Annotated in this window: 53 protein-coding genes and 1 pseudogene (2 of these 54 running past the window's edge); 32 read left to right on the top strand and 22 right to left on the bottom strand. The window is 72.9% G+C overall.

Annotation, left to right across the window (positions count from 1 at the left end):
• Both ACIBCA_RS09880 and ACIBCA_RS09875 read right to left on the bottom strand, forming a co-directional pair.
• Positions 1-167: the 5' portion of an acyl-CoA carboxylase subunit epsilon gene (locus ACIBCA_RS09880; RefSeq protein WP_396282334.1), read on the bottom strand. 40 nt of this gene lie to the left of the window's left edge; only the first 167 of its 207 coding nucleotides appear in the window; the start codon lies at positions 165-167; its stop codon lies off the left edge, out of view.
• 28 nt (positions 168-195) lie between these two features.
• Entirely contained in the window at positions 196-1,761 is a 1,566-nt protein-coding gene (locus ACIBCA_RS09875) for an acyl-CoA carboxylase subunit beta (RefSeq protein WP_396282333.1), read from the bottom strand.
• Positions 1,762-2,001: 240 nt separating this feature from the next.
• Between ACIBCA_RS09875 and ACIBCA_RS09870 the strand changes: the two genes are divergently transcribed.
• Positions 2,002-2,454 (top strand): nuclear transport factor 2 family protein, encoded by a 453-nt coding sequence (locus tag ACIBCA_RS09870; protein ID WP_396282332.1) that lies wholly within the window; start codon positions 2,002-2,004, stop codon positions 2,452-2,454.
• Between the two features lie 96 nt (positions 2,455-2,550).
• Here ACIBCA_RS09870 and ACIBCA_RS09865 read toward each other — a convergent pair whose 3' ends face one another.
• The 3 genes from ACIBCA_RS09865 to ACIBCA_RS09855 are packed head-to-tail and all read right to left on the bottom strand — an operon-like array spanning position 2,551 to position 4,843.
• Complete coding sequence (locus ACIBCA_RS09865; protein ID WP_396282331.1) at positions 2,551-3,498, bottom strand: MBL fold metallo-hydrolase; 948 nt, start codon at positions 3,496-3,498, stop codon at positions 2,551-2,553.
• Positions 3,495-4,028, bottom strand: coding sequence for a flavin reductase family protein (locus tag ACIBCA_RS09860; protein ID WP_396282330.1), 534 nt, complete (start codon positions 4,026-4,028; stop codon positions 3,495-3,497). Before ACIBCA_RS09860 ends, ACIBCA_RS09865 begins: the two co-directional genes overlap by 4 nt.
• Before the next feature lie 26 nt (positions 4,029-4,054).
• On the bottom strand, positions 4,055-4,843 hold the full coding sequence (locus ACIBCA_RS09855; RefSeq protein ID WP_396282329.1) for an SDR family NAD(P)-dependent oxidoreductase: 789 nt from the start codon (positions 4,841-4,843) through the stop codon (positions 4,055-4,057).
• Positions 4,844-5,072: 229 nt separating this feature from the next.
• Here ACIBCA_RS09855 and ACIBCA_RS09850 point away from each other — a divergent pair, with 229 nt between their 5' ends.
• From ACIBCA_RS09850 to ACIBCA_RS09805, 10 genes are all read left to right on the top strand, one after another.
• On the top strand, positions 5,073-5,555 hold the full coding sequence (locus ACIBCA_RS09850) for an SRPBCC family protein (protein WP_396282328.1): 483 nt from the start codon (positions 5,073-5,075) through the stop codon (positions 5,553-5,555).
• A gap of 34 nt (positions 5,556-5,589) precedes the next feature.
• Positions 5,590-6,714, top strand: a complete 1,125-nt coding sequence (locus tag ACIBCA_RS09845; protein WP_396282327.1) for a hydrolase — start codon at positions 5,590-5,592, stop codon at positions 6,712-6,714.
• Between the two features lie 3 nt (positions 6,715-6,717).
• Positions 6,718-7,884, top strand: a complete 1,167-nt coding sequence (locus tag ACIBCA_RS09840; protein ID WP_396282326.1) for a CaiB/BaiF CoA transferase family protein — start codon at positions 6,718-6,720, stop codon at positions 7,882-7,884.
• A gap of 86 nt (positions 7,885-7,970) precedes the next feature.
• On the top strand, positions 7,971-9,605 hold the full coding sequence (cimA, locus tag ACIBCA_RS09835) for a citramalate synthase (protein WP_396282325.1): 1,635 nt from the start codon (positions 7,971-7,973) through the stop codon (positions 9,603-9,605).
• Positions 9,606-9,642: 37 nt separating this feature from the next.
• Complete coding sequence (locus ACIBCA_RS09830) at positions 9,643-10,671, top strand: ketoacyl-ACP synthase III family protein (RefSeq protein WP_396282324.1); 1,029 nt, start codon at positions 9,643-9,645, stop codon at positions 10,669-10,671.
• Positions 10,672-10,810: 139 nt separating this feature from the next.
• Complete coding sequence (locus ACIBCA_RS09825; protein WP_396282323.1) at positions 10,811-11,827, top strand: aromatase/cyclase; 1,017 nt, start codon at positions 10,811-10,813, stop codon at positions 11,825-11,827.
• Between the two features lie 134 nt (positions 11,828-11,961).
• The gene (locus ACIBCA_RS09820; protein WP_396282322.1) at positions 11,962-13,710 is read left to right on the top strand and encodes a fatty acyl-AMP ligase; all 1,749 of its coding nucleotides are present in this window, start codon (positions 11,962-11,964) and stop codon (positions 13,708-13,710) included.
• Positions 13,707-15,425, top strand: coding sequence for an acyl-CoA dehydrogenase family protein (locus tag ACIBCA_RS09815; protein WP_396282321.1), 1,719 nt, complete (start codon positions 13,707-13,709; stop codon positions 15,423-15,425). The genes ACIBCA_RS09820 and ACIBCA_RS09815 overlap by 4 nt, the downstream gene beginning before the upstream one ends.
• A 78-nt stretch (positions 15,426-15,503) precedes the next feature.
• Complete coding sequence (locus tag ACIBCA_RS09810; RefSeq protein ID WP_396282320.1) at positions 15,504-16,745, top strand: acyltransferase domain-containing protein; 1,242 nt, start codon at positions 15,504-15,506, stop codon at positions 16,743-16,745.
• A gap of 40 nt (positions 16,746-16,785) precedes the next feature.
• Positions 16,786-17,580, top strand: a complete 795-nt coding sequence (locus ACIBCA_RS09805; RefSeq protein WP_396282319.1) for a 4'-phosphopantetheinyl transferase family protein — start codon at positions 16,786-16,788, stop codon at positions 17,578-17,580.
• Positions 17,581-17,602: 22 nt separating this feature from the next.
• On the opposite strand, the gene ACIBCA_RS09800 is transcribed toward ACIBCA_RS09805, so the two are convergent.
• The 4 genes from ACIBCA_RS09800 to ACIBCA_RS09785 form a co-directional block, all read right to left on the bottom strand.
• Positions 17,603-18,217, bottom strand: coding sequence for a DNA-binding response regulator (locus ACIBCA_RS09800; protein ID WP_396282318.1), 615 nt, complete (start codon positions 18,215-18,217; stop codon positions 17,603-17,605).
• A gap of 56 nt (positions 18,218-18,273) precedes the next feature.
• Positions 18,274-19,455 (bottom strand): sensor histidine kinase, encoded by a 1,182-nt coding sequence (locus ACIBCA_RS09795; RefSeq protein WP_396282317.1) that lies wholly within the window; start codon positions 19,453-19,455, stop codon positions 18,274-18,276.
• A gap of 138 nt (positions 19,456-19,593) precedes the next feature.
• On the bottom strand, positions 19,594-21,864 hold the full coding sequence (locus ACIBCA_RS09790) for a TOMM precursor leader peptide-binding protein (RefSeq protein WP_396282316.1): 2,271 nt from the start codon (positions 21,862-21,864) through the stop codon (positions 19,594-19,596).
• Between the two features lie 5 nt (positions 21,865-21,869).
• Positions 21,870-22,157, bottom strand: coding sequence for a hypothetical protein (locus ACIBCA_RS09785; protein ID WP_396282315.1), 288 nt, complete (start codon positions 22,155-22,157; stop codon positions 21,870-21,872).
• 249 nt (positions 22,158-22,406) lie between these two features.
• On the opposite strand from ACIBCA_RS09785, the gene ACIBCA_RS09780 reads away from it, so the two are divergent.
• From ACIBCA_RS09780 to ACIBCA_RS09760, 5 genes are all read left to right on the top strand, one after another.
• Positions 22,407-23,201, top strand: coding sequence for a BTAD domain-containing putative transcriptional regulator (locus tag ACIBCA_RS09780; RefSeq protein ID WP_396282314.1), 795 nt, complete (start codon positions 22,407-22,409; stop codon positions 23,199-23,201).
• Positions 23,202-23,516: 315 nt separating this feature from the next.
• On the top strand, positions 23,517-24,785 hold the full coding sequence (locus ACIBCA_RS09775) for a beta-ketoacyl-[acyl-carrier-protein] synthase family protein (protein WP_396282313.1): 1,269 nt from the start codon (positions 23,517-23,519) through the stop codon (positions 24,783-24,785).
• A complete protein-coding gene (locus ACIBCA_RS09770; RefSeq protein WP_396282312.1) occupies positions 24,782-25,999 on the top strand; it encodes a ketosynthase chain-length factor in 1,218 nt (405 codons plus the stop codon). Before ACIBCA_RS09775 ends, ACIBCA_RS09770 begins: the two co-directional genes overlap by 4 nt.
• Positions 26,000-26,131: 132 nt before the next feature.
• Positions 26,132-26,386, top strand: a complete 255-nt coding sequence (locus tag ACIBCA_RS09765; protein ID WP_031065897.1) for an acyl carrier protein — start codon at positions 26,132-26,134, stop codon at positions 26,384-26,386.
• Between the two features lie 87 nt (positions 26,387-26,473).
• The gene (locus ACIBCA_RS09760; protein WP_396282311.1) at positions 26,474-28,249 is read left to right on the top strand and encodes an acyltransferase domain-containing protein; all 1,776 of its coding nucleotides are present in this window, start codon (positions 26,474-26,476) and stop codon (positions 28,247-28,249) included.
• A 121-nt stretch (positions 28,250-28,370) separates the two neighbouring features.
• On the opposite strand, the gene ACIBCA_RS09755 is transcribed toward ACIBCA_RS09760, so the two are convergent.
• Complete coding sequence (locus ACIBCA_RS09755) at positions 28,371-29,288, bottom strand: SecDF P1 head subdomain-containing protein (RefSeq protein ID WP_396282310.1); 918 nt, start codon at positions 29,286-29,288, stop codon at positions 28,371-28,373.
• A 69-nt stretch (positions 29,289-29,357) separates the two neighbouring features.
• Here ACIBCA_RS09755 and ACIBCA_RS09750 point away from each other — a divergent pair, with 69 nt between their 5' ends.
• From ACIBCA_RS09750 to ACIBCA_RS09740, 3 genes are all read left to right on the top strand, one after another.
• Positions 29,358-29,654 (top strand): hypothetical protein, encoded by a 297-nt coding sequence (locus tag ACIBCA_RS09750; protein ID WP_396282309.1) that lies wholly within the window; start codon positions 29,358-29,360, stop codon positions 29,652-29,654.
• A gap of 187 nt (positions 29,655-29,841) precedes the next feature.
• The gene (locus ACIBCA_RS09745; RefSeq protein WP_396282308.1) at positions 29,842-30,801 is read left to right on the top strand and encodes a hypothetical protein; all 960 of its coding nucleotides are present in this window, start codon (positions 29,842-29,844) and stop codon (positions 30,799-30,801) included.
• Positions 30,798-31,700, top strand: coding sequence for a hypothetical protein (locus ACIBCA_RS09740; RefSeq protein WP_396282307.1), 903 nt, complete (start codon positions 30,798-30,800; stop codon positions 31,698-31,700). The genes ACIBCA_RS09745 and ACIBCA_RS09740 overlap by 4 nt, the downstream gene beginning before the upstream one ends.
• A gap of 56 nt (positions 31,701-31,756) precedes the next feature.
• On the opposite strand, the gene ACIBCA_RS09735 is transcribed toward ACIBCA_RS09740, so the two are convergent.
• Together ACIBCA_RS09735 and ACIBCA_RS09730 are read right to left on the bottom strand one after the other, a co-directional pair.
• Positions 31,757-33,100 (bottom strand): hypothetical protein, encoded by a 1,344-nt coding sequence (locus tag ACIBCA_RS09735; protein WP_396282306.1) that lies wholly within the window; start codon positions 33,098-33,100, stop codon positions 31,757-31,759.
• Complete coding sequence (locus ACIBCA_RS09730; RefSeq protein ID WP_396282305.1) at positions 33,100-34,023, bottom strand: hypothetical protein; 924 nt, start codon at positions 34,021-34,023, stop codon at positions 33,100-33,102. Before ACIBCA_RS09730 ends, ACIBCA_RS09735 begins: the two co-directional genes overlap by 1 nt.
• Positions 34,024-34,286: 263 nt before the next feature.
• On the opposite strand from ACIBCA_RS09730, the gene ACIBCA_RS09725 reads away from it, so the two are divergent.
• A complete protein-coding gene (locus ACIBCA_RS09725; RefSeq protein ID WP_396282304.1) occupies positions 34,287-35,582 on the top strand; it encodes an RCC1 domain-containing protein in 1,296 nt (431 codons plus the stop codon).
• Between the two features lie 32 nt (positions 35,583-35,614).
• Complete coding sequence (locus tag ACIBCA_RS09720; protein WP_396282303.1) at positions 35,615-36,823, top strand: RCC1 domain-containing protein; 1,209 nt, start codon at positions 35,615-35,617, stop codon at positions 36,821-36,823.
• A gap of 72 nt (positions 36,824-36,895) precedes the next feature.
• Here ACIBCA_RS09720 and ACIBCA_RS09715 read toward each other — a convergent pair whose 3' ends face one another.
• Positions 36,896-38,002 carry a branched-chain amino acid aminotransferase gene (locus ACIBCA_RS09715; protein WP_396282411.1) on the bottom strand — a complete coding sequence of 369 codons (1,107 nt, stop codon included), beginning with the start codon at positions 38,000-38,002 and terminating at the stop codon, positions 36,896-36,898.
• A gap of 106 nt (positions 38,003-38,108) precedes the next feature.
• On the bottom strand, positions 38,109-39,209 hold the full coding sequence (locus ACIBCA_RS09710; protein ID WP_396282302.1) for a HoxN/HupN/NixA family nickel/cobalt transporter: 1,101 nt from the start codon (positions 39,207-39,209) through the stop codon (positions 38,109-38,111).
• 464 nt (positions 39,210-39,673) lie between these two features.
• Between ACIBCA_RS09710 and ACIBCA_RS09705 the strand changes: the two genes are divergently transcribed.
• From ACIBCA_RS09705 to ACIBCA_RS09675, 7 genes are all read left to right on the top strand, one after another.
• Positions 39,674-40,453 carry a DUF4232 domain-containing protein gene (locus ACIBCA_RS09705; protein WP_396282301.1) on the top strand — a complete coding sequence of 260 codons (780 nt, stop codon included), beginning with the start codon at positions 39,674-39,676 and terminating at the stop codon, positions 40,451-40,453.
• 122 nt (positions 40,454-40,575) lie between these two features.
• Positions 40,576-41,811 (top strand): helix-turn-helix domain-containing protein, encoded by a 1,236-nt coding sequence (locus ACIBCA_RS09700; protein ID WP_396282300.1) that lies wholly within the window; start codon positions 40,576-40,578, stop codon positions 41,809-41,811.
• Positions 41,812-41,947: 136 nt separating this feature from the next.
• Positions 41,948-42,469, top strand: a complete 522-nt coding sequence (locus ACIBCA_RS09695) for a GNAT family N-acetyltransferase (protein WP_396282299.1) — start codon at positions 41,948-41,950, stop codon at positions 42,467-42,469.
• A gap of 93 nt (positions 42,470-42,562) precedes the next feature.
• Complete coding sequence (locus ACIBCA_RS09690; RefSeq protein ID WP_396282298.1) at positions 42,563-42,943, top strand: PadR family transcriptional regulator; 381 nt, start codon at positions 42,563-42,565, stop codon at positions 42,941-42,943.
• Positions 42,940-43,545, top strand: coding sequence for a DUF1700 domain-containing protein (locus ACIBCA_RS09685; RefSeq protein WP_396282297.1), 606 nt, complete (start codon positions 42,940-42,942; stop codon positions 43,543-43,545). Before ACIBCA_RS09690 ends, ACIBCA_RS09685 begins: the two co-directional genes overlap by 4 nt.
• Positions 43,546-43,656: 111 nt before the next feature.
• A complete protein-coding gene (locus tag ACIBCA_RS09680; RefSeq protein WP_396282296.1) occupies positions 43,657-43,803 on the top strand; it encodes an SUKH-4 family immunity protein in 147 nt (48 codons plus the stop codon).
• Positions 43,804-43,813: 10 nt separating this feature from the next.
• Positions 43,814-44,371: a GNAT family N-acetyltransferase gene (locus ACIBCA_RS09675; RefSeq protein ID WP_396282295.1), complete on the top strand. Its 558-nt coding sequence runs from the start codon at positions 43,814-43,816 to the stop codon at positions 44,369-44,371.
• On the opposite strand, the gene ACIBCA_RS09670 is transcribed toward ACIBCA_RS09675, so the two are convergent.
• The 3 genes and pseudogenes from ACIBCA_RS09670 to ACIBCA_RS09660 form a co-directional block, all read right to left on the bottom strand.
• On the bottom strand, positions 44,341-44,907 hold the full coding sequence (locus ACIBCA_RS09670; RefSeq protein WP_396282294.1) for a GNAT family N-acetyltransferase: 567 nt from the start codon (positions 44,905-44,907) through the stop codon (positions 44,341-44,343). The two genes, ACIBCA_RS09675 and ACIBCA_RS09670, sit on opposite strands and share 31 nt — an antisense overlap.
• 83 nt (positions 44,908-44,990) lie before the next feature.
• Positions 44,991-45,272 carry a DUF397 domain-containing protein gene (locus tag ACIBCA_RS09665; RefSeq protein ID WP_396282410.1) on the bottom strand — a complete coding sequence of 94 codons (282 nt, stop codon included), beginning with the start codon at positions 45,270-45,272 and terminating at the stop codon, positions 44,991-44,993.
• A pseudogene (locus ACIBCA_RS09660) lies at positions 45,215-45,340 on the bottom strand (transcriptional regulator); the annotation flags it as partial. The gene ACIBCA_RS09665 and the pseudogene ACIBCA_RS09660, both read right to left, overlap by 58 nt.
• A gap of 168 nt (positions 45,341-45,508) precedes the next feature.
• Here ACIBCA_RS09660 and ACIBCA_RS09655 point away from each other — a divergent pair.
• Positions 45,509-46,408, top strand: a complete 900-nt coding sequence (locus tag ACIBCA_RS09655) for an aldo/keto reductase (RefSeq protein WP_396282293.1) — start codon at positions 45,509-45,511, stop codon at positions 46,406-46,408.
• Between the two features lie 15 nt (positions 46,409-46,423).
• Here ACIBCA_RS09655 and ACIBCA_RS09650 read toward each other — a convergent pair whose 3' ends face one another.
• Positions 46,424-46,945: an AAA family ATPase gene (locus tag ACIBCA_RS09650; protein ID WP_396282292.1), complete on the bottom strand. Its 522-nt coding sequence runs from the start codon at positions 46,943-46,945 to the stop codon at positions 46,424-46,426.
• Between the two features lie 174 nt (positions 46,946-47,119).
• Here ACIBCA_RS09650 and ACIBCA_RS09645 point away from each other — a divergent pair, with 174 nt between their 5' ends.
• Complete coding sequence (locus ACIBCA_RS09645) at positions 47,120-48,196, top strand: helix-turn-helix domain-containing protein (protein ID WP_396282291.1); 1,077 nt, start codon at positions 47,120-47,122, stop codon at positions 48,194-48,196.
• Between the two features lie 286 nt (positions 48,197-48,482).
• Here ACIBCA_RS09645 and ACIBCA_RS09640 read toward each other — a convergent pair whose 3' ends face one another.
• On the bottom strand, positions 48,483-49,211 hold the full coding sequence (locus tag ACIBCA_RS09640; RefSeq protein ID WP_396282290.1) for a MarR family transcriptional regulator: 729 nt from the start codon (positions 49,209-49,211) through the stop codon (positions 48,483-48,485).
• Between the two features lie 210 nt (positions 49,212-49,421).
• Here ACIBCA_RS09640 and ACIBCA_RS09635 point away from each other — a divergent pair, with 210 nt between their 5' ends.
• Positions 49,422-50,666: a serine hydrolase domain-containing protein gene (locus ACIBCA_RS09635; RefSeq protein ID WP_396282289.1), complete on the top strand. Its 1,245-nt coding sequence runs from the start codon at positions 49,422-49,424 to the stop codon at positions 50,664-50,666.
• Between the two features lie 120 nt (positions 50,667-50,786).
• A complete protein-coding gene (locus ACIBCA_RS09630; RefSeq protein ID WP_396282288.1) occupies positions 50,787-52,109 on the top strand; it encodes a YhgE/Pip domain-containing protein in 1,323 nt (440 codons plus the stop codon).
• A 159-nt stretch (positions 52,110-52,268) separates the two neighbouring features.
• Here ACIBCA_RS09630 and ACIBCA_RS09625 read toward each other — a convergent pair whose 3' ends face one another.
• The 3 genes from ACIBCA_RS09625 to fdhD form a co-directional block, all read right to left on the bottom strand.
• Complete coding sequence (locus ACIBCA_RS09625; protein ID WP_396282287.1) at positions 52,269-54,566, bottom strand: FdhF/YdeP family oxidoreductase; 2,298 nt, start codon at positions 54,564-54,566, stop codon at positions 52,269-52,271.
• 90 nt (positions 54,567-54,656) lie between these two features.
• On the bottom strand, positions 54,657-55,595 hold the full coding sequence (locus ACIBCA_RS09620; RefSeq protein ID WP_396282286.1) for a LysR family transcriptional regulator: 939 nt from the start codon (positions 55,593-55,595) through the stop codon (positions 54,657-54,659).
• Positions 55,596-55,597: 2 nt separating this feature from the next.
• Positions 55,598-55,762, bottom strand: the end of a protein-coding gene (fdhD, locus tag ACIBCA_RS09615; RefSeq protein ID WP_396282285.1) for a formate dehydrogenase accessory sulfurtransferase FdhD. The gene runs 663 nt beyond the window's last position; only the last 165 of its 828 coding nucleotides appear in the window; the start codon falls outside the window, past its right edge; its stop codon occupies positions 55,598-55,600.

The following is a 55,762-nucleotide window of genomic DNA, read 5'->3' as shown; positions in this document are numbered from 1 at the left end:
CAGGCGCCCGCCGGGCCGAGCCGGGTGACCGTCCAGGCGGCCCGCCCGGCTTCCACGGTGGGGGCTTCGGCCCGCATCCGGGCGGTCAACACGGCGGTCACGACGGCGAGTTCCTCCGGTGAGGGGCTGCCGCTCTCGACGCGGAACAGGGGCTGGTCGACGTTCATCCGAGGGTCCTCTCGCTGGAACGGAGACTCACTGGGGCTGGTTGCCGTGCTTGCGCCCGGGCAGGGAGGTGACCTTGCCGCGGAGCATGGCGAGGGCGTCGATCAGCCGGGCGCGGGTTTCGGCCGGGTCGATGACGTCGTCCACGAGGCCGCGTTCGGCGGCGTAGTAGGGGTGCATCAGCTGGTCCTTGTACTGCTTCACGAGCTGCTCGCGGGTGCCCTCCGGGTCGTCGGAGGCGGCGATCTCACGGCGGAAGACGACGTTGGCGGCGCCCTCGGCGCCCATCACGGCGATCTCGTTGGTCGGCCAGGCGTACGCCAGGTCGGTGCCGATGGAGCGCGAGTCCATGACGATGTAGGCGCCGCCGTACGCCTTGCGCAGGATCAGCGAGATGCGGGGCACGGTGGCGTTGCAGTAGGCGTACAGCAGCTTGGCGCCGTGGCGGATGACCCCGCCGTGCTCCTGGTCGACGCCCGGGAGGAAGCCGGGGACGTCGATCAGGCTGACCAGCGGGATGTTGAAGGCGTCGCAGAACTGGACGAAGCGCGCGGCCTTCTCGGAGGCGTTGATGTCCAGCACGCCGGCCAGGACGGAGGGCTGGTTGGCGACGATGCCGACGACCTGGCCGCCGAGCCGGGCCAGCGCGCACAGCACGTTGCCCGCCCACTGCTCGTGCACCTCGAAGAAGTCCCCGTGGTCGGTGATCTCGCGCAGCACGGCCCGCATGTCGTAGGCGCGGGACGGGTCGGCGGGGACGAGCCTGAGCAGCGCCTCGCAGCGCCGGTCCACCGGGTCGCCGACGGGCTCGGCGGGCGGCAGTTCGCGGTTGTTGGCGGGCAGCAGGGAGAGCAGGAAGCGGACGTCGAGCAGGCAGCTCTCCTCGTCGTCGTACGCCGCGTGGGCGACGCCGGAGCGTTCGGCGTGGACGTCGGCGCCGCCGAGGCCGTTCTGGGTGATGGCCTCGCCGGTGACGGCCTGGACGACGTCGGGGCCGGTGATGAACATCTGGGAGATGTCGCGGACCATGAACACGAAGTCCGTCAGCGCGGGGGAGTAGGCGGCGCCGCCCGCGCAGGGGCCGAGCATCACCGAGATCTGCGGGATCACCCCGGAGTTGCGCACGTTGCGCTGGAAGATGCCGCCGTAGCCGGCGAGCGCGGTGACGCCCTCCTGGATGCGGGCGCCTGCGCCGTCGCACAGGCCCACCAGCGGGGCGCCGGCGGAGGCGGCCAGGTCCATGATCTTCTGGATCTTCTGGGCGTGGGCCTCGCCCAGCGCGCCGCCGAAGATGCGGAAGTCGTGGGCGTAGACGAAGACCTGGCGTCCGTCGACCAGGCCCCAGCCGATGACCACGCCGTCGGTGTGCGGCTTCCTGGCCTCCAGGCCGAAGCCGGTGGCCCGGTGGCGGCGCAGGCCCTCGATCTCGGTGAACGTGCCCGGGTCGAAGAGCAGGTCGATGCGCTCGCGGGCGGTCAGCTTGCCCTTGGCGTGCTGCGCGGCGGTGGCCTGCTCGCTCGGGCCGGCCAGCACCCGGGCCTTCAGCTCGGCCAGCTCGGCGGCGCGGTGTGCGGTGGTGGTCTCGTCCGTGGTCATCCGCGTCCTCCCGGGGCGGTTCGTGGTGCGGTTGGCGGGGCGTCGGGCCGTTCGTGGTGCGGGTTCGTGTGGTGCGGGTTCGTGGTGCGGTGCGCTCGGAGGTGGCGAGGATGCGAGCGGCCGCTAGAGCGGGGCTCGATCCCGTGGCCCGACCCGTGCTCCAGCCGCCCTTCAGGGCCTCCCGGCAGGGTGGGGCGCAACCGCCCCGACCAGGGGCATCGCGACGCGAGGAGAGGCACTGTGTCTCAGCCGGTTCGGACGGCCCCGGTCCAGGTCAGCGGGGATCTCTACGCGGAGGTGCGGACCTTCTACGCCTGGCAGATGCGCCGGGTCGACAGCCTCGACATCGACGGCTTCGCGGCCACCTTCACCGAGGACGGCGTCGTGGTGCACTCCAACGGCGCCAAGGCCGAGGGCCGGGAGCAGATGATCGAGGGCATGCGGCGCAGCCTGCCGCGCTACCGCGACATCGCCCCCCGGCACTGGTTCGAGCACCTGCTCATCGAGCCGGTGGAGGGCGGCGAGGAGGGCGAACTCAAGGTCTCCTACTACACGTTGGTCGCCCTGACGGACCGCGCCGGCGGCATCACCTTCGAGCCGACCTTCACCGTGGAGGACGTGCTGGTGCGCCGGGACGGCCGGCTGCTCACCAAGTACCGGGAGATCCACCGCGACGCCCCGGCCGAGCAGTGAACCGACAGGCCCCGTAGAACCACAGAGGCGCCAACGCGACGGTGCGGCAGGGGAGTTCGGATCTCCCCGGCCGCACCGTCGCGTTGGCGCGCATGGTCACGCGTGGCAGGCCGGCAGCCCGCCGTGGAAGCGGACCATCTCGCCGAAGGCCGCCGCCACGTCGATCCGCGCGCCCGGCGCCAGCCCCCGCAGCTCGCCGTACGCGCGGTGCAGGTTGGCCACCAGCCGTTCGCCGTCCAGGAGTTCGCCGAACTCGCCGAGGTCGGCCGCCTCCGCCGCCTGGAGCGGGGTGAGGCCGTCGCGCAGGCCGTCCTGGGCGAGGGCGCCCAGCCACCGCAGGTACGCCTCCGTGGCGTCGATCGACTCCGGTCCGCCGACCGGGCCGTGGCCGGGCACCACGACCTGCGGGCCGAGCGCCCGCAGCCGGGCCAGGGCCCGCAGGGAGCCCTGGAGGGAGCCCATCAGCACGAACGGCGTCACGCCGGACCAGACCACGTCGCCGGTGAACAGCACCCGCCGCTGCGGCACCCAGGCGACCACGTCGTCGGCGGTGTGCGCGGGTCCGACCTGGAGCAGCTCCACCGTGAGGTCCCCGGCGCGCAGGGTGAGGGTGTCGCGGAACGTCAGGTCGGGCAGGGCGAGTTCGATGCGGCCCCACTCGACCTGCGGCCACAGGTGGCACAGGCCCAGGCCCGACTCGGCCATGTCGGAGCGGGTCTGCTCCCCGGCGACGACGGTGGCGCTTGGGGCGAAGTGGGAGTTGCCGAAGACGTGGTCGCCGTGGAAGTGGGTGTTGACCACGAAGTCCGGCCCGTCCGGGGCGATCCGCAGCACCTCCTCCCGCAGCCGCAGGGCGCGGGACTCGGTGGCGACGGTGTCGACCAGGACGGCCCGGCCTCCGGCGGTGATCAGCCCGGCGTTGTTCAGGCACCACCCGCCGGGCGGCTGCTCGAAGGCGTACACGCCCTCGGCGACGGCCCGTAGCGAGGTCTCCTGGACAGCAGGGGCAGGGGCAGGGGCAGGGGCAGGGGCAGGGGCGGTCATGCGGCCTCCCGGGCCTGGGGCAGCCGGGCGAAGCGGCCGCCGTGGAAGAGGAGCGGGCGGGCCTCCGACGGGCCCTGGTGGACGGCGGCGACCCGGCCGATCAGCAGAGCGTGGTCGCCCGCCTCGACGACGTTCTCCAGCCGGCAGGCGAAGGAGGCGGCCGCGCCCGGCAGCAGGGCGTCACCGGTGACGCCCTCGACGGCGCCCAGGCGCCGCACCGCGGCCTGGCCCACCGGCCGGTCGGGCCGGGCGAACTCGGAGGCCAGGTCCTGCTGCTCCTCGGTGAGGATGTTCACCGCGAAGCTGCCGGCCCGCTCGATCCAGGGCCGCATCCGCCCGTCGGCCTTGACGGAGACGAGCAGCAGCAGGGGCTCCAGCGAGACGGAGGTCAGGCTGTTGAGGGTCATCACGATGGTGTCCGACCCGAAGCCCTGGGTCAGCAGGGTGACTCCGGTGGGGAAGGTGCCCATCGCCGTGCGGAAGGCGGTCGCGTCGGGTGCGGTCAGGAGGGCGTTGCCCGTGGGTGCCATGGTGACGGCTCCTTCTTGGTGGGGGGTTAGTAGTTGCCCAGCCCGCCGCAGACGTTGAGCGCCTGGGCGGTGATCGAGGCGGCGGTGTCCGTCACCAGGTAGCCGACGAGGCCGGCGACCTCCTCGGGGGTGGAGTAGCGGCCGAGCGGGATCTTGGCGTTGAACTTCTCCTGGATCTCCTGCTCGGTGACGCCGTAGTGCCCGGCGTAGCCCTGGCGGACCTTGACGGCCATCGGCGTCTCCACGTAGCCGGGGCAGACGGCGTTGACGGTGACCCCGGTCTTGGCGAGCTCGATGCCCACGGCCTTGGTGAAGCCGACCACGCCGTGCTTGGAGGCCGAGTACGGGGCGGCCAGCGCCACGCCCTGCTTGCCGCCGGTGGAGGCGATGCTGATGACCCGGCCCCAGCCGCGCTCGACCATGCCGCCGGTGGCCAGCACCTCCTTGGTGACGCGGAAGACGCTGTTGAGGTTGGTGTCGATGACGTCCAGCCAGAGGGACTCCTCCAGCGTGGCCGTCTCCCCGCCGCCGCCCCGGCCGGCGTTGTTGACCAGGACGTCGATGCGGCCGTACTCGGCCACGGCCGCGGCGACGGCCGCCTTGACCTCCTCGGTGGAGGAGACGTCGGCGGCGGCGCCGCTCACCTCCAGGCCCTCCTCCTCGCGCAGCCGCTTCACCAGGGCGGCGACGTTCTCGGCGCTGCGCGCCACCCCGAAGACCGCGACGCCCTGGCGGGCGAGCAGTTCCGTCACGGCGAGGCCGATCCCGCTGGTCGCCCCGGTGACGAAGGCGACCTTCCGTCCGGTGTCCGTCATCTCCGCACTCCCTTTCTCGATTTTCTCTGGCCTTCTCGACTTCTCTGGCCTTCTCGATCTTTCTCGGGCCTTCTCCGTGGAATCCACGGCGACGGTGGCCGCGCCGCCTTGCGCGGGCCTCGAATCCCGCTGGACAACGGGGAGTTGAGGCGCACCCCAGCCCTGGTCGAGAGGCGCGCGCGAGGGTGGCGCCGTCCAGAGACCGCAGGCAGGAGAGAGGGTCGGGCCCATGACGGAGACGTCGCTTCCGGACGTGCGCAAGACGGTGACGGTGGCCGCGAGCGTCGAGCAGTGCTTCGCGGTGTTCACCGGGCACCCGCAGGACTGGTGGCCGCCGAGCCACGTGCTGGTCAAGAAGGAGCGCGCGGGCCTGGCCTTCGAGCCGGGCGTGGGCGGGCGTTACTACGAGTGGGACGTCGAGGGCACCGAGATCGCCTGGGGCACCGTGCTGGCCTGGGAGCCGCCGCACCGCCTGGCGATGACCTGGCGGATCGACCCCAACTGGCAGTCGATCACCGACGACGAGCGCGCCAGCGAGATCGAGGTCGAGTTCACGGCCGTCGACGAGCACACCACCCTCGTCGAGCTGGCCCACGTGAAGCTGCACAAGCACGGCGAGGGCGCCGAGCGGATCTTCCGCGCGCTGGACGGGCCGAGCCCGGGCGAGACGCTGGCGCTGTTCGCCAAGGCCATCGAGAAGCACGTCGGCTGACTGATCGTCGGACAACCAGAAGGGGGACCACCAGATGTCCATCGCCACACCGCCGGCCCAGCTGTCCGCCGAGGCCGCCGAGAAGCTGCGCCTGCTCGCCGCCGAGCACGCCGCCGAGGCCGACCGCACCCGGGTGCTCGCGCCCGAGGTGGTCGACGCGATCCGCGCGGCCGGGTTCGCCCGGCACTTCGTCTCCGCCCGCTTCGGCGGCGCCGAGGGCACCTTCGCCGAGCTGACCCAGGCCGTGCTGAGCGTCGCCGAGGGCTGCCCGGCCACCGCCTGGTGCGCCTCGCTCAGCGCGTACTCCGCCCGCTTCGCCTCCCACCTGCCGCAGGAGGGCCACCACGCGCTGTGGGGCGCCGGGGCGGACACCGTCATCGCGACGGCGCTGATCCCCTCCGGCAAGGCCGAGCGCGTCGGCGACGGCTGGCGGGTGGACGGCCTCTGGCAGTACGTCAGCGGCATCGACTTCGCCGACTGGGTGCTGGTCTGCGCCGTCGTCGCCTCCCCGGAGGCCGTCCAGGGCCCGCCGCAGATGCGGTTCTTCGCCGTGCCGGCCGGCCGCTACACCGTGCGCCCCACCTGGGACAGCATCGGCATGCGCGCCACCTCCAGCCACACCATCGCCCTGGAGGGCGTGCTCGTGCCCGAGCACCTGTCCTTCGACCGCACCGACATCATGACCGGCCGCAACGTGAACTCCGACCTGTCCGCCCACAACGTGCCCTTCCAGGGCGTGGGCAGCCTGACGTTCATCGCGCCCGTGGTCGGCGCGGCCGCCGGCGCCCTGAACGCCGCCGCCTCCACGCTCACCGGCCGCAAGCGCAACCCGGGCGGCGAGCTGGCCGTGGTCCGCGCCTCCGGCCGGATCGACGCCGCCAAGCTGCTCGTCGCCCAGAACGCCGAGGTCCTCGACGGGCGGCTGTTCGACCAGGCGCACCTGGCCCGCAACGAGCGCAACGCCACCTACTGCGCCGAGGTCGTCCCCGAGGCCGTGGGCCTGCTGGTGCGCGCCGCCGGCACCAGTGGCCTCGGCGAGGGCCACCCGCTCCAGCGCTTCTGGCGGGACGTCACCTCCGCGGCCAGCCACGTCGCCCTGCAGTACGACACGGCCGCCCGCAGGAACTACGCGGCGGTGCTGCTCGGCCCGGAGTCCTGAGCGGTGCCCGGCAGCGGCCCACTGGCGGGCCTGAGGGTCGTCGAACTCGCGGCCATCGGGCCCGCCCCGTACGCCTGCATGATGCTGGCCGACCTCGGCGCCGAGGTCGTCCGCGTGGACCGCGCGGACGGCGCGCGGTCCTTCGCCGCCTGGCACACCGTCCTGGACCGGGGCCGGCGCTCCATCGCCCTGGACCTCAAGGACCCGAGGGCCGTCGAGGTGGTGCTCGCCCTGGTGCGCCGCTCCGACGTGCTGATCGAGGGCTTCCGCCCCGGCGTCGCCGAACGCCTGGGCCTGGGCCCCGACGCCTGCCGGGCCGCCAACCCGCGCCTGGTCTACGGCCGGATGACCGGCTGGGGCCAGGACGGGCCCCTGGCCCAGACGCCCGGGCACGACATCAACTACATCGCGCTCACCGGCGCCCTGGACGCGATCGGCCGCGCCGGCGGCCCGCCCGTGCCGCCGCTCAACCTGCTGGGCGACTTCGCCGGCGGCGGCATGCTGCTGGTCAACGGCGTCCTGTCCGCCCTGTACGAGCGGCTGAGCTCCGGCCAGGGCCAGGTCGTGGACGCCGCGATCGTCGACGGCGTCTCCGGGATGCTCGGCATGCTCGTCGGCATGACCGGCGACGGCCAGTGGCACGAGGCGCGCGGCGCCAACCTGCTCGACGGCGGCGCGCCCTTCTACGACGTCTACGCCTGCGCCGACGGCGGCCACGTGGCCGTCGGCGCCCTGGAGGAGCGCTTCTACCGCGCCCTCCTGGACGGCCTCGGGCTGGCGGAGACACCCCTGCCCGACCGCGCCGACCAGGCCAACTGGCCCGAGCTGCGCCGCCGCTTCGCCGAGCGCTTCGCCACCGCGACCCGCGAGGAGTGGACGGCCCGCTTCGAGGGCACCGAAGCCTGCGTCACCCCGGTGCTGGGCCTCGCCGAGGCGGCCCGCCACCCCCACGCCGTGGCCCGCCGCGGCTTCCTGTCCACCGCCGGGCTGCACCAGCCCGCCCCCGCCCCGCGCTTCGGGCGCAGCGAGGCACCCGAGCCCGCCGCCGCACCCGCACCGGGGGAGCACACCCGCGCCATCCTCGCCGAGTGCGGCCTGAGCGCCGACGGCGTCGAGGAACTGCTCTCCGCCGGCGCGGCCCGTTCGAGCGCCGGTCCAGGCCCGCGCTAGCCGCTCCCCGGACCGTGACCTGACCAGCCGCCCGGACGCCGCTTCCAGGGCCTCCTGCGGCCCGGAACTGAGAGAAGGAGGAGGCAATGGCAGAGCGGCGGTTCCAGCTCTACGACACGACCCTGCGCGACGGAACGCAGCAGCAGGGGATGACGCTGACGGTCGAGGACAAACTCGCCGTCGCGCGCCGTCTGGACGCCTTCGGGGTCGGCTTCATCGAGGGCGGCTGGCCGGGCGCGGTGCCCCGCGACACCGAGTTCTTCCGCCGGGCCCGCACCGAACTCAACCTGTCCTCAGCCCAGTTGGTCGCCTTCGGGGCCACCAGGAAGCCCGCCTCCCTGGTCTCCGTCGACCCCCAGGTCCGGGCCCTGCTCGACGCCCAGACCCCGGTGGTCACCCTCGTCGCCAAGGCGCACCCGCGCCACGTCGACCTGGCGCTGCGCACCAACCTGGCCGAGAACCTGGCGATGATCGGCTCCACCGTGCGCCACCTGGTCTCGGCCGGGCGGCGGGTCTTCCTGGACGCCGAGCACTACTTCGACGGCTACCGGCTCAACCGCGAGTACGCCCTGGAGGTCGTGCGCATCGCCGCCGACGCGGGCGCCGAGACCGTCGTCCTGTGCGACACCAACGGCGGCTGCCTGCCCGACGAGGTGCGCGCCGTCGTCGCCGACACCCTGGAGGCCACCGGCGTGCCGCTGGGCATCCACTGCCACGACGACACCGGCTGCGCCGTCGCCAACACCCTGGCCGCCGTCGACGCCGGCGCCGACCACGTCCAGGGCACCGCGCACGGCTACGGCGAGCGCTGCGGCAACGCCAACCTGTTCACCGTGTCCGCGAACCTGGTGCTCAAGCGGGGCCTCCAGGTCGTCCGCCCCGACCAGCTGCGCGCCATGGCGCTGATCGGCCACTCCGTCGCCGAGCTGACCGGCGTGCCCGGCCACCCGGCCGCGCCCTACCTGGGCTCGTCCGCCTTCGCCCACAAGGCCGGTCTGCACGCCTCCGCGCTGCGGATCGACCCCGACCTCTACCAGCACACCGACCCGGCGCTGGTCGGCGGCGAGATGCGCACCCTCGTCTCCGACCTCGGCGGCCGCTCCTCGATCGAGCTGAAGGCCCGCTCCCTCGGCTACCGGCTGGACGCCGCCTCCGACGTGGTCGCCCGTACCGCCGCCCGGGTCAAGGAGCTGGAGCACCTGGGCTACGCCTTCGAGTCCGCGGACGCCTCCTTCGAGCTGATGCTGCTGGACGAGCTGGCGGACGGGCAGGTGGAGCCGCCCTTCGAGGTCGCCTCCTGGCGCGTCGGCGTGGACCGGCTGCCCACCGGCGCGATCCGCACCGAGGGCTCGGTGCGGCTGGTGGTCAACGGCATCCCGCTGATCGCCTCCGGCGAGGGCAACGGCCCGGTCAACGCCCTGGACCGGGCGCTGCACAAGGCGCTGGAGCCGTTCTTCCCCGAGCTGGCCGGCCTGGAACTGGTCGACTACCAGGTGCGTGTCCTCAGCGGCGACAAGGGCAACGGGGAGAGCGGCAGCGCCGCCCGCGCCCGGGTGCTCGTCACCTTCCGGCACGGGGACCGGACCTGGGGGACGGTCGGGGTGGACGAGAACACCGTGGCCGCCTCCTGGCGGGCCCTGCTGGACGCCGTCCACTTCGTCCTGCGCACGGGGGTGGTCGCGGGGCCCGTCGCCGCCCCGGCCATAGCCGCAGCCGGCTGACGGCCGGCGCCCGACGGAAGCAGACAAGGGAGCCATCGTGCGCGTCGAAGACATCTTCATCCGGGGGACCGCGATCAGGCTCCCCGCGACCCTGCTGGTCGCCGACGCGGTCGCCGCCGGCGCCTGCCCGGCGAAGATCGCCACCGCCACGGACATGCTGTCCGTCGCCCACTCGCCCGAGGAGTCCGCCGCCGAGATGGCCGTCACGGCCGCCCGCACGGCCCTCGCCCGGGCTGGCACCACCCCCGAGGACATCGACCTCATCCTGCACGCCGACACCTACCACCAGGGCCAGGACCTCTGGCCGGTGGCCTCCTACGTCCAGCGCGGGACCGGGCGCAGCACCTGCCCGGCGCTGGAGGTGCGCCAGATGTCCAACGGCGGCCTCGGCGCGCTGGACCTGGCCACCGCCTACCTGAGCGCCGACCACAACCGCTGCGACGCGCTGCTCACCACCGCCGACCGCTTCTGCCCGCCGGGCATCGACCGCTGGCGCACCGACCCGGGCACGCCGTACGCGGACGGGGCGACGGCGCTGGTGCTCTCGCGCCGCGGTGGCTACGCGAGGCTGCGCTCCCTGGCGCTGCACGCCGACGCCGAACTGGAGCCGATGCACCGCGGCGACGAGCCGTTCAGCCCCGCGCCGTTCACCCACCGCATCCCGGTCGACTTCGAGGAGGCCAAGCGCGCCTTCCTGCGCGAGGTCGGGATGTCCTTCGCGATCAGCAAGGCCCACGCGGGCCAGCAGACGGCGCTGAAGCAGGCGCTGTCCGACGCCGGGATGGAACTGGCCGACGCGGACTGGGTGCTGCTGCCGCACTTCGGGCGCCGGCGCCTGCAGGCCATCTACTTCGAGCCCTTCGGCATCGAGCCGGAGCGCACCACCTGGGACTGGAGCCGCACCGTCGGCCACCTCGGCGCGGGCGACCAGTTCGCGGGCCTGGACCGCCTGGTGGTCTCCGGTCGGGCCCGGCCCGGGGACCGGGTGGTGATGGTCAGCGTCGGCGCCGGCTACAGCTGGGGCGCGGCGGTGGTGGACATCCTCGACCGACCCCACTGGGCCTGACCGTACGTCAGATTCATGGAAACGCAAGGCGGTTCGGCCATCATGAGCCGGACTGCACCGGCGCTCGAGCCCGATTCGAGCGGACCTTGGCATTCTCGAACCGGCCGCCGTGTGCGGCGTGAACGAAGGAGAGCTCGCCGTGGCGCCCACCGCTGCGACCGACCAGACCGTACCCACCGAGCGGCCCGAGACGCCCACCCGCGTCACGGAGCACGCCGTCACCGTCTCCGCCCCGGCGGCCGCCGTCTTCGCGCTCGTCGCCGACGTGGCCGGCTGGCCCCAGCTGTTCGGGCCGACCGTGCACGCGGAGGTGGTGGAGGAGAACGTCCTCAGCGACGGCCGCAGCGAGCAGCTGCTGCGCATCTGGGCCACCGCCAACGGCAGGGCCAGGACGTGGACCTCCCGCCGCACCCTGGACCGCGCGGCCGGGCGGATCACCTTCCGCCAGGTCGTCTCCGCCCCGCCCGTCGAGGCCATGGGCGGCGACTGGGTCATCCGGCAGGCCGACGGGAGCGAGGAGACCCACGTCACCCTGCTGCACGACTACCGCGCCGTCGGCGACGCCCCCGAGGCCGTCGCCCTGATCGAGAGCGCCGTCGACCACAACAGCCGCGCCGAGCTCGCCGCCCTCAAGGCCGGAGCCGAACAGGGGCCGCGGGACGACGGGTTGTGCTTCACCTTCAGCGACTCCGAGCACATCGACGGCTCCGCCCAGGACGTCTTCGACTTCCTGAACCGCGCCGACCTGTGGCCCGAGCGCCTGCCGCACGTCGCCCGCCTGGATCTCACCGAGGACGAGCCCGGCATCCAGCACATGGAGATGGACACCCGCAGCCCCGACGGCTCGGTGCACACCACCGTCTCCGTGCGCGTGGTCTTCCCCGAGCGGCGGAGCATCGTCTACAAGCAGCTGCGCGTCCCGGCCGCCATGGCCGGCCACACCGGCCGCTGGGAGATCGAGCCCGCCGCGGACGGCGAGGGCGTCGTCGCCACCTCCTGGCACACCGTCACCCTCGACCCCGAGGGCGTGCGCGCGCTGCTCGGCGAGGACGCCACCCTCGCCCAGGCCCGCGACCTCGTGCGCAAGGCGCTGGGTACCAACAGCTCCACCACCCTGCGCCACGCCCGCCGGTACGCCGAGGAATCCTCCTCCTGATGTCCCTCCAGCGAGCGGAGAGCCGAGGCCGTCCGGGCCTCGGCTCTCCCGCGTTCCGTCCGCAAGCCTCGTTCGAGGGGCCGGGCGCACCATGCAGCCATGGAGGCGACAACCATGACGCGCGAGGGGGACGCATGACCGGCTTCCGGAACTTCGCGGAACAGATCCAGGCCAGGGCCGCCGAGGCGCCGGGCAGGGAGGCGCTGATCCTCCTGCCCGAGTACGAGGGCAGGAGCCAGGCCGAGGCGGTGTCCTACCGCGCCCTGGACGCCGGGGCCCGGCGCCTGGCCGGCTGGCTGCAGGACCGCGGCGCCGCCGGGGAGCGGGTGCTCCTCGCCCACTCCGACCGGCGGCTGTTCGCGATCAGCCTGCTCGCCTGCCTGTACGCGGGCGCGATCGCCGTGCCCACCGCCCCGCCGCGCGGCCGGGGCCACCACGCCGAGCGGATCGCCGGGATCGTCAAGGACGCCGCGCCCTGCCTGGCGCTCACCGACGCGGCCGAGGCCCCCGACCTGTCCCGGCTGCTGGCAGCACAGGGCCACGGCTCCATCCCCTGCCTGGCCGCCGACGTGGTCCCGCCCTCGGCGCCCTTCACCGCGCCGCGGCTGGGCCCCGACTCCGTCGCCCTGCTGCAGTACACCTCCGGCTCCACCCGCGAGCCGCGCGGCGTCGTGGTCACCCACGGCAGCCTGACGGCCAACCAGCGGGCGATCGGGGCGGCGCTGCGCACCGGCCCGGCGGACGTGTTCGGCGGCTGGCTGCCCTTCCACCACGACCTCGGGCTGATCGGCCAGCTGCTCCACCCGCTGTGGCTGGGCGCCACCTCGGTGCTGCTCACCCCGGAGGCGTTCGTCAAGCGGCCGCTGCGCTGGCTGGAGGCCATCTCGCGCTACGGCGTGACCGTCAGCGCGGCTCCCGACTTCGCGTACGACCTGTGCGTGCGGCGCACCGACGAGCAGCCGCTGCCCGCCGGGCTGGACCTCTCCGCCTGGCGGGCCGCGGTGGACGGCGGCGAGCCGATCCGCTCGGCCACCTGGCAGGCGTTCTCCGAGCGCTTCGCCCCGGCCGGGTTCCGGGCCGAGGCCCTGACCGCCGGCTACGGCCTGGCGGAGGCGACCCTGCTGGTCGCCCTGGACGCCGGGGGCGCCGCCGGGGCGCGCACCCACCGCGAGGTGGACGCGGCCGCGCTGGAGCGCAACCGGCTGGCCGACGCCAGAACGGGCCGGCCCTCCAGATCGCTGGTGCCCGTGGGCCTGCCCGTGGAGCTGGACCTGCGCATCGTCGACCCGCAGAGCCAGGCCACCCTGCCCGACGGCCGGATCGGCGAGATCTGGGTGCGCGGCCAGGGCGTGGCCGCCGGCTACTGGCGCCGCCGCGGCGAGAGCGCCCAGACCTTCGGCCAGACCACCGCGGAGGGCGAGGGCGGCTACCTGCGCACCGGGGACCTCGGCGTCGTCCAGGACGGGCTGCTGCACGTCACCGGCCGGCTCAAGGACGTGATCGTGGTCGCGGGCCGCAACCTCTACCCGCAGGACCTGGAGCAGACGGTGCAGCGCGTCAGCGCGATGTTCGGCTCGGCCACCGCCTTCGGGGTGCCCGGCGAGCGCGAACAGGTCGTCGTCATCCAGGAGTTGCGAGCCCAGAGCCGCTACCGCGTCGACTTCGCGGGGCTGACCGCGGCCGTCAAGGACTGCCTGGCCCGGGAGTTCGAGCTCCAGACCGGCGCCGTCCTCCTGGTACGCCCGGGCACGGTACGCCGCACCACCAGCGGCAAGGTCGAACGGGCGGCCATGCGCAAGCTCTTCCTGGACGGCCGGCTCAAGCCGCTGCACCAGGAAGTGAAGTCCGAAGTGGAACAGTTGCTCGTCAGGAGTCGTCCATGATCGAAGGGGATCGGATCACCCGGCTGGAGAAGGCCTTCGGGCCGCTCTTCGGCGCCGACAATCCGATGGGCCAGCACGGCCTGCTCGCCGCCGACGCGCGCGGCGAGGTGCTGGCCGAGGCCGAGCGGGTGCTCGACGAGTTCGGCTTCAACGCCGAGTTCGTGCCCGCCGAGCTCGACGGGCGACTGACCAGACTGGACGAGCTCGGCCGGGTGCTGCGCCCGGTGTTCCGCCGCGACGCCTCGCTGGGCTTCGGCTACGGGCTCAGCTGCTTCTTCGCCGCCGTCCCCGTGTGGGCCGGCGGCGACGGCGGCCAGCGCGCCCTGGCCGCCCGGCTGCTCCTGGAGGGCCGCCGGATCGCCGTCGTGCGGCACGAGGTGGCGCACGGGAACGCCTTCGTCCGCGAGGAGTTCGCGGCCGAGCCGAAGGCCGGCGGCTTCGTCCTCAACGGCACCAAGAGCGTGATCGCCAACGCCCGCACCGCCGGGGGCCTGGTGGTCTTCGCCCGCACCGGCGGCGAGGTGGCCGGCCGTGCCCACTCGGTGCTGCTGCTGGACCGCGAGGCCCTGCCGGAGGCCGCCGTCGAGTACCTGGGCCGGCACGGCACCACCGGGATGCGCAGCGTGGAGTTCGGCGGCATCCGCGTCACCGACTGCCCGGTGCCGGGCTCCGCCCTGGTCGGCGGGCTCGGCGAGGGGTACGAGCTGTCGCTGCGCTCCTCGCTGGTGATCCGCGGGCTGATCCCGTCGATCGTGCTGGCGGGCGGGGACACGGCGCTGCGCACGGTGGCCCGCTTCGCCACCCGCCGGCGCGCGGACGGCCGCTCCTCGCTGGACGTGCAGCACGTCAAGGACGTCCTCACCGGCGCCTTCCTGGACCTGCTGGTCAGCGACTGCCTGTCGCTGGTCGCGACCCGGGCCCTGCACCTGATGCCCAAGCAGATGAGCGCCTACGCGGCCACGGCGGCCTACCTGGCCCCCAAGCTGGTCGCGGAGGCGATGGAGGAGATGTCGGCCGTGCTGGGGGAGGAGACCTTCGCCGAGGACGGCGCGTACGCGATGTTCCGCAAGCAGCTGCGGGATCTGCCGGTCACCTCGCTCGGGCACGCGGGCAGCGCCGGACGGCAGGTCAGCATCCTGCCGCAGCTGCCCTTCTTCGCCCGGCACGCCTGGTTCGCCGACCCGGAGGCCCCGCCCGAGCTGTTCCGGCTGGAGGGGGACCTGCCGCCGCTGAGCCTGGCGGACGCGGCCCTGCTCGGTGACGGTGATCCCCTCGCGGCCACTTTAGTGGCATGCACCGATCAACTGGAGAACGGCGGGCTGCTCTCCGACGCCGGCCCGGACGGCCCCGCGCTGCGCTTCCTCGCCCGCGCCTTCACCATCGAACTCGACGACCTGCGCAAGGCGTTCACCCGCATCGCCCTGGACGACCGCAAGGCCATGGTCAGCCCGCACGCCTTCGGCCAGGCCGACCGCTACACCCTGGTACTGGCCGCCGCCGCCTGCCTCGGCGTGTGGCGCGAGCAGCGCGACGGCGAGGACGACTTCCTCGCCGACCCCAGCTGGGTCACCGCCGCCCTCTACCGCCTCGGCCGCCGCCTGGGCCTGCCGCTGCCCGACCGCCCCTCCGGAACCGAACAGCGGGTCCTGGCCGAGGTCCTGGCCCGCCTGCACGGCCGCCGCAGCCTCGACCTGTACGGGTCGGCGCTCGCCTGAGACACATCCCGGGCCCACGCCGGCCCGAGACCCTCCGGGCCCGCGCCCGCCCCCGACCACCGCGAAGGAGTCCCTCCCGTGAACACCCCCCACCCGTCCGCACCGGAACCCGACTACCACGGCTGGCTGAGCGAGCGGCTGCGCCACTACCTGGGCCGCGACATCGCCGAAGACGTCCCGTTCACCACCTACGACCTCGACTCGGTCGCCGCGCTGAGCCTCTACGGCGACATCGAGCAGGAGTTCGGCCCCGTGCTGGACCCGACCGACATCTGGCTCTACCCCACCATCCAGGAGCTCGCCGCCTACCTCGAACTGCGCGACATCCGCCTCGGCAGCGGCCAGCAGGTGCGCGCCGCCTTCGTCTTCACCGGCCAGGGCTCCCAGCACCCCGGCATGACCTCCGGGCTCTACCTCAACTCCACCGGCTACCGCCGCTTCCTGGACGAGGCCGCCGCCGCGCTGTCCCCGTACACCGGCGTCTCCGTCGTCGACCTGATGCTCAGCCGCGACCGCCGCGTGCACCAGACCGCCTACACCCAGCCCGCCCTGTTCGCCGTCGAGTACGCCCTCGCCCGCACCCTGGAGGAGGCCGGCGTGCAGCCCGTCGCCGTCCTCGGCCACGGCATCGGCGAGTTCGCCGCGGCCGTGATCTCCGGCGCCCTGACGCTGGCGGACGCGGCCAAACTGGTCACCGTCCGCGGCGCGTTCATGCAGTACCTGCCCGCCGGCGGCGGCATGACCGCCACCTGCCTGGCGCCCTACGAGGCCGCCGAACTGATCGTCGACGAGCCCGGGGTGGCGATCGGCGCGATCAACGCCGCCAAGGCGACCGTCCTGTCCGGCGAACTCGAGGGCCTGCGCCGCATCGAGCGCAGGCTGGAGGAGCGCGGCATCGCCTGCAAGGCGCTGGAGGTCACCCACGCCTTCCACTCGCCGATGATGGAGCCGATGCTCGCCAAGTTCGAGGCCGTCACCCGCCGGCTGCCCGGCGGCGCCTCCCGGCTGCCGTACTACTCGACCGTGCGCGGGCGCCTGACGAGCGAGCCGCTGTACGCGCCGTACTGGACGGCCCAGGTCACCTCGCCCGTGCGCTTCGCCGACGCCGCCCGGCAGATGGTCGACCAGCAGGCCCTGACCCACATCGTGGAGATCGGCCCCAAGGTCGTACTCACCCCGTTCATGCGCCGCATCGCCGGCAACGAGGGCCCCTCCTGCCTGGGCATGTGCCGGGGCCCGCAGACCAACGCCGTCGACCTGGCGGGGGTGCTCTCCGCCCTGGACGCCGGCCCGCTGGCCCACCCCCTGGTGAGGGCCTGAGATGGCGGCAGCGGGAGGGGGACTCCCGCGGCTGCTCCGGATGGCGGGGCCCGACGGCCCCTGGGAGCCCGTGCGCCAGGACCTCGCCGGCACCGGCACGGCCCTGGTGTACGGGGTGCTCACCCAGTGGAGCGTCCACCTGCGCGAGCCGGAGCGGCTGCGGGAGGTGCTCGGGCGGGACTGGCAGCGCTACCAGCGCATCGGCCACGCCCGGGCCAAGGAGCGCTTCCTGGCCTCGCGGCTGCTGCTGCGCCGCACGGCCGCCGAGGTGATCGGGACCACGCCGGACCAGGTGGACCTGGCGTACGAGCCCGGCGGCCGCCCGTACGTGCGCGGCTGCGACCAGATCGACGTCAGCCTCAGCCACACCCAGGACGTCCTGGTGGTCGGCGTCACCCGGCGCGGCCGGATCGGCGTGGACGTGGAGCTGGCCGACCGGCGGATGGCGGGCACGGCCTCGGAGGCCCAGGGCTACACGCCCTACGAGCGGGAGGCGCTGGACGCGGACGCGGCGGAGCGCCGCAACGACCTGCTGGTGCGGCTGTGGACGCTCAAGGAGGCGTACAGCAAGGCGCGCGGGCAGGGGCTGCGGTTCCGCTTCACCGAGTTCGGCTTCGCGCTGGACGGCGAGCAGGCGCGGCTGGTCAGACCGGACGGCGGGCCGGTCGCGGACGGCTCGGCCTGGACGTTCGGCACCGTCGCCCTGGAGGGGCGCTTCGTGGTCAGCGTCGCCGTGTTCGACGCGGGCTTCGGCAGCGGCAGCGACCTGTCGGTGCAGACGGTGCTGGACGAGGGGCTGCTGGAGGCGCTGCTGAACTCCTCGGGGCGCAGCTAGAGTTCGGCTGCGGGATCCGGCGCTACGGGATCCAGCCGGCGTCCTCCGCGATGCGGATGGCGTCGACCCGGTTGCGGGCGTTGAGCTTGGTGACGATGGCGGTCAGGTAGTTCTGGACGGTGCCCTTGGAGAGGTACAGCGAGGCGGCGATCTCGGTGACGGCGGCGCCGTGCGCGGCCTGCCGCAGCACCTCCAGCTCGCGCGGGGACAGCGGGTTGGCCGGCGCGTCCCAGGCGGACATCGCCAGCTGAGGGTCTATCACCCGCTGACCCTGCGCCACCGCCCGCACCGAGCGGGCGAGTTGCTCGGGCGGGGCGTCCTTGAGCAGGAAGCCGCACACGTGCGCGGCCATCGCCCGGCGCAGGGTGCCGGGGCGGCCGAGGCTGGTGAGGATCAACGCCCGGCAGCTGGGCAGTCGTTCGCGCAGGGCGGCCGCCGCGGTGAGACCGTCCATGCCGGGCAGGTCGATGTCGATGACCGCGACGTCGGGCCTGGTCTCGAGCGCCGTCTTCACGATGACGTCGCCCCGGTCCACCGAGGCGACCACCTCGAAGTCCGGTTCGAGCTCCAGCAGGGCGACCAGTGCGCCGCGGATCATCTGCACGTCCTCGGCGAGGAGGATCTTCGTCGACAACATGCAATCCCTCGTGGTCGGGGTCCGTGGTCGGGTTCCGCCCGGTACCGGAGATCTTCTCAGGCCACCGCCTGCGGAACGTCATGGGGAGCGGCGGTGGCCGGCACCTGGGGCTTGAGCGGCGCCTCGACCAGCAGGTGGAACCGGCCGTCCTCCCGGACGCCCGCCTCCACCCGGCCGCCGATGGCGGCCAGCCGGGTCTCCAGGTTCCCGATCCCGCTGCCGCTCCAGGGGGCCGGGGGGTGGACGGTCTTGGTCACGCCGTCGTTCACCAGTCGGAGAAAAACCGTTTCTTCGTCGGAGTGAGCACGGATTTCGCAGTGCTGGACTCTGCTGTGGCGCAGGATGTTGGTCACCCCCTCGCGCAGCGCGGTGGCCAGCACGGTGTCCACCACCGGGTGCAGCCGCGAGCAGGCGACCTCCACCTCGGCCTTCACGTCGGCCGACCTCAGCGTCGAGGCGACGGAGTCGACCTCGGCCGCCAGGGACATCTCCCGGTAGCCGCTGGCCACCAGCCGTACGTCGGCCAGCGCCTGCCGGGAGATGTCCAGCACCTCGGCGATCTCCTCCCGTGCCCGGTCGGGCCGGCTGGTGACCAGCCGGTTGACCAACTCGGTCTTGAGGGTGATCGACGAGAGGCTGTAGCCGAGCAGGTCGTGCAGGTCCCGGGCGAAGCGCAGCCGCTCCTGGAGCACCGCCGCCCGGGCGCGTTCCTCCCGGGAGGAGAAGACCTCCTCGACGAGGTCGGCCAGCCTGGTGAGCCCGTAGATGATCAGGCCCGTCAGGGTGGTCGACTGCGCCACGTAGATGGTCATCAGCGGTTCCACGCCCGTGACCCAGGCATGGACGAACGCCGTCAGGCAGCAGACGCCGTACAGCGTCCACCCGGGCCGCCTGGGCAGGAGCAGCAGGCAGGAGCCGGCCAGGCACCCCAGCATCCCGCCCCAGTTGGCGCCGAAGACCAGGATCGGCCCGAGGGTGAACACGGCCTGCACGACCAGCATCACGATCCTCTTCCGCATCGGCCACCAGCGGGCCTTCGCGGAGGAGTTGAACAGCTGGATGGAGAAGACGGCGGCGGAGCACGCCAGGGCCACCACGGCCTTGCCGCCGCTGACGCCGTCGCGCAGCACGTTGTTGAAGACGATCAGGCCGAAGCAGAAGAGGGCGAAGACGGTGATGCCCCGGGCAAGTCGGGGGGCCGGAAGATCGGCCGAGGACGTGCCCGTTCTGCCAGCCATACCGCTTCCCCCCATGTCAGCGCCCCGGTCGGCGTGCATGCTACCGCGCGCTCAACCAGAGCGTCACGGAAACGTACGGGACCGTCGCCGTCCGTTCAAGCTTCTTGTCGTATGAACGTACGAATACTCAGCCGAAACTCAGACGAACAGGGGAATCGGGTTGAGATCCGTGTCGACGGTCGGCCCGGTGAGTAGACCGAGTCGTACCGGCACATCGAAGATACGACCCGGGGCGAATCTTGCCCAGAAATGGCGCATCCCGGGGGCGATCACCTTGACGACCGGGATCTCGACGTCGGGCCGGGTCTGGTCGAGTACGAGCAGTTCCATCCCCTTCGCCCGGACCAGCCGTTCCGCCTCCGCCACGTCCTCCCGGAGGTCCCCGGAGGGCCGGTAGTCGTAGTCCGAGGGCCTGCGCGGAACCTGACCGGAATCCGGCAGCAGATATGGCTGATTCGCGACCGTCGCCGACGACCACCAGGCGACCACCTCGGGATCGGCGGCCCGGAGCCCGCCGTCCGGACTGCCCCCGGACGGAAGGAACTGCCCCATTTCGGTCAGCGCCCGCCGCAGCGCCAGCCTCGGATCGTGGTGCGCCCCGAAGCCGAACGCGATCTCCTCCGCCGGCCGTCCCACCTGGCGGGACAGCGCCACGAACACCGGGATCCCGAAGTCCGAGGTCACGTCCAGTACCCAGACCTGACGGCCGGTCATCGCGTACGCCTGGCGCAGCGTGGCCGTCCACGGGTCGTCGAAGGCGTCCAGGTCCACCGCCGGATGGCGGGTGCGGTTGTACCACCACAGCGCCACCGCGTCCCGCTCCACCAGCTCCAGGAAGCCCTGCACGATCGCGTCCTCCAGGCTGCTGCCCGCGGCGTTGCCGTTGGAGTCCGCCCACAGCCCGTCCGAGGGCCGCCCCGGCGCGTTGCCGTAGTACAGCAGGGAGGTCGGCAGCAGCCGCTGCCGGCCGGTGGTGAGCGACTGCACCGGGGTCCAGTCCACCGGGCGGTCCGGATCGAAGCGCTCCGGCACGTGGTGCAGCGCCGAACCGCTCGCGTTCCAGCGCGCCCGCTCCCGGAACTGCCGCTCCGAGTACAGCTGGCAGTCGTTCGGGTGCAGCGCCACCGGGCCCAGGGCGCGCAGCGAGTCGCGCACCACCGGCTCGTCCCCCTGTCGCGTCCCGCTGTAGCGCTCGGCCGCCTCGCACAGCGCCCCCACCTTGGCGTCCAGCGCGGTGGCCCCCTTGCCGCCGCTCAGCGCGCGCAGCCCGGCCCGCAGCCCGCCCAGCGAACCGCTGCGCATCGCCAGATTGCGGCCCGACACGTAGCAGTTGATCCCCTCCGGCGCCCGCTCGTCCCGGCGGACCTCCTCGACGATGCCCGTCACCGGGCTCACCAGGTGCTCGTGCCGGCGCAGCATCTCCGCCGGGGCGAGCGCCCGGTGCCCGCCGCCCGTCTCCGGCGACTTCGGGCGCGGCCGCACCACCAGGGGGCCCAGCACCTGACGCGCCACCAGGCCGGGATCCCCGCACTCCGGGCACTGCGGGCGCCGCACCACCGTGTGGTGACGGCTGCGCAGCGTCGCCGTGTCCAGGGTGCAGACGGCGTCGTCCTCGCCGCCGCGCGCCCCCGCCAGCCACCTCGCCGCCGCCAGCACCGCCGCCTGAAGGCCCATCGCCCGCCCGGCCGCCAGCGACGCCTCCGGCCGGGCCACCGGCCCCTGGTGCCCCAGCGCCCGCTGCAACGGGATCTCGCTGTGCCGGTGGCCCCACAGCCGGTGCGCCAGACAGGACCAGCAGGGGCCCGCCTGAGGGCGGAACACCGGCCCGACCCACGGCTGCGCCCCGCACGGGCGCGCCAGCAGCCAGGGCGTTCCCGCCGCCAGGTGCTCGGCGTTGATCCGCTCCAGCTCCGGGTGCAGGTAGTCGTCCGTGAGCACCAGGGTCAGCACCTCGGTGTCCGGCCCGGGTCTCTCGCCCCTCGCGAGCACCCGCAGCCCCGACTCCCGGCACGCCCGGCGGGCCGGCCCCGGCTCCGGGCGGCCCAGCGTCACCACCCTGACCGCCGCCCGCGCGAGCGAACTGTCGGCCCCGTCCAGGCCGAGCAGGTCCCAGTAGGCGAGCGCCGCCTCGTCCTCCGCCGGGCGGTGGTAGCCCAGCAGTTTGGCCTGGGCGAGACGGGCCAGGACACGGCTCGCCTCCCCGGGAGTCATCGTGTCCGCCGCCTCGTCGAGCACCCGCTCCAGCGAGCGGGTGCCGTCCAGCAGCGGGGCGAGGCGCTCCACGTGACGCCCGGCCACCGCCGTGACGCCGTTGGCGGAGAGCAGATAGGTCGCCTCGCCCGGTACCACTTCAGCTCGCAGATGCCGCTTGAACCCCAGCGGCAGACCTCTGGCCCCCGTGTCCGCCATCGCGGTCAGCCGACGCGCGACGGGTCGAAGCAGAACGCGCAGCTGCCGGCGAAGCCGACGCCCGGCCCGTCCAGCTCCTCGATCAGGATCGTGTCGGCGTCCCCGACCGTCCCGCCCAGGTAGAGCGGCTCCCCGGCCGACAGGCCGAACTCGGCCAGCACGGCCACCGGGTCGGCCGCGTAACGCTGCGCCAGCTCCGGCTCCAGACCGCTGCGGACGGTCAACTCGGCGAAACGGCGGTCCTCCTGGGTGACGCTCACACGGGCACTGGTGTCGCGGGCGATGGTCTTCATGGGGTGCCTCCTGAGTCGCTGAATCGCGATACCGACCGGTCGTGATTCCGTTCGGTCGTGGTCCAGGAGTCTGCGGACAAGCCGGGCCCCGGGCCCAGTGGTGTACTCACCCTCGCGCCATGACATTTTCACGGTTCCGCTCGTGACGCCCTCACTGGGCCTCACGGCGTGCTGGTGCCAGGCTCGACCCCATCTTCGACCACGACCGCCGGGGGACGACCGACGGGAGGCCGGAAAGGGGAGAACACCATGGACATCAAGATCCTGGGGCCGTTGTCGGCCACTGAGTACGGAGTGTCGATCGTTCCGAGCGCGGCCAAGCCGCGCCAGATCCTGGCACTGCTCGCACTTCAGGCGGACCGGGTGGTTACGGTACCCACCCTGATGGAGGAGATCTGGGGGACCGAGGTGCCGCGCAGCGCCGCGACCACCCTCCAGACGTACATCCTCCAGCTGCGCCGCCGCATCGCCCTCGCCCTCGCCGGCGACAGCGACACCCACGCCAAGGAGGTGCTGGTCACCCAGCACGGCGGCTACCTGCTGCGCGTCCAGCCCGGACAGACCGACGTCCAGGAGTTCGAGCAGCTCGCCGCCTCCGGCCGCGCCGCCTACGACGCCGCCGACTACCGGGCCGCCTCCGAACTCCTCGGCGGCGCCCTCGCCCTCTGGCAGGGCCCGGCCCTGGTGGACGTCAAGGTCGGCGACGTCCTCGAACTGGAGGTGTTGCGCATGGAGGAGGGCCGGATGGCCGCCCTGGAGCGCCGCCTCGACGCCGACCTGCGCCTGGGCCGGCACAACGAGCTCATCGCCGAACTGCGCGTCCTCACCGCCCGGCACCCCATGCACGAGTCCTTCTGCGGGCAGCTGATGCTCGCCACCCACCGGGCCGGCGGCGCCTGGCGCGCCCTCGAGGCGTACCAGCGGCTGCGCAACACGCTGGTGGACGAGCTCGGGCTGGAGCCCTCGCCGCGCCTGCAGCGGCTGCACCGCGCCGTCCTCCAGGGCGACCCGGAGCTCGACCTGGTGGCGACCACCAGCTTCTGAACTCCCGTAGCTTCAACGAGAGTTCGCGCAGCTCACGCACACTCCACGAACACCCGAGCGGCCGTCGAGGGCCCGCCCGAACCATGGCGGAACCGGTGAACGGCGGCACGCCACAAGCGGGAAGACGCCGCCAAAGGCACAGCCCGCCCGGGGCGGAAGACGGGAATCAGCCCCAACTCCGCCCCGGGCCACCGGAACAGCGCAAGCACCGACACAGCCAGCGGCCCGACCGAAGGGAACCACAGTGGTCCGCACCGTTTTGACCGGCAGCAGCCCGCAGCTGCGGCCGGCCACCCAGAAGGCGAGGTGAAGCAGATGCGCAGAGTCGTGATCACGGGCCTCGGGGTCGTCGCCCCCGGCGGCGTCGGCGTGAAGAACTACTGGGAGCTGCTCACCGCGGGCCGCACGGCCACCCGCACCATCTCCTTCTACGACGCCTCCCCGTTCCGCTCCCGGGTCGCCGCCGAGTGCGACTTCGACCCCCGGGCGGCGGGCCTGAGCCCGCAGGAGATCCGCCGGCTCGACCGGGCCGCGCAGTTCGCGGTCGTCTCCACCCGCGAGGCCATCGCCGACAGCGGCCTCGACCTCGCCGCCCTCGACCCCTCCCGGGTCGGCACCTCGCTGGGCAGCGCGGTCGGCTGCACCACCAGCCTGGAGCGCGAGTACGTCGTCGTCAGCGACGGCGGCAGGAAGTGGAACGTCGACCACGAGTACGCCGTCCCCGAGCTGTACCGGCACTTCGTGCCCAGCTCGATGGCCGCCGAGGTCGGCTTCGCCGCCGGCGCCGAAGGCCCGGCCGTGGTCGTCTCCACCGGCTGCACCTCCGGCCTGGACTCGCTCGGCCACGCCGTCGAGCTCATCCGCGAGGGCACCACGGACGTCATGGTCGCCGGCGCCACCGAGGCCCCGATCTCCCCGATCACCTCGGCCTGCTTCGACGCCATCCACGCCACCACCCCGCGCAACGACACCCCCGAGAGCGCCTGCCGGCCCTTCGACCGCACCCGCAGCGGCCTGGTCCTCGGCGAGGGCGCGGCCATCCTCATCCTCGAGGAACTGGAGAGCGCCCGCCGGCGCGGCGCCCACATCTACGCCGAGATCGCCGGTTTCGCCTCCCGCTGCAACGCCTTCCACATGACCGGCCTCAAGGAGGACGGCCGGGAGATGTCGCAGGCCATCGACGCGGCCATGGACGAGGCCCGCCTCGCACCGGACGCCCTCGACTACATCAACGCCCACGGCTCCGGCACCAAGATGAACGACCGCCACGAGACCGGCGCCTTCAAGCGCAGCCTCGGCGAGCACGCCTACGCCACCCCGATCAGCTCCATCAAGTCGATGATCGGCCACTCCCTCGGCGCCATCGGCTCCCTGGAGATCGCCGCCTGCGCCCTGGCCATGGAACACGGCATCCTGCCGCCCACCGCCAACCTGCACGAGCCCGACCCGGAACTCGACCTCGACTACATCCCGCTGGTCGCCCGGGAGCAGAGGACCGACACCGTGCTCAGCGTCGGCAGCGGCTTCGGCGGGTTCCAGAGCGCCATGGTGCTGGCCCGGCCGGAGAGGAAGGACGCAGCATGAGCGCCACCACCGTCGTCACCGGCCTGGGCATCGCCGCGCCCACCGGCCTGGGCACCGAGGACTACTGGAAGGCCACCCTCGCCGGTGAGAGCGGCATCCGCCCCATCACCCGCTTCGACGCCGACCAGTACCCCTCCCGCCTCGCCGGGGAGGTGCCCGGCTTCGTCGCCGAGGACCACGTCCCCAGCCGGCTGATGCCCCAGACCGACCACATGACCCGCCTCGCGCTCGCCGCCACCGAATGGGCCGTCAACGACGCCGGCCTCGAGGCCGGCCAGCTCCCCGAGTTCGGCATGGGCGTGGTCACCGCGGCCTCCGGCGGCGCCGTCGAGTTCGGCCAGCGCGAGCTCCAGCAGCTCTGGAGCAAGGGCAAGGAGTACGTCAGCGCGTACCAGTCCTTCGCCTGGTTCTACGCCGTCAACACCGGCCAGATCTCCATCCGCCACAAGATGCGCGGCCCCAGCGGCGTCCTGCTCAGCGAGCAGGCCGGAGGCATCGACTCCCTCGGCCACGCCCGCCGGCACGTGCGCAAGGGCATCCCGCTGGTCGTCTCCGGCGGCGTCGACGCGGCCGTCTGCCCCTGGGGCTGGCTGCCGCAGATCGCCTCCGGGCGCCTGAGCACCGTCAACGACCCGGCCCGCGCCTTCCTGCCCTTCAGCGCGGACGCCGCCGGCCACGTCGCCGGCGAGGGCGGCGCCATCCTCGTCGTCGAGGACGCCGACTCCGCCCGCGAGCGCGGCGCCCGCCAGGTCTACGGCGAGGTCGCCGGCTACGCCGCCACCCTCGACCCCGCCCCCGGCTCCGGCCGCCCGCCCGGGCTGCGCCGCGCCGCCGAGACGGCCCTCGCCGACGCGGGCCTCACCCCGGCCGACGTGGACGTGGTCTTCGCCGACGCCGCCGGCGTCCCCGAGCTCGACCGCGCCGAGGCCGAGGCCATCACCGGGATCTTCGGCGACCGGGCCGTGCCCGTCACCGCGCCCAAGACCATGACCGGGCGCCTGCTCGCCGGCGGCTCCGCCCTGGACGTCGCCACCGCGCTGCTCTCCCTGCGCGACGACGTCGTCCCGCCCACCGTCAACGTGGGCGCCGCCGCCCCCGAGTACCGGCTCGACCTGGTCACCGAGGCCCGCGAGGCGCGGCTGCGCACCGCGCTGGTGCTCACCCGCGGCTACGGCGGCTTCAACGCCGCGCTCGTGGTCCGCAAGGCGTCCTGACGATCCCCGGCGATCCCCGGCGATCCCCGGCGATCCCCGGCGATCCCCGGCAATCGCTGACGATCCGTCAGTTCAGGCCCAGCTCCCGTTGTTTCGAGGAACCCCACCACCCGTACGCAGAGAGGACCCGTCATGCCCATCACGACCGAACTCACCCTCACCGACCTGACCCGGATGCTGCGCGAGTGCGCCGGTGAGGAGGAGGGCATCGACCTCGACGGCGACGTCATCGACACCCCGTTCATCGAGCTCGGCTACGACTCGCTGGCGCTCCTCCAGGTCATCGGGCAGGTCCAGCGCGAGTACGGCGTGATCATCCCGGACGACGCCGTCGTCGACGCCGAGACCCCGCGCGCGCTGCTCCAGCTGATCAACGGCGCCGCCTGAGCCGCCGCCGGCCGCCGCCCCGCCCGAACGGCGGGGCGGCCCGCGTTCGCCCTGGCTCCTGCCCCCAGCCTCGCAAGGAGAGCACGGATGTCGCTCACCGCACGTACCGCCGTGACCCGCCGGCTGACCGTCGAGGCCGGCGGCGCCCCCCTCACCCGCACGTCCGCCGACGTGGCCGGACCCCTCCTGGACGCCCTCGGCGGACTACCCGTCCGCCGGCCCGCCCGGACCGTCCTCTACATCGGCGGCTTCCCCGCCCCGTCCCACCAGGTGCCCGACCACTTCCTCGACCTGCCCGTGCGCACCGCCGCCACCCCCGGCGAGGCCACCCGCCTCGCCCACGAGGACCTCCAGGCCAAGCGCACCGACCGCGCCCTGCTCGCCACCCTCGACGACCCGGCCACCGGCACCCTCACCGCCCAGGTGCTGCGCCGCGCCGCCGAGGCCCTCGCCGACGGGGACACCGTCGTCGGGCTCCTCGAGTTCGCCCCCGGCGACCGCTTCACCGTCGAAGCGCCCGTCCTGCGCCCGCTGCGCCACGGCGGCCACCGGCCCGACCCCGGCACGCCCCGGCTGGTCATCTGGTCCGGCCTCGACACCGGCGACGAGACCCGGGTGCGCGGCGAACTCCTCACCCTCGTCGAGCGCCTCGACCCGGAGGGCTTCGCCGCCCTGCCCACCGCCCCGCCGCACGGCCGGGCGCTCGGCCCCGTCCGCGCCACCGCCGTCACCACCGCGCACGAGGCCCCCGCCGCCATCGCCAAGGCCCGTACCGTCACCACCCGCCACCCCCGGCCCGTCGCGCTGCTGTTCCCCGGGCAGGGCTCCCAGCACACCGCGATGGCCGCCGGACTGTACGGGCGGGAGCCGGTGTTCACCGCCGCGATCGACGCCGTCTTCGAGCTGCTGGAGGAGGTCGGCCCCGCGATCCGCGCCGACTGGCTCGGCGTGCTCGACGGGCGGGCGCCCACCATCGAGGTCGACGACGTGCGCCGCGCCCAGCCGCTGCTGTTCGCCGTCGACCACGCCCTCGGGCGGATGGTCCTCGGCTGGGGGGTCCGGCCCGCGGCCGTGCTCGGGCACAGCGCCGGGGAACTGGTCGCCGCCACGCTCGCCGGGGTGGTCTCGCTCTCCGACGCCGTCGGGATGATGCGCGAACGCGTCGTCCAGGCCGTGAAGATCCCGCCCGGCGGGATGCTCGCCGTCGGCGCCGCCGAGCGCGTCCTGCGGCCGTACCTGACGGGCGACGTGGCCATCGCCGCCGTCAACGCGGCGCAGCAGACCATGCTGGCCGGGTCCACCGAGGTGCTGGCCGAGGTCGCCGAGCGGCTGCGGGCCGACGGTCACATCGCCGTCGCCGTCCCGGCCACCAGCCCGTTCCACTCCCCGGCGATGGCCCCGGCCTCCGACCTCGTCGAACTCGCCTACCGGGGCGTGCAGTTCGCCGAACCGGCGCTGCCGTTCTACTCCGGGTACACCGGGGACCTGATGACGCCCACCGAGGCCCTCAGCCCCCGCTACTGGGCCCGGCAGATCACCGACACCGTCAACTTCGCCCCCGCGCTGGACCAGCTCCTCGCCACCGAGGACGTCCTGCTGGTGGAGGCGGGCCCGCGCCAGACCCTCACCGCCTTCGCCCGCCGCCACCGGGCCGTGCGCCTCGGCGCCAGCGCGGCGGTGCCGCTGCTGCCGGCGCGCGGTGGCGGCGGCGAGGACGACCGGCGCTCGGTGCTCACCGCCGCGGCGGCCATCTGGTCCGAGGGCCACGACCTCGACCTGGACGCGCTGGCCCACCTGTGGACCTGGCACCCGGAGGCGGCCCCGGCCCCGCAGCCGGTTCCGGCGGCCCCGGTCACTGCCTGAGTCGCCCGAAAGCCTCCGGGCCCGCCCCGTCGCCCCCACGGGACGGACCCGGACCTCTCCGGGCCCGTCCCGCCCCCGGGGACGGGCCCGGTTCCTCCTTCGGCCCGCGGATCCGCGGGGATCAGCCGCTCGTCGTCGTGCCCGCGGGGGTGAGGCCGACGGTGAGGTGGTCGGCGAGCTGGGCGGCGAGCCGGCGGGCCTCGTCCTGGGTGAAGGACCCGCTGATGACCGCGCTGCCGCCGATGATGGCGCTGAGCACCGCCGGGTGGGAGACGACCAGGCCGTCCACCAGGATCGCGAACTGGTTGTTGGGCACCGGGTTCGTCGCGAGCCGCGCGGTGACGTTCGCGAACGCCTGCGCCCCGGCGTCGTCGAAGGTCAGCAGGATCTGCCACTTGCCGGTCAGCGGGTCGACGGAGGACTCCGCCTTCTTCACGTTCTTCCCGTCGACGGCCACCGGGCCGAGCGCCAGCTTCTCCCAGTAGTTCCCGGTGGTGACCATGGTGCGGGAACAGGCGACGGCCTCCGCGGTGGGCGCCGTCTGGCGGTCGGTGCGCTGCTCCATCGCGGTGCAGTCCAGCGCGCGGAACGCCTCCGCCAGGCCGGCCGGGACCGCGCCCTCGGTCGTCGCCGTGGTGCCACCGGTGGACGGGGTCGATGGGGTCGATGGGGTGGACGGGGTGGACGGGGCGATGGCGAGGACGGGCCGGAAGTTGAGTTCGCTCTGCGCGGTCAGGGCGGCGAGCTCGTCGGGGGTGCTGTTCACCGCGCTCACCGTGATCCTCCCCCCGCTCACCCCGATCATCGGCGCGGTCAGACCGAGAACGGTGGCCCGCTTTCTCAACTGCTCGGCTGTCTCGGTGAGTTCGGCCTCCGTGGCGGCCCGCTTCGGCGTGTAGGCGGCGGACGTGCGCGGGCCGTCCGGAACCGGCGGGACGCCGGTGGGCGTCGAAGCCGCCGTACCGCCCTCGCTCGTGCACGCCGTGAGCAGCACCGCCACCGCCGCACCGGACAGGAGAAACCCGTACCTGAGTCGCATACCCCCAGTCTTCCTCCCGGCGTGCGTGCCACTCGTCCGAGTAACCGACATGTGACCTACGGAAAGGCCGTGGCCGTGTTCATCGTGATCGTCCTCCTCCTCGCCGGTGTCGGCCTGGTCCTGATGGGCTACGAGAAGCTGCACACCGCCGTCCCCACCTGCTTCGGCAAGCCCATGGAGCCCGGCCAGATCTGCTACGCCCGGGACCCCGGTCCCCCGGGCGACGGCATGCCGGCGCCCCAGAACTCCACCTACGCCGAACAGCTGGACAGCCTGACCAGCGGCGGCTGGACGGCCGTCGTCATCGGCGTGGTCCTGATCGTGATCGCCCTGCTGGTGGCGGCCTCCGTCGCGGCGAGCGAGTAGCGAGCGAGTGGCGCGCAAGCCCGGTGGTCCGGTCGGCTGACGCCGCATCGAATGGCGCAGGATCACGGTCCGGCCGTTCGCCCACGATGCGGCCCTCGCCGAGGATGGGGAGGCCGGGGAATCGAACACTCCTGCGCGTCGGTGGGATGGACCCGGTGGCACTGTCCGATGAGTGAGGAGAGCGCTCGTGGTGAGATCCGCACGCCCCCGGCGAGCCGCCCTGGCGGCCGTCCTGGGCCCCGGGGTCGCGCTGGCGGTGATGGTTCCGTCGGTCCCGTCGGCCGCCGCCCCGGAGGCCGGCAAGCTGCCGCCCTACCCGGTGGCCGAGGTGCTGGACGGGGAGAAGAAGCTCGCGTCGGTGAAGGAGGTCACCTCGCTCTGCGAACGGGTGAAGGCGTGCGACTTCCGGATGTACGGCGCGCCGCGCGAGTACGTCAGCGCGGTGTTGTCCGTCGGCAACGCGGCGATCAACTGCACCGACTCGGACATGGTGATCGACCGCACCGTCACCTTCGTGACCAGCAGCACGGACAACATCGCCGGCCAGATCTCCGGCAAGGCCGCCATCGAGGGCGGGGTGGACACCACGGTGACCGTCGCCGGCTCGGGCACGGCCACGGCCGGGATGGTCAACGGCATCACCAACTTCGGACCCAACAAGGACAAGGGCCCGTACACCGAGGACCAGGGCAAGAACACGATCGAGGGCACGGGCACGGTCGCGGGCTCCAACGCCCTGCACCTGGGGGCGAAGGCGACCTTCGAGCTGGCCTTCCAGGCGTCCTTCTCCCGGCAGTGGCAGGCGGTGACCACCGAGTCGACCAAGGTGCAGTTCACCGTCAGCCCGGGGGACGAGCTGCAGTTCGGGGTGGTGAACGCGATGTCGCGCACCTCGGGCGTGCTCAAGGTCAACGACACCGGGAAGCTGATCAAGAACGTGACGGTGGACAGCCCGTCGAGCGTCAACGTCAGCTCGGTGGTGGCGCAGACGTACTCCGTCCCGGACAAGTGCCTGTCCCTGCGCCCCCCGGGGCGCTCCCTCGGCGGCGGGCTGACGGCGGTGGCGCCGGAGCGGGCGGAGAGCGCGCGCCGGGCGCCGGACGCGGTCTACGTCCGTACCGAGAGCGGCAGTTGGAGGAAGCGATGAAGCGGATGTCCCTGCCGGCGGCGCTGATCGCCGTGACCCTGAGTGCGGCGCCGGCGGTCGCGGACCCGGCGCCGGCCCCGGCGCCGGCCCCGGCCCTGTCCCCGGCCTCGGACGAGGCCGCCGCGATCGCCTCCAAGTGCGGTGAGGAGTACGGCTGTTCGTACCGCATCCTGCCGGAGGTGTCGCGCGAGTACGCGGCGGCCGTACTCTCGGTCGGCAACGCGGTGGTCAACTGCACCGGCAAGGCGATCGACATCGAACGCAACGTCGTCCTGGAGTCGAGCACCACGGACAACATCGCGGGCCAGATCTCCGGCAAGGCCGCGCTGGAGGGCGTGATCGACAACACCACCGACGCCTCGGCGAGCGCCACCGTCAGCAACAAGACCGAGGTCACCCACATCGACCACACCGCCCCGACCGACAAGGGCCCCAACCAGGACATCACCAACGGCGGGACCTTCACCATCGGCGGCACGGCGAGCGGCGCCGGGCAGCTCAAGCTCAGCGCGAAGGCCTCCTTCGAGCTCGCCTTCCAGGCCACCTACTCGCACGAGTGGAAGCGCAGCATCAGCGAGACCACCCAGGTGAAGTTCACCGTACGGTCGGGCGACGAGCTGCAGTTCGGCGTCCTCAACGCGATGAACCGCACGGTGGGTGAGCTGCGGGTGGACTCCATCGGCAAGCTGATCAAGAACATCGTCGTGGACAGCCCGTCCAGCGTGAACGTCAGCACCGTCGTGGCGCAGACCTTCAGCGCCAAGGACCACTGCCTCTCGATCCGCCCGCCGGGGCGCGCGCTGCCCGACGGGCTGGTCGAGGTGCCGCCGCGCGCGTCCGGCGCCGTCCCCAGCGCCCGCTACCGGCTGGTCGGCGGTGCCTGGGAGGCTCTCGGCTGACGACGCGGATCGGCCGCCCACCCCTTCGTTCCGGGGTGGGCGGCCGATCCCGTTCGTTACGGGTTGAGGAGCTCGGTGCGCGCCTGAACCCCCGCCGGCGGAGCCTCGGCGGTGAGCAGCCGCTTGTCCGTCCCCGCGCCGTTGTCCGGCGTGTCGGCGGTCGGACGGGCGGAGCCGCAGCGCTTCAGCTCCGTCTCGGTGAGCGGCCCGCTGCGCTGGTAGTAGCGGTCCGGCATCGCGGTGGACGGCACGTCGAAGGTCGCGTCCAGCCGGTACTTGTTCCGGGAGTTGGTGAAGCTGCCCACCACCCGTTCGCGCGCCGGCTGCACCTCGATCCAGCTCATCTCCCCGGGCTGGATGGTCGGGTTGAGCCCCTTGGCGGTGGTCCGGCTCCAGGTCAGCGGCTGACTGGTGGCCACCGCCGCGCTGTTGCCGCCCGCCGCGCTGTACCCGGCCGCCGCCTGCGCGGCCAGGTTGGGGCGGCTGACCGAGATGTCCGAGCGGCTGGGCACCAGCGGGGCGCCCTTGAGCGCGTAGTACTGGGTGAGGTTGTCGTACGGCGGCTCGGTGACCTCCAGCTTCCGGTCGTCGACCACGGCGTTGCGGGTGCAGTTGATGTACACCTCGCCGACGATCCGGGTCTGGCCGTAGTAAGGGTACGAGTACTGCTTGTCCACCGTGAACACGCAGTTGCCGGCATTGCCCTCGCAGTCGTCCACCGCGACGCCCGGCTCCAGCGGCTCGTTGCCCTTGTACGCCTTCGGCCCCGGCAGCTGCTCCTTGCGGATGCGCTGGTCGACCGGCGCCGGGGTCTGCTTGGCGCCCACGTTGGTGATCAGTGGGCCGCAGGAGAGCGAGTCGCGCTTCTCGGCGGACTCGAAGGAGACCATCGGGTTGTCCTCCGGGGCGGTGAACTCGAAGCTGCGCCCGGTGGTCCAGTTGGCGGTGCCGACGGTGTCGCTGCCCTTGGTGGTGACCTGCGGGTCGGGCGGGTTGCCGGGGGCGATCAGCGCGACGTTGTACGTCTGGCCGTCCTTGAGCTGTTCGGCCGTGCAGCGGCGGTCCACGCCCGGGCTGTCGTCCCAGGTGAGGGTGACGTGGGAGCCGTTCCGCACCCCCCAGAGGCGGGTGCGCAGCACGAGGGCCGCGCCGTTCCAGTTGAGCGAGGCGGCCTGGTAGCCGCTCGGGTGCTGGGCGAGGGCCTTGCCGAAGACCACGCCGTTGTTCTCCGGTGACCAGTCGGTGTGCCCGGCGGCCGTGCCGTTGTCGGGGGCGACGGGCTGCGCGAAGGTGCCGTTGAGCACCGGGACGTCCACCGTGTCGGCGGCCCGCGCGGGCGGGGCGGCGAGTGCGAGGGCCGCGCTGAGCGCGCAGCCGAGGACCAGGGACCGGCGCGTCATCAGCAGAACCACCAGTCGCTCGGCGGGACGACGGCGTCGCCGGGCTTCACCGAGCCGGTCAGGGCGTTCGGCAGGGCGCACAGGTCGTTCGCCGCCGCGTTCGGCTCCTGGTCGCGGGGCACCTTGTTGAAGTTGTCCACGGCCTGGGTCTCCTTGTCGATCCCGGCGTGCTCCTTCTCGCCCTTGCCGGCCACCTCGGAGAGGCAGTCGCGGTTGGAGGGCGGGCACTTGTCGATCTTGTCCTTGTTGTCGGCGGCGGTCTTGCACCCGGGGTCGTCCGGCTTGTCCTTGCACGGGTCGCTGGAGCCGGTGCTCGCGGGCGAGCCGAGCGGCGGCGCCGTCTGCTTCGCGGCGACGTTGGTGATCAGCGCGCCGCAGGCGGGCTTGTCGGTGTCGGTGGAGGCGAAGGTGACCTTCGGGGCGTCCTCGGCGGCGGTGAAGGAGTAGGTGCGGCCGTAGAACCAGTTGGCCTTGCCGTTGGGGTCGTTGCTGGTGAACGAGCCGGGCGTGTTGGTGTCACCGGCCACGGTCACGGTGTACGCCCGTTTGGCGTTGCCGGTGCCCACGCACTTGTCCGGGTTGTCGTCCCAGGTGAGGGTGACGGTGGCGCCCTTGCGGATGCCGGGCAGCTTGGTGCTGATGGCAATGCCGTTGCTGTTCCAGCCGAGGGTGGCGGCCTGGTAGCCGTTGCGGTGCTCGGCGCGGGCGGCCGAGGCCAGGCCGCCGGGGCTGTCCCAGTTGTCGATGCCCTTGGCGAAGTTCTGGCCGTCGGGCACGGCGGGGGAGGAGAAGGTGCCGTTCACCACCACGGCCGGCTCGGTGTCCTCCGCCCCCGCCGGTACCGGGGTCGCCAGGGCGATGGCGCCACCGAGGGTGACGGCCAGGAATCTGGCTCGATGCGTCCGCAGCACGGTGTCTCCCACTCAAATCGGCATAGAGCTCTGGTCATTGGGGGCGGAGGCTTCCTGTCGATCATCGGGCCCCCGGGTCATGCTTCGGGGGCCCGCTACGCGCCGCAACCGAGGACGGGCCGATAGGGCGAAGGCGAACGATCGGGCTGGTCCATAGGTGTGGAAAGTCCTCCGCATCCGCACGAATGTTCTCCCGATCGGGCAGACATGCCGATGATCCGCTCATCACTCCAGCCCGTGGCCGGGCGGCGCCCGCGCGCCGTCCGGCCGGGCCCATGAGGCACGCCACGTCACGTCACCTCTACGACCGTGAGGACCAGATGCTCCCGCTGCTGCACCGCACGTTCCGCCGTCTGCCCGTGACCGCCCTCCCCGCCGCCGCCGTCGGCCTCGCCCTGATCGGCAGCGCCGCCCTGCCCACCTCCGCCGCCTCCGCCTACGACCTGCGGCTGCGCTCCTGGGGCCTGAACACCAGCGGCCAGCTCGGTGACGGCACCAAGACCCAGCGCCTCACCCCCACCTCCGTCGTCGGCCTCTCCGGCGCCGAGCTCAACGCCGTCGCCGCCGGAGGCACCGGCGGCTCCACCGGCTCCGGCTTCGGCCTCGCCCTGCTCGCCAACGGCACCGTCGAAGCCTGGGGCAAGAACGACAAGGGCCAGCTCGGCAACGGCGCAACCGCCACCACCGACGAATGGGCCGTCCCCGGCCTGGTCGCCGGGCTCGGCGGCGTCGAGGCGATCGCCGCCGGCGGCTCCCACGCCCTCGCCCTGCTCAAGGACGGCACCGTCAAGGCGTGGGGCCTCAACGACAAGGGCCAGCTCGGTGACGGCACCATCGTCAACGCCAACCTGCCGGTCGTCGTCGCCGGGCTGGACGACGTCAAGGCCATCGCCGCCGGCGACACCTTCAGCATGGCCCTGCTCAAGGACGGCACCGTCAAGACCTGGGGCAACAACGACAAGGGCCAGCTCGGCATCACCGCCAAGCCCGCCCTCGCCAGCGCCCCCGTCCCCAAGCCCACCCCGGCCACCCGCACCACCGCCGCGCCCGTCCCCGAGCTGACCACCGTCAAGGGCATCACCGCCGGCGCCTCCCACGCCCTCGCGCTGCTCGCCGACGGCACCGTGATGGCCTGGGGCCTCAACGACAAGGGTCAACTGGGCGACGACACCACCGTGGACAAGCCCTACCCCGTCCCCGTCGTGGAGCTCAAGAACGTCACCGGGCTCACCGCCGGCGCCTCCCACAGCCTCGCGCTGCTCACCGACAAGACCCTGCGCGGATGGGGCCTCAACGACAAGGGCCAGGTCGGCGACGGCACCATCACCCAGCGCAACACCAGCGTGCCCGTCACCGGCGTCAGCAACGTGATCGGCATCGCCGCCGGCTCCGCCCACACCCTGGCCGTGCTCTCCGACGGCACCGTCCAGGCGTGGGGCCTCAACGACAAGGGGCAGCTGGGCGACGGCACCACCACCCAGCGCCTCACCGCCGTCCAGGTGCTGGCCAAGTCCGGCAGCGTCGCCATCGTCGCCGCCCCCTCCAACGGCAGCTTCAGCCTGGCGCGTTGACCTCCCTCTCCGATCCAGCAGGAAGGCACCACATGAGAATCCGCCCGCTGCTCGCCACCGCCGTCGCCGCACTCACCGCCCTCGGCCTCGCCGCCGTGCCCGCCGGCACCGCCCACGCCCAGGAGAAGCGCCTCAAGTCCTGGGGCAACAACCGCTCCGGCCAGCTCGGCGACGGCACCTGGACGGACTTCCGCACCACCGCCACCACCGTCCTCGGCCTCACCAGCGCCGAGGTCGTCAAGATCGCCGCCGGCGGCAGCAGCCCCACCAGCGGCCACGGACTCGCCCTGCTCACCGACCGTACGGTCCAGTCCTGGGGCGCCAACACCAACGGCCAGCTCGGCGACGGCTCGGTGTTCAGCCACAACGCCCCCGGCCAGGTCGTCAACCTCTCCAACGCCACCGACATCGCCGGCGGCGGCGCCCACAGCCTCGCCCTGCTCGCCGACCAGACCGTCGTCGCCTGGGGCAGGAACAACTACGGCCAGCTCGGCAACGGCACCAACATGGACAGCAGCGTGCCCGTGCGCGTCGAGGGCCTCAACAAGGTCATCGCCATCGCCGGCGGCCTCAACCACAGCATCGCCCTGCGCGAGGACGGCACCGTCTGGGCCTGGGGCTACAACATCAACGGCCAGCTCGGCGACGGCACTTCGGCCAGCCGCAACGTCCCCTCCCCGGTCGCCAACCTGAGCGGCGTCACCCGCATCGCCGCCGGCTGCAACCACAACCTCGCCCTGATCGGCCCGCCCAGCGGCCCCTCCAAGCCCACCAGCGGCAACGCGGTCAAGGCCTGGGGCTACAACGCCACCGGCCAGCTCGGCGACAACAGCACCATCAACCGCTACACCCCCGTCGACACCCAGGGCATCTGGCTCGGCGGCGTCTCCCAGCTCGCCGCCGGCTGCAACCACAGCCTCGCCGTCACCGACAGCGACAACAAGCTCAAGGCGTGGGGCCAGAACACCTCCGGCCAGGTCGGCGACGGCACCACCGACTACCGCATCACCCCCGTCCCCGTCCCCGGCGTCACCGGCGTCCAGCTCGTCACCGGCGGCCGCGAACACACCGTCGCCCTCCTCGGCAACAACACCGTCCAGTCCTGGGGCGCCAACGGCTCCGGCCAACTCGCCAACGGCACCACCACCGACAGCCCCACCCCCGTCACCTCCCTCACCGCCCTCACCGGCGTCGACAAACTCGCCGCCCCCGTGGGCGGCGACTTCACCCTCGCCAACTGACGCTCCCCGGCGCAGAAATGGGGCCCGGAAGGTGCAACGGCACCTTCCGGGCCCCACGTTCGTGCCCGCGGGTCAGACGACGCGGTGGAGCCAGCCGTGGGTGTCCGGGGTGCGGCCGTACTGGATGTCGAGGATGTGCTCGCGGATGGCGAGGGTGTGCTTGCCGGGGGTGGCGTTGCCGACGGTGAAGTCGGCGGTGGGGGACTTGAAGGCGGTGATGGGGGTGATGACCGCGGCGGTGCCGGCGGCGAAGACCTCGGTGACGGTGCCGTCGGCCGCGCCGTTGCGCAGGTCGGTGAGGCTGAAGGGGCGCTCGACCGGGGTGAGGTCGAAGTCGTCGGCGAGGGCGAGGACGGTGTCGCGGGTGAGGCCGTCGAGGATGGTGCCCAGGCCGGGGGTGACGAGTTCGCCGGCGGAGGTGACGAGGAACAGGTTCATCGTCCCGGACTCCTCCAGGTTGCCGTCGCCGCCGGTGTCGTCCAGGTAGAGCACCTGGTCGCAGCCGTTGCGGCGGGCCTCCATCTGGGCGGCGAGGCTGCCCGCGTAGTTGCCGCCGCACTTGGCGGCGCCGGTGCCGCCGCGGCCCGCGCGGGTGTACTCGCTGCTGACCCAGAGGGTGATGCCGGTGACGCCGCCGGAGAAGTACGGGCCGGCCGGGCCCGCGATGACCGAGTAGGTGACGTGCTCGGCGGGCCGCACGCCCAGGAATGCCTCGGAGGCGAACATGAACGGGCGCACGTAGAGGCTGCCCTCGCCCTGAGCCTCGGGCACCCACGCCTGGTCGGCGCGGACGAGCTCCTCGACGCTGGTGAGGAAGTCCTCCTCCGGCAGCTGCGGCAGGGCGAGGCGCTCGGCGGAGCGGGCGAAGCGGCGGGCGTTGAAGCCGGGGCGGAAGAGCCAGACGCTCCCGTCCGCGTGCCGGTACGCCTTGAGGCCCTCGAAGATCTCCTGGCCGTAGTGCAGCACCGCCGCGCTGGGGTGCAGGGAGTACGGCGCCAGTGGTTCGACGCGCCGCTCGTGCCAGCCGCCGTCGGGGGTCCAGACGGCGGTGGCCATGTGGTCGGTGAAGTGCTTGCCGAAGCCGGGGTCGGTGAGGATGTCGCGGCGCGCCTCTTCGGGGACGGGGTCGGTCGTCCGGGTGAGGGGGTAGGCGGGGCGTCCGGTATCGGCGGGGCTCATCGTCAACTCCTGGGCGCGGAGGGGGCCGTGGTCGGGTCCGGTCATGCTAACGCCGCCCCGTGGAGGCGGGGCGGCGTATCCGCGATGAGAGATCGTTCCGGCGTGCTCAGGTCTTGTCGACCCGGGATGCCCAGCGCTGTTCGACGTTGCTGAAGCGCCAGTAGGCGAGGGCGCAGGCCCAGACGACGACGAACATGCCGACCAGGATGTAGCCGACGTTGTCGAGGCTGATGTCGGAGATCCAGCCGGTGACCGGGTCGGTGAGGTCCAGCTTCTCGTGCAGCACGCCGACCAGCTCGATCGTGCCGATGACGAAGGCCACGGCGATGGAGAGCCCGGTGATGGTCAGGTTGTAGTACACCTTGCGGACCGGGTTGGAGAACGCCCAGTGGTACGCGAAGTTCATGAACGTGCCGTCGAGGGTGTCGAAGAGGCACATCCCGGCGGCGAACAGCAGCGGCAGGCAGATGATCGCGTACCAGGGCAGGCCCGAGGCCGCGCCCGAGCCCGCCATCACCATCAGCGCCACCTCGGTGGCGGTGTCGAAGCCCAGGCCGAACAGCAGGCCCACCGGGTACATCTGGCCGGGGCGGCGGATGGACTTGGTGAGCCGGCCGAGGATGCGGTTCATGAAACCGCGCTCGTCCAGGTGCTTCTCCAGCTGCTTCTCGTCGAAGTTCCCGGCCCGCATGGCCCGGTAGACCCGGTAGATCCCGACCAGGGCGACCAGGTTGATCGCGGCGATCAGGTACAGGAACGTCCCGGAGACGCTGGTGCCGATGACACCCAGCCACTGGTGGGTCGTCGACTCCTCGTCCACCAGGGTCCCGGCGACCTTCGCCCCGCCGGCCACCAGGGCGGCCATCGCCATCACGATGCTGGAGTGGCCCAGGGCGAACCAGAACCCGACGGAGACCGGGCGCTGCCCGTCCGCCATCAGCTTGCGGGTGGTGTTGTCGATCGCGGTGATGTGGTCGGCGTCGAAGGCGTGGCGCATGCCGAGCGTGTAGGCGGTGATGCCGAGGCCGACCCCGAACGCCTGGTTGCCGACGGTGTAGTGGTTCGGCGCGATCAGCAGGAACAGCATGCCGAAGCCGACCACGTGCATGCCGAGGATGACGGCCAGCAGGCTCGCGGTCCGGACGGTGTCCCGGCGCTCCCAGCGCGGGGGCGTCGTGCGTGACGGGGTCTCGTCTATGACGGTCATGACGGGCGGGCGTCTCCCACTCACTTCTCGCTCACTTCTCGGTACGGGTGGTTCTGCCTCCGGTGAGAGAGGCGGGGAACACCGTAGGGTCTCGGCTCGCTTCCGGACAAGCCTGCGCACCTGCGAAGAGGTTGCAACAGGGGCGCGCATGCGGGGCGGTCGCGGCGCGGCGGTGGGGTGAGGCGTGGGGTGAGACGTGGGGTGAGGCGTGGGCGGAGCGGGGTGAACGTGTGGGCTTCCGGAGGCCGTAGGAGGGGTGGGAGCGTTCCGGCCGGGCGTTCCAGGCCGACGGGAAAGAGCAGGTCAGAGGGGGTGGAAGCGTTCCAGCGTCCCGTATCGGCCGGTAGGGCTGGCGGCCCCGGCGGGCGGCGGGCCAGAGTTCAGGTCGTCGGGGTCCGGCGGCTTCGCTCCACCGCCCGGCGGCTTCTTCTTCCCTCCTCCCTCTGATGCACCCGGGGTTCTCCATGTCCTCTCGTCGTACCTTCGTCCTGCCCGCGGCCCTCGCGCTGGGCGCCGTCCTCGCCCTCACGGCCTGTGGCCCGGACGGCGGCGACGCCGGCGCCGCGCCGCAGGCGACCGCCCCGGCCTCCGCCGCCCCGGGAGCGCCGGCCCCTTCGGCACCGGGCGACGCGGCGGCCCCGGGCGGCACTGCGTCGGCGGGCGCCACCAAAGCACCCGCGTCGGCTCCGACTCCGGCGCAACCGGCCAAGCCGGGTGCTGGCACCGGGGGCACCGGGGGCACCGGGGGCACCGGCGGCACCGGCGGCGAGGACGACCCGTACGGCTACAGCCACCTCTGCACCAACGAGCAGCTGACGGTGAAGGTGAGCGCCCGGACCGAGGCCCCCTCCCAGCGGATCATCGAGGTCCACAACAAGGGCCCCAAGGCGTGCGGCCTCGACTACTACCCGGAGATCAGCATCGGCGACTCGCACGCCGCCTACCGCGACCAGGACATCCTGCCGATGGTGCCCAGCGGCCTCGGCGGCCCGCCGGCGTACGTGGTCGGCGCGGGCAAGGTCGCCTACGCCGTCGTCGACCTCAACCCGGGCGGTGCCTCCGCCGGCACGGCCGGCAAGGTCGACGAGCTGAACGTCCTGGCGCGCAGCGGCCTCCCGACCGCCTACCGGATCAACGCCCCCCTGACGCCCGGCACCAAGGTGTCCAAGCCCAAGCTCGGCCTCTACCGCACCACCGTCGCCGACGCGGCGGCCTCGGCGGCCACGGCGGACCACCAGCTGTGAGCCGCGGTCAGGACCTCCTCGCGTCGGGCCCGGACGACAGTGTCTGGGCTCCGGCCGATACGGTGAGCTGCGGGTTCGGCCGTGGAGCCGAGCCCGGCGGCAGCGGTACGGGGAGGCAGGACGTGGGCGTGGAGGCCGACGGGTTCGCGGCGATGCTGCGCGAGCTGAAGGAACGGTCGGGGCGCAGCTACGGGGTGCTCGCCTCCAGGCTGCACGTCAGCACGTCGACGCTGCACCGCTACTGCAACGGCGCGGCCGTACCGGCGGAGTACGCGCCGGTGGAGCGCTTCGCCCGGGTGTGCGGGGCGGAACCGGCGGAGCTGGTCGAGCTGCACCGGCGGTGGATCCTGGCGGACGCGGCGAGGCGGCGGGAGCCGGGGGGATCGGGTGGCGCGAAGGTGGCGGAGGCTGCCGTGGCCGAGCCCTCGGTCGCGGCTCCGGCTGCTGCTGTTCCGGCCGCTGCCCCGGCGGTCGTTCCGGTGGTCGTTCCAGCGGTCGTTCCGGCGGTCGGGGAGCCCGGGCCGGTGAACGAGCCGGTCGCCGGGGCCGGGGGCCGCTCGCGGTGGTCGCGCTCGCGGGCGCTGGCGGGCGCGGCGGCCGTGGTGGTGCTGGCCGTCGGCGTACCGGCGTACCTGATGCACAGCGACGGGAAGCGGTCGGCGGACGCGGCCGGCGCGACGACGGCTCCGACTGCCGCCGCCGCTGCGGTGTCGGCCGTGCCGACGCCCGAGGTGCTGCCCGACCCGTTCCACGTCAGCGTGCTGGCCACCGACTGGCAGAACCCCTGCGACCAGTGGTTCCTCTCGCCCCGCCCGCCCGGCAAGGTGACCCCGCCGCCGACGATGTTCGCCGCCAACGACAGCTGGGCGGCGGCCCAGGAGGCCGTTCCGGCCGGTCATGTGCGCCTGCAGCTGACCGCGCTGGGGGACAGCAGCCAGGTGGTGGTGCTCAACGCGATCTTGATCGAGGTGGTCAGCACCCAGCCGGCGTTCAAGGGGTACGCGTACACCCCGGGCTCGGGCTGCGGGGGCGGGCTGGAGCCGTCCTCCTTCGCCGTGGACCTGGACTCCTCCCCGCCCCGGGTCACGGCCGTCCCCGAGACGGGGAAGAAGACCGCCCTCGACTTCCCGTTCCAGGTGTCGAAGACCGATCCGCAGGTGATCAACGTCAACGCGACCACCAGGAGCCAGGACGTCTCCTGGAACATCGTGCTGCTGTACACCGCGGAGAACGGCCGCCAGGCCCGGATGACGGTGAACGACCACGGCAAGCCGTTCCGCACGGTCGGGATGAAGGGCGTGCCGGCGTACTTCCTCAACGAGCGGACCTGGACCAAGACCCTGAACGACGTGTCCTGAATTCTCTACCGGCTGCCGCGGTAAATGGGCGAGAATTGTCGCAGTAAATCGGGCCGGCGGACATTTTCCGGAAAGTTCTCCGAATTTCTCGGGGAATTGAGGAACCGTCACCGCGTCATTCGGCGTTCGGGTGGACATGAGCCAAGAACGGATATCCCTGCGCCCGATCGCCGAGTCCGACCTGCCGCAGTTCCTCGAACTCCTCAACGACCCCGACGCCATGGGCGAGCACCTGTGGTTCGGCTGGCGTCAGCCCGACCGGATCCGCCGTGTCTGGGCGGAGAACGGGCTGCTCACCGACGAGCAGTGGACCCTCGCGGTCACCGTGGACGGGGAGTTCGGCGGCTATGCCGCCGCCATGCGGGAGAGTGCGACGCCGGCGTCCTGGCACTGGAGCCTCGGTGTCCAGCTCCTTCCCGGGGTGCGTGGCCGGGGTATCGGCACCCGGGCCCACCGGCTCTTCGTCGACTACCTGTTCGCCCATTCGCCGGTGATGCGCCTGGAGGCTGAGACCGAGGCCGGGAATCGGGCCGAGCAGCGCGCCCTGGAGAAGGTCGGATTCGTCCGTGAGGGCGTGAAGCGGGCGCACACCTTCCGGGACGGCGAATGGCGGGACGTGGTGCTCTACAGCCTGCTGCGGACCGACCCCCGCCCGTAGGCCGGCTCCCTCCGAGGTGGCGGCTGGGCCGGGCGGGTGACGCCCGGCCCAGCCGCTTCCCGGAACCTGGTTTCGCATGCTAGCTTGCAATGCATGGTACCTGGCATCGCAAGTGACGGACGCGGAGCCGACCCGGCCGACGGGCCGGTGGCGACCCAGCTGCGCAAGGGCGTGCTGGAGTACTGCGTCCTGGCGCTGCTGCGCGACGGGCCGTGCTACGGCGTCGAGCTGTTGCAGGCGCTGGAGCGGTTCCCGATGCTGGCGACCAGCCAGGGGACGATCTACCCCCTGCTGTCCCGGCTCCGCCGCAGCGGGCTCGCCGACACGTTCCTGCGCGACTCGCCCAGCGGCCCGTCCCGTCGTTATTACGTCCTCACCGACGCGGGCCGCAGCGCCCTCGAGGAGTTCGCCGCGCTCTGGCCGGCCTTCCGCGAAACCGTCGACCACGTCCTCTCCCCGGGAGACACCCCGTGAACAACCCCATCGAGCACCCCCTGGTCCGCGCCCACCTCGACGCCGTCGACCGGTACACCTCCCCGCTGCCCGCCGAACGCCGCCGCGAACTCCTCGCGGACCTGCGCGAGCACGTGGAGATCGCCCTCGCCGAGTGCGACCCCGCCGACGAGAACGCCGTCCGGCAGGTCCTCGACCGGCTCGGCAGCCCCCGGCGGATCGCCGACGCCGCGCTCGCCGAGGAGGGCGGCACCCGGCCCGAGCCGGAGACCGGCCGCCGCACCAACCTCACCCTGCTCCTCGCGGTGCTGCCGATGCCGCTGCTCCTCGTCCCCGCCATCGGGCCGCTCCTCGCGCTGATCACCGCCGTCGTCGCCGCGATCCGGGTCGCGAAGTCCGCGCAGTGGACGCGCCGGGAGAAGCGGCAGGCGGCCCTGCTCCTGCTCAGCCCGATCCTGCTCACCCCGGTGGCCGCGGCGGTCGTCGCCGTCGCGTCGACCTCGGGCCTGAGCCCGGCCGGCGTCCTCACCGCCTGCGCGATCGGCTTCTGCCCCACCCTCCTCGCGGCCCTGCGCCTCTCCCGCTCCGCGGCCCGGCTGCGCAGCGCCGCCCTGGCCGGCTGAACCGGTCCGGGCACCGCAGAGCACTACTCGCGTAGTGCCACTACGCGAGTAGTGGCACTACGTCCGTAGTCGGCGCATCCCGGCCTCGCCGATCTCCGTGCAGGATTCCCCGTGCTGACGTATGACGATCTGATCGGCTGGGCGGGCGCCGGGAACCTCGTACGGGCGGATGCGTACGCTGTGGCGGGTTGGCTGGTCCCGGACGAGCAGAAGGCGCTGCCGGCGGAGGTCGGGGTCCCGGCGGCGCCGCACTGGTGAGCGGAGGGACATGACCAGCGACAACCCGCAGTTCGCCGCCTACGCCCCCGCCCCCGGCGAGCGGCAGCCACCCGTGGCGGCCGTGGTGGCGGGGGCTGTGGAGGAGGACGTGCCGGTCCTGGCCGCGTTGCAGGCCCGGGCGCGCGGTGGGTCGGCGGGGGAGTGGGCGCAGCGAATCCGTCGGGCGCTCGATGCCGAGCGGAGCCTGGTGGTCACCGCGAGGGTGGCGGGCGAGGTCGTCGGGTACGCGAACGTGGCGTTCCTGTCCGCCCATGCGCCCGTCGGCTACTACCTGACCGGCGTCACCGTCGATCCCGTCTGGCGGCGTCGTGGCCTGGGGAGGCTGCTGACCGAGTGGCGGATGGAGTGGGTGTGGGGGAGGGGCGAGCCGGTGTGGTGCTTCGTCTCCGCCGAGAACCGCGCCTCGCTGGACCTGCACCGGGAGTTGGGGTTCGAGCGGGTGGCGTCCGGCCCGTCGTTCCAGGGCGTCGCGTTCGCCTGCGGCGAGGGGTGGCTCCTGCGGGCGGACCCTCCAAGTCAGGGCCGACGGCGGAAGTCCAGCATGTAGAAGACCTTGTCGTAGCGGCGTTCGCCGACCGCGACGAACTCGGGCAGGCGGCCGTACTCGGTGAAGCCCAACGACCGGTAGAGGTGCAGGGCGTCGGCGTTGTCGCCACGGGCGTCCAGGGTGAGGACCTCGATTCCTGCCGCCCGGGCGTCCTCGATCAGGGCGGCGGTCAGCGCCCGCCCAACGCCCCGGCCGTGGACGGCGGCATCCACCGCGAGCTTCTCCAGGTCCGCGTTCGGCCGATGGGTCGGCCGGGCGTACCGGAGCCAGTACCCGAGCCCGACGAGCCGACGGTCCAGGTACGCCAGACGCAGGAAGCCGTCCCCGGCCCGTACGGCGGCGAGGACGTGGTCGAGCAGGTCCCCCACCTCGCCCGGGGAGGGAGGTTCGACCCAGCCGAGCGCGGCACCTCCACGCACCAGGTCGGCGAGGATCCGGTGCGCGGATTCGGCGAGCCGGCCCGCCAGTTCAGGATCGGACGCCACCTGCGCGGCGTCGAGGACGACGGGTGCGGTCGTCGTCGGGTCGCTGGTCATGATCGGCAGCATAGCCAGCAACCGAGTCGCTGCTGTGCACGGGCAGGTTGGCCGCTGCCCGACGTCCCCGGGGCCACAACTGGTCAGGAGGGAAGATCGCCCGAGCGGACAGCTGCGACGAAGGCTTCCCAGGCGGAAGCCGAGAAAACGAGGGCCGGGCCCTGGGGGTCCTTGGAATCACGTACGGGGACGAGACCGGGGAATCCGGGGGCTACCTCGATGCAGTCGCCGCCGTTCCCGCCGCTGTAGCTGCTCTTGCGCCATGCTCCATCTGGCGCCGCATCACACCTGGACCGCCGTAGACGGTCCGGATGGCACTCTCGTCCAGAATTGCGAGCAGGAGCGGCCCGTCTGGATCGAGAAATCGCTCCTGCCGTGCCAGTCGGGCCATCGTCCGCTGCCTGATCAGGTGGTCGCTACCGTACCTCCGCATCCCGCGTGCTGGTTCCGCAAAGCGATCCATCGCGCGCACAGCGTTACGGCGCGCTCCCTGCGTGCGCCCTTTTCCGCCCCTTGTCCCTCTTCCCCGGCTCCTCCGGCACCCCGTCGGACAGCAACTCAGGGCTGGCCCGAGGGGCCACCTTTCACCGATCATTCCGCCATGACCACGCAAACGATCACCGCCACGGCCTCCGGCACCTGGAAACTCGGCGACCTCACCGTCAACCGCATCGGCTTCGGCACGATGCGCCTCCCCCAGTACGGCGCGGCCTTCGCGCCCGACGCCGTCCCGCGTGACCGCGACCAGGCGATCGGCGTGCTGCGCCGGGCGGTGGAGTTGGGGGTGAACCACATCGACACCGCCGCGTTCTACTTCTCCTCGCGGCGCTCCGCCAACGAGCTGATCGCCGGCGCCCTGGCGCCCTACTCCGACGAACTCGTCATCGTCACCAAGGTCGGCCCGGGCCGCGACCGCTCCGGCGCCTGGGAGGCGCACGCCAGGACGCCCGGGGAGCTGCGCGCCCAGGTCGAGGAGAACCTGCGCCAGCTGGGCCGCGACCACCTCGACGTGGTCAACCTGCGCATCCTCGGCACCGACTCCATAGCCGAGCGCTTCGGCGCGCTCGCCGACCTGCGCGAGGCGGGGCTCATCCGCCACCTGGGCCTGTCCAACATCCACCCGCACCACCTCGCCGAGGCGCGGGCCATCGCGCCGGTGGTCTGCGTGCAGAACATGTACGGCCTCGGCGCCGCGCCCGAGCAGGAGGAGGTGCTGCGCCTGTGCGGCGAGCAGGGCATCGCCTTCGTGCCGTTCTACGCGATCGCGGGCAAGGGGCGTGAGGCGGGTGCGGTCGCGTCCGAGGAGGGCGGGGTGCAGGCCGTCGCCGACCGTCACGGGGTGAGTGCCGCCCAGGTGCGGCTGGCGTGGACGCTGCACCGGGGCCCGCACGTTCTGGCCATCCCCGGGACGGGCGACCTCGACCACCTCGCCCAGAACGTGGCGGCGGGCTCGCTGAGGCTCTCCGAGGAGGACCTGGCCGCGCTGAGCCCCGCAGAGTAGGCCGAGGCCGGGCGGTCACTCGAAGGACGGCCACCGGTCCGCGGCCCAGGCACGCCAGTCCGCCCACTCACCGGGCGGGCCGGCGGGCCGGTCGCCGCGCAGCTCGGCCGCGTCGGGCTCCTCGAAGTGCGTCCGCCCGAACCGGATGTCGGCCTCGCCCAGCGGGAACGTCTCCTCCGGGGTGGTGGCCCAGCGGTGGGCGATCCGGGCGCGCTGGGTGGCGTCGTCCACGGGCAGGTAGAGCATGCGGAAGGCCGCGCCCTCGGCCTCGGTCATCCAGTGGATCGCGGTGCGTTCCTGCCGCGACCAGCACCCGTAGTCCACCACGACGTTGGTGCCCAGCCTGAGTGCCTCCAGGGCGAGCCAGAGCATCCGCCCCTCCAGCACGTCGCGCTTGCCCTCCACCTCCGCGCCGAACAGCGGGATCATCCAGTCGTCGGGCGTCATCCGCAACGCGCCGTGCTCGGCGGCGAGTTGACGGGCCCGGGTGGTCTTGCCGGCCCCGGGCAGGCCGACCATCAGGAACAGCGTGGTCATCCCCGGATGGTGACAGGGACCAGGTCGGACGGCCACGCAATTTCCCGCAGTCCGCCCCCGGCCGCCATCCTGGAGCAGGAACCGCCGGTGACTTGTCGGTGTACTGGCATAGCGTCGTCGCACGGGGGAGAGAACCCCGCCGACCCGGCGGGGTCCGATCGGAAGGAGGGGCCCGTGGGGGCGGGGAACGAGGCCGGGGGCCTGTCGGCGCGGGGGCGCTTCGAGAGCTGGCGGGAACAACTGCTCAGAACGCGGGTGTGCGACGCGACTGTCGACTCCATCGAGGATTTCACGGCGGAGGTCCGGCGGTTCGAGCTGGGGCCGGTGGTCCTGCTCGGGACGTCGTTCCCCCCGGCCCGCTTCCGGCGGACCGAGCGCATGATCCGACGCACGGACGAGGAGAAGTACCACCTGACGGTGCTGACGTCCGGCGCCCAGACGCTGTCCCGTGGCCGGGAGCACGCCGAGGTCAGGGCGGGCGACATCGTCATGATCGACAGCTGGCACGCCTACGACCTGCACTACTTCAGGGCCGACGGCCCGGGCCGGCAGGCGGGCGGGGAAGGGGGAGTGATCGCCGGTGTCGGCATCGACCTGCCCGCCTCCCTGCTGCCGGTGCGCCCGGACCGCTTGAGCGACCTGCTCGGACGCGGCCGGTGCGGACGGCAGGGGACGGGTGCGCTGCTGGCCGACTTCCTCCTCGGGCTGGACCGGCAGGCGGCCCGGCTGCGGTCCGCGGAGTCGGCGCGGCTCGGCGCGATCCTCGTCGACCTGGTGTCCGCCTGGGTCACCCAGGAGCTGGACGCCTTGAACGAACTGTCGCCCACCGCCCGGGGCCGGGGCACCGTGGAGGGCGCCAGGTCGTTCATCCGGCACAACCTCCACGACCCCGACTTGGCCCCCACGGTGGTTGCCGCCGCCCACCACATCTCCGTCAGCCACCTGCACCGCCTGTTCAGCGAACACTCCCACGGCGAGACCGTCGCCGCCTACATCCGCAGCCAGCGGCTGGGCAAGGCGCACCGCGACCTCGCCGACCCCGCGCTGCGCGACGTGCCCATCCACAGCATCGCCGCACGCTGCGGAATCCTGCGCGCCTCCGACTTCGGCCGGTCCTTCAAGGCCGCCTACGGGCTCACGCCCGGCGAGCACCGCCGCCAGGCGCTGAGCGGGCATGGCGGACAGGAGACGGAGAGCGCAGAGCCGACGACGCAGTGCGGATCGCCGGAGCCGCCCACGGCCTACCGTTGAGGGCGTACGGGGGAAGCCTGACGCGGATGTTCGAGAAGCGTCGGAGGGCCGGATGGAACCCAGCGGGGGGAGGGTTCCATCCGGCGTCGTACCGGTGTCGTTCGCGCGCGACGCCGAGGGGTTCCAGTGATCCGAGAAGAGGGGGAAGGGCCGATGCTTCGCCGCCGGTGCGACCAGAACTGGACCGTCTGGACGGGCGGCCGGGCCGATCAGTGGCGGAACGCTTCCTGATTCCGGCACCCGTGACCGCCCGTCGGCCACCGTCGGCGGGCGGTTCGCGTACCCGTCAGCCCGACTGTCCGCGCCGCCTGCGCCGGACGGCACGGACGATGTCCGTCCCCGCGAGGTCCAGGAAGACGGACGCCTCGGCCATCCTCGCCCCGGCCGGGGTCCGCGCGCCGAGCAGCTCCGCGCCGTCGCGGGCGAACTCGGCCAGGGCGGCGTTGCGTTGGGCGCTCGCGAGCATCGCCCGGTACCAGATGTCGTCGTCGACCACGTACCGCTCGCGGCCCCCGCCCTCGGGCCGCTCGCGCCGTACCAGCTCCTGCGCCTCCAGGTAGCCGATCGCCTTCGAGACCGAGGCCGGGCTCACCCCGAGCCGCTGCACCAGGTCGGCGGCGGTCAGGCTGCCGCAGTCGGTGACGTAGAGGCAGGCGAGGACGCGGCCCACCATGCGCGGCATGCCGAGCTGCGCCAACAGCTCGGCGAGCTGCGTCGCGTACTGCTCCACCGCCGCCTGGTCGCGTCCGTCGGCCGCGCCCGTGCCGCCCGTTCCGCCCGCGCTGCCCTCGGGTACCCGGGGAGCGGGGGCCTTGCTCCGCCGGGAGCGCCGTACGGTCGCGCGCTGGGCGTTGTCCGCGCGGTAGCCGGAGGGGCCGCCGTTGCGGGCGATCTCGCGGGTGATGGTGGAGGTCGGGCGGTCGAGCTGCCGGGCGATCTCCCCGTAGCCGAGCCGCGCGGTGAGCCCCGCGGCGATCAGGCGACGCTCTTCCTGGGTCAGTCTGGCGCCTGGCACGGGCGGCTCCTCTCGTCGCCGACGAGTATTCCATTGCAACAGTGGGGCGTCGAGCCGATTGCATTAGTCGGCAGGGTCATTGCAAGGAATTACCGTCTCTGACCAGGGGATTCATACCTGGTGGTCAGTCAGGGCATTGATGTAGCTGCGAACAGAAGCCTAGGGTTTTCCTCGTAGCGAAACACCGAACGACCACACGGGGAGCCCACCATGAAGACCGCGAAGACCGCGAAGATCACCGCCTGCACCGCGATCGCCGCAACCCTCACCGCCGCCCTGCTGGCCTCGGCCCCGGCCGCCTTCGCCGCCGGCGAGCAGCCGAAGGGTGGAGCGTCGAAGGGCGGAGCGTCGACCGGCGGCGCCCACGCCGGCGTCCAGGCCGTGCTCGACCGCGCGGTCACCGAGGCGGGCCTGCCGGGGGCGCGGGCCGAGGTCCGCGACGGCGACTCCACCTGGTTCGGCACGGCCGGCACCGCCGACCGGGTCAGCGGCCGCGCGATGAAGCCCCAGGACCGCTTCCGGATCGGCAGCACCACCAAGACCTTCGTCTCCACCGTCGTCCTCCAGCTCGCCGCCGAGCAGCGGCTGAGCCTGGACGACAGCGTCGAGCGGTGGCTCCCCGGCCTGCTGGACGGCAACGGCTACGACGGCTCCAGGATCACCGTCCGCCAGCTGCTCAACCACACCAGCGGCGTCTTCAACTACGTCGGCGACCCGGAGCTCGGGAAGGAGTTCGTCGGCACGCCCTTCCTGCTCCACCGCTTCGACGACTTCACACCGCGCCGGCTCGTCGAGGTCGCCGTGGCCAACGGCCCGGTGTTCGCCCCGGGCACCGGGTTCGCGTACTCCGACACCAACTACGCGCTCGCCGGGATGATCGTCGAGCAGGCCACCGGGCGCAGTCTGGCCCAGGAGATCAGCGCGCGGATCACCGGCCCGCTGCACCTGGGGAACACCTACGTCCCGGCCGCCGGGGACATGCGCATCCACGGCCCGCACGCCCGCCACTACTCCCAGCTGATGGCGACGGACGTCGACACCGCCCCGAGCTACGACGTGACCGACCTCAACCCCTCCTGGGGGTACGCCTCCGGCGACATGATCTCCACCAGCGGCGACCTCGACACGTTCTTCCGCGCCCTGCTCGAGGGGCGGCTGCTGCCGCAGGCCCAGCAGAACGAGATGTTCACGATGCTGGACCCGGGGGTCAACTGGATCAAGGACTCGCAGTACGGCCTGGGCGTCGCCTCGCAGAAGCTGTCCTGCACCACGGTCTGGGGCATGGGCGGCGCGATCAACGGCTCCTGGTCCTACACCTTCGGCAGCCGCGACGGCCGCCACCTGCTCTCCACCGAGGTGAACGGCGACTGGGCCAAGGGCCCCATGGGCTCGCCGATCGGGGTCTTCACCCACGAGCTGGAGGCCGAGTTCTGCCCGGCGGCCGTCACCTCCTGAGAAGGCCCGGCGACGCCCGGCCGGGTGACGGCGGGTTTGGCGGCGCGGCGGCCACGGAACGACTTCCCGCCGTACCCGCACCGGCACGGCGCCCAGGCGTGCCCGAACCCGAGGGGTGGCATGGCTACCACGGACTCCCAGGGGCCAGCCCGGCAGGCACGGGCGTTCCAGCTCGCGCGCCGGCCCAAACTGTGGCTCTTCCCGGGCATCCTGTGCGGCCTGCTGGCCGTCCTCCTCTCCCTGCTCTACATGGGTGGCATCGTCAACCCGTCCGGGCACCTGCACCGGCTGCCGATCGCCCTGGTGAACGAGGACCAGGGCCCGCCGCCGCCCGGCCGCACCGAGAACGTCGGCACGCTGCTGACCAAGGCCGTGGTGGCGGGGAGCCCCGGGGCGACCGTCGACTGGAAGCGGATCGACGGCGCCGGACTCGATGACCAGCTCTCCTCCGGCAAGGTCTACGGCGCGCTGGTCGTCCCGAAGGACTTCACCGCCGCCGTCACCGCGCTGGTGACCGGTCGGGCCACCGACCGGCCCACCCTGACCGTCCTCACCAACCCCGGTCTCGGCAGCCTCGGTTCCTCGATCGCCGCCCAGATCGCCCAGAACGCCGCCCACCAGGCGTCGCTCGCCACCGGCAAGGACCTGCTCGCCGCCGTCCCGCCCGCGACCGGCGCCCCGGCGACCGCCCCGGCCACCGGACCGGACACCGGCGCCACCGCCCGGCTGCTGCTCGCCGACCCGTTCGCCGTCACCACCCGGATCGGCCACCCGATCGGCAGCCACAGCGGCCTCGGCCTGAGCGCCTTCTACTACACGCTGCTGGCCGTGCTGACCGCCTTCATCGGCGGCAACATCATCCACAGCGGAGTCGACGGCGCCCTCGGCTACGCCGACAGCGAGATCGGCCCCTGGCACACCCGGCGCCCGACCGTCCCGATCAGCCGCACCCAGACCCTGCTGCTCAAGATGGTCATGACGGCCGGGATCATGCTGGTCACCACCTCCCTGGTGCTGCTCTGCACGGTCGGCATCCTCGGCATGGACGCCCCGCACGCGGCGATGCTCTGGCTCTTCGCGTACTGCGCCAGCCTGGCCGTGGGCCTCGGCGTCCAGGCGATCAACGCGGCCTTCGGCGGGATCGGGCAGCTGGTGTCGATGTTCGTCTTCATCGCGCTCGCCCTGCCCTCCTCGGGCGCGACCGTGCCGCTCCAGGCGGTGCCCGGCTTCTACCGCTTCCTCGGCGCGTTCGAGCCGATGCGCCAACTGAGCGACGGCATCCGGGCGATCCTCTTCTTCGACGCCCGGGGCGACGCCGGCCTGGCCCGGGGCTGGGCGATGATCGCGGTCGGCCTGGTGCTGGCCCTCGCCTTCGGCTTCGCGATGACCCGCTACTACGACCGCAAGGGACTGCACCGCTGGACGCCCCAGCCGAGTGACTAGGCCCTCTCTTTCGGATCTTGCCGGGCGGTCGCCGCCGGGGCACGCACCTCGACGGCTTCTCGTCAGTCGCCGATGCTCCGCATGGACTCCCTCCTCGGCACCGCCGATGCACGCACCCCAACGACGCCCGCTGATCCGACAAGATCCGAAAGAGAGGGCCTAGGCCCCGCTCTTCGTCACCGTCACCCTGAGGTGCTTCATGATCGGCTGGTCGCTCTGCGTGCTGTAGTCGCCGATCGCGCACAGCACGTTCATCTCCGGCATGTACCCGGCCGCGCAGCCGCGCGGGATGTCGTACGGGACGGCCAGGTAGCCCTGCACCGAGCGGGTGCTGCCGTCCCGGGCGGTGCTGGTCACGTCGACCGGGTCGAACTCGGCGAGGCCCCGCTCGCGCATGTCGTCCCGGTTGAGGAACACCAGCGTGCGCAGGTTCTTGACGCCCCGGTAGCGGTCGTTGTCCGAGTAGATGGTGGTGTTCCACTGGTCGTGCGAGCGCATGGTGCCCAGGGCCAGGGTGCCGGGGGCGGGGACGACGTCGGGCAGCGGGGCGGCGGAGAACTCGGCCTTGCCGGAGGGGGTGAGGAAGACCAGTTCGCGGGCCGGCTGCTTGATGCGGAAGCCCAGCGGCAGCCGTACCCGGCGGTTGAAGTCCTCGAAGCCGTCCAGGACTTCGGCCATCGTGTCGCGGATGCGGTCGTAGTCCTCGATGTACCACTCCCAGGGCGTCGCGCTGTCCGGCAGCGCCGCGCGGGCCATTCCGGCGACGATCGCGGGCTCGGAGAGCAGGTGCGGGGAGGCCGGGCGCTTCATGCCGACCGACAGGTGCACCATGCTCATCGAGTCCTCGACGGAGGTGGACTGCACGCCCGCGCGCTGGTGGTCCTTCTCGGTGCGGCCCAGGCAGGGCAGGATCAGCGCCGCCCTGCCGTGCACCAGGTGGCTGCGGTTCAGCTTGGTGCTCACCTGCACCGTCAACTCACAGGCGCGCAGGGCCTCGTAGGTGTAGGGCGTGTCCGGCGCGGCGAGCGCGAAGTTGCCGCCCATGCCGATGAAGACCGTCACGTCCCCGCGCCGCATCGCCTCGATGGTGCCCACCGTGTCCAGGCCGTGGGCGGTCGGCGGGGTGATCCCGCAGACCTCGCCGAGGCGCTCCAGGAAGGCGGGAGCCGGGCGGTGGTCGATGCCGCAGGTGCGGTTGCCCTGCACGTTGCTGTGCCCGCGCACCGGGGAGGGGCCGGCGCCCTCGCGGCCCAGATTGCCGCGCAGCAGAAGGAGGTTGACGATCTCGCGCACGGTGTCGACGCCGTGTTCGTGCTGGGTCACGCCCAGGCACCAGCTGAAGATCGAGCGGTCCGCCTCCCGGTAGACCCGCGCCGCCTTGAGGATCTCGGCGCGGTCCAGTCCGCTCTGGCGCTCGATCTCCTCCCAGGGCGTCTCCTCGCAGATCCTCCGGTACTCCTCGAACCCGGAGGTGTGGCGCTCGACGAACAGCCGGTCCAGCGCCTTCTCGTCCGTCGCGGACTGCTCCAGGAGCGCCTTCGCCATGCCGCGCAGCAGGGCCATGTCCCCGCCGATGCGCGGCTGGAGGTTGAGGGTGCTGGTCCGCGTCGCCCGGTTGAGCGCCATGTCGGTGAAGTCGTGGGGGATGATCGTGCGGGTCGCGGCGGCCTCCACCAGCGGGTTGACGTGCACGATCTGCGCGCCGCGCTTGAACGCCTCGGCCAGCGAGGTCAGCATCCGGGGCGCGTTGGAGGCCGCGTTGACGCCCAGGATGAACAGCGCGTCGGTGACCTCCCAGTCTTTCAGGTCGACCGTGCCCTTCCCGGTGCCGAGGGACGCCTGCAGCGCCCGGCCGCTGGCCTCGTGGCACATGTTGGAGCAGTCGGGCAGGTTGTTGGTGCCCAGCTCGCGGGCCATCAGCTGGTACAGGAACGTCGCCTCGTTGCCGAGCCGGCCGGAGGTGTAGTAGGCGGCCTTGCCGGGGTCGTCCAGTCCGCGCAGGGTGGCGCCGACGAGTTCGAAGGCGTCCTTCCAACCGATCGGCACGTAGTGGTCGGTGGCCGCGTCGTAGACCATCGGCTCGGTGAGGCGGCCCTGGTCCTCCAGCGCGAAGTCGCTCCACCCGGACAGCTCGGACACCGAGTGCGCGGCGAAGAACTCCCGGCCCACGCGCTTGCGGGTCATCTCCCACGTGACGTGCTTGATGCCGTTCTCGCAGATGTCCAGGTGCAGACCCTTGGTGTCGTCCGGCCAGGCGCACCCGGGGCAGTCGAAGCCGCCGTTCTCGTGGTTCATCTTCATGACCGCGCGCGGCCCGTCCACGTACGCGCCCTCGCGGGCCAGGAAGCGGGTGACGCTCTTCGCGGCGCCCCAGCCGGCGGCGGGGTGGTGGTAGGGGGCCGCGTGCGGCTCGCCGGCGGGCTTGGGGCCGACCTGTTCGTCATCGGGCTTGGTCACGGTGCTCAGCCTTCCGGAAGGGCCCCCGGGGGTCGAGGCTACGTCGGGGGGTGGGGTTCGGCGACTCAGGCAGATGTTCAGGGCAGGTGTTCAGGGAAGCCGCTCCAGGACGGTGGCCGCGTCGGTGCGCCGGGCCACCTCCAGCAGGGCGCGGGCCATCACCGGGCCCGGTCGGCGGTCCGCCAGGACCAGGACGATCGGGGCGCCGTGCACCGGCCCGACCAGCGGCAGCGCCCGCATCCCCGGCGGGACGCCGAACACGTGCAGCCAGGCGTACGGGACCACGCTCGCCCAGCGGCCGGTGCGGACGTGGGCGAAGAGGGAGGCCACGGAGTCCGTCTCCACCCGGGGCCGCGGGGCCAGGCCGAGGCCCGTGAACACCTCGTCGAGGGTCCGTCGGCCCTGCATGCCCGGCTCCAGCAGGCACAGGGGCAGCTCCGCGGCCTCCGCCCAGGTGGCGTTCGGGCGGGTGGCGTTCGGGCGGGTGACGTTCGGGTGGGCGGCGGGCTCCTCGGAGGCTCCCGTCAGCAGGACGTAGCGCTCCTCGTACAGGGGGTGCGTCCGGACGCCTTCGGTGCTGTCCGGCGTGTAGGTGATGCCCGCGTCGATCTCGAAGTCCCGTACGCGGCGCAGCACTTCCTCCGCGCGCAGGTCGGTGCGCAGCTGGACCGAGGCCAGCGGGTGGGCCGCGCAGAACGGGTCGGTGAGCAGTGAGACGGCGCCCGAGGCGGTGGGCACCGAGCCGATCCGCAGGGTGCCGCTCAGTCCGGTGCGCAGGGCCGTGGCCTCCTCGCGCAGCGCGTCCCGGTCGGCGAGCAGGCGCTGGGCGCGGCGCACGATCCGCTCGCCCTCGGGGGTGAGGCCCTCGTACGCGCGGCCGCGCCGGACCAGGAGCACCTTCAGCTCGTCCTCCAGCTTGCGCAGGCCCTCGGACAGGGCGGGCTGGGAGACGTGGCAGGCCTCGGCGGCGCGGGCGAAGTGGCGCTCGCGGGCGAGGGCGACGAGGTACTCCAGTTGGCGCAGGAGCATGGTCAGGCCGTCTCGATGCGGTCGGTGCGGGTGTAGACGTTCATCGACTCGCCGCGCAGGAAGCCGACCAGGGTCAGGCCGCTCTCCTCGGCGAGGTCCACGGCCAGGGAGGAGGGCGCGGAGACGGCGGCGAGCAGGGGGATGCCCGCCATCACGGCCTTCTGCAC

Origin of the sequence: Kitasatospora sp. NPDC051170, assembly GCF_044455705.1 — a bacterium.
In the GTDB taxonomy this organism is placed as follows: Bacteria; Actinomycetota; Actinomycetes; order Streptomycetales; family Streptomycetaceae; genus Kitasatospora.
The sequence above is the reverse complement of the archived record's forward strand: the minus strand, read 5'-3'. Positions and strand labels throughout refer to the sequence as shown.

Coding starts and splice junctions, on each gene's coding strand:
- ACIBCA_RS09875 (WP_396282333.1), bottom strand. CDS start 1,761: ATGACCACGGACGAGACCACCACCGCACACCGCGCCGCCGAGCTGGCC.
- ACIBCA_RS09865 (WP_396282331.1), bottom strand. CDS start 3,498: ATGACCGCCCCTGCCCCTGCCCCTGCCCCTGCCCCTGCCCCTGCTGTC.
- ACIBCA_RS09860 (WP_396282330.1), bottom strand. CDS start 4,028: ATGGCACCCACGGGCAACGCCCTCCTGACCGCACCCGACGCGACCGCC.
- ACIBCA_RS09855 (WP_396282329.1), bottom strand. CDS start 4,843: ATGACGGACACCGGACGGAAGGTCGCCTTCGTCACCGGGGCGACCAGC.
- ACIBCA_RS09850 (WP_396282328.1), top strand. CDS start 5,073: ATGACGGAGACGTCGCTTCCGGACGTGCGCAAGACGGTGACGGTGGCC.
- ACIBCA_RS09845 (WP_396282327.1), top strand. CDS start 5,590: ATGTCCATCGCCACACCGCCGGCCCAGCTGTCCGCCGAGGCCGCCGAG.
- cimA (WP_396282325.1), top strand. CDS start 7,971: ATGGCAGAGCGGCGGTTCCAGCTCTACGACACGACCCTGCGCGACGGA.
- ACIBCA_RS09820 (WP_396282322.1), top strand. CDS start 11,962: ATGACCGGCTTCCGGAACTTCGCGGAACAGATCCAGGCCAGGGCCGCC.
- ACIBCA_RS09815 (WP_396282321.1), top strand. CDS start 13,707: ATGATCGAAGGGGATCGGATCACCCGGCTGGAGAAGGCCTTCGGGCCG.
- ACIBCA_RS09805 (WP_396282319.1), top strand. CDS start 16,786: ATGGCGGGGCCCGACGGCCCCTGGGAGCCCGTGCGCCAGGACCTCGCC.
- ACIBCA_RS09800 (WP_396282318.1), bottom strand. CDS start 18,217: ATGTTGTCGACGAAGATCCTCCTCGCCGAGGACGTGCAGATGATCCGC.
- ACIBCA_RS09795 (WP_396282317.1), bottom strand. CDS start 19,455: ATGGCTGGCAGAACGGGCACGTCCTCGGCCGATCTTCCGGCCCCCCGA.
- ACIBCA_RS09790 (WP_396282316.1), bottom strand. CDS start 21,864: ATGGCGGACACGGGGGCCAGAGGTCTGCCGCTGGGGTTCAAGCGGCAT.
- ACIBCA_RS09785 (WP_396282315.1), bottom strand. CDS start 22,157: ATGAAGACCATCGCCCGCGACACCAGTGCCCGTGTGAGCGTCACCCAG.
- ACIBCA_RS09780 (WP_396282314.1), top strand. CDS start 22,407: ATGGACATCAAGATCCTGGGGCCGTTGTCGGCCACTGAGTACGGAGTG.
- ACIBCA_RS09775 (WP_396282313.1), top strand. CDS start 23,517: ATGCGCAGAGTCGTGATCACGGGCCTCGGGGTCGTCGCCCCCGGCGGC.
- ACIBCA_RS09770 (WP_396282312.1), top strand. CDS start 24,782: ATGAGCGCCACCACCGTCGTCACCGGCCTGGGCATCGCCGCGCCCACC.
- ACIBCA_RS09765 (WP_031065897.1), top strand. CDS start 26,132: ATGCCCATCACGACCGAACTCACCCTCACCGACCTGACCCGGATGCTG.
- ACIBCA_RS09760 (WP_396282311.1), top strand. CDS start 26,474: ATGTCGCTCACCGCACGTACCGCCGTGACCCGCCGGCTGACCGTCGAG.
- ACIBCA_RS09755 (WP_396282310.1), bottom strand. CDS start 29,288: ATGCGACTCAGGTACGGGTTTCTCCTGTCCGGTGCGGCGGTGGCGGTG.
- ACIBCA_RS09740 (WP_396282307.1), top strand. CDS start 30,798: ATGAAGCGGATGTCCCTGCCGGCGGCGCTGATCGCCGTGACCCTGAGT.
- ACIBCA_RS09735 (WP_396282306.1), bottom strand. CDS start 33,100: ATGACGCGCCGGTCCCTGGTCCTCGGCTGCGCGCTCAGCGCGGCCCTC.
- ACIBCA_RS09725 (WP_396282304.1), top strand. CDS start 34,287: ATGAGGCACGCCACGTCACGTCACCTCTACGACCGTGAGGACCAGATG.
- ACIBCA_RS09720 (WP_396282303.1), top strand. CDS start 35,615: ATGAGAATCCGCCCGCTGCTCGCCACCGCCGTCGCCGCACTCACCGCC.
- ACIBCA_RS09715 (WP_396282411.1), bottom strand. CDS start 38,002: ATGAGCCCCGCCGATACCGGACGCCCCGCCTACCCCCTCACCCGGACG.
- ACIBCA_RS09710 (WP_396282302.1), bottom strand. CDS start 39,209: ATGACCGTCATAGACGAGACCCCGTCACGCACGACGCCCCCGCGCTGG.
- ACIBCA_RS09705 (WP_396282301.1), top strand. CDS start 39,674: ATGTCCTCTCGTCGTACCTTCGTCCTGCCCGCGGCCCTCGCGCTGGGC.
- ACIBCA_RS09695 (WP_396282299.1), top strand. CDS start 41,948: ATGAGCCAAGAACGGATATCCCTGCGCCCGATCGCCGAGTCCGACCTG.
- ACIBCA_RS09690 (WP_396282298.1), top strand. CDS start 42,563: ATGGTACCTGGCATCGCAAGTGACGGACGCGGAGCCGACCCGGCCGAC.
- ACIBCA_RS09675 (WP_396282295.1), top strand. CDS start 43,814: ATGACCAGCGACAACCCGCAGTTCGCCGCCTACGCCCCCGCCCCCGGC.
- ACIBCA_RS09670 (WP_396282294.1), bottom strand. CDS start 44,907: ATGACCAGCGACCCGACGACGACCGCACCCGTCGTCCTCGACGCCGCG.
- ACIBCA_RS09655 (WP_396282293.1), top strand. CDS start 45,509: ATGACCACGCAAACGATCACCGCCACGGCCTCCGGCACCTGGAAACTC.
- ACIBCA_RS09650 (WP_396282292.1), bottom strand. CDS start 46,945: ATGACCACGCTGTTCCTGATGGTCGGCCTGCCCGGGGCCGGCAAGACC.
- ACIBCA_RS09635 (WP_396282289.1), top strand. CDS start 49,422: ATGAAGACCGCGAAGACCGCGAAGATCACCGCCTGCACCGCGATCGCC.
- ACIBCA_RS09630 (WP_396282288.1), top strand. CDS start 50,787: ATGGCTACCACGGACTCCCAGGGGCCAGCCCGGCAGGCACGGGCGTTC.
- ACIBCA_RS09620 (WP_396282286.1), bottom strand. CDS start 55,595: ATGCTCCTGCGCCAACTGGAGTACCTCGTCGCCCTCGCCCGCGAGCGC.